The 57,671-nt window shown below is 55.9% G+C and carries 50 protein-coding genes and 2 pseudogenes (2 of these 52 cut by a window edge); 34 read left to right on the top strand and 18 right to left on the bottom strand.

Annotation, left to right across the window (positions count from 1 at the left end; all coding sequences use genetic code 11):
• The 16 genes from asnC to ID864_RS20440 form a co-directional block, all read left to right on the top strand.
• Window positions 1-418, top strand: the 3' portion of a protein-coding gene (gene asnC, locus ID864_RS20515; RefSeq protein ID WP_048914172.1) for a transcriptional regulator AsnC. 44 nt of this gene lie to the left of the window's left edge; the window shows 418 of its 462 coding nt (coding positions 45-462); its start codon lies off the left edge, out of view; it ends in the stop codon at window positions 416-418.
• A 258-nt stretch (window positions 419-676) separates the two neighbouring features.
• Window positions 677-1,117, top strand: coding sequence for an FMN-binding protein MioC (gene mioC, locus ID864_RS20510; protein WP_048914171.1), 441 nt, complete (start codon window positions 677-679; stop codon window positions 1,115-1,117).
• Window positions 1,118-1,583: 466 nt separating this feature from the next.
• Window positions 1,584-3,473: a tRNA uridine-5-carboxymethylaminomethyl(34) synthesis enzyme MnmG gene (gene mnmG / locus ID864_RS20505; protein WP_048914170.1), complete on the top strand. Its 1,890-nt coding sequence runs from the start codon at window positions 1,584-1,586 to the stop codon at window positions 3,471-3,473.
• Between the two features lie 45 nt (window positions 3,474-3,518).
• Window positions 3,519-4,139 carry a 16S rRNA (guanine(527)-N(7))-methyltransferase RsmG gene (gene rsmG / locus ID864_RS20500; protein ID WP_191150292.1) on the top strand — a complete coding sequence of 207 codons (621 nt, stop codon included), beginning with the start codon at window positions 3,519-3,521 and terminating at the stop codon, window positions 4,137-4,139.
• 827 nt (window positions 4,140-4,966) lie between these two features.
• On the top strand, window positions 4,967-5,350 hold the full coding sequence (atpI, locus tag ID864_RS20495; RefSeq protein ID WP_048917949.1) for a F0F1 ATP synthase subunit I: 384 nt from the start codon (window positions 4,967-4,969) through the stop codon (window positions 5,348-5,350).
• Between the two features lie 8 nt (window positions 5,351-5,358).
• Window positions 5,359-6,177 (top strand): F0F1 ATP synthase subunit A, encoded by an 819-nt coding sequence (atpB, locus tag ID864_RS20490; protein WP_048917948.1) that lies wholly within the window; start codon window positions 5,359-5,361, stop codon window positions 6,175-6,177.
• Window positions 6,178-6,226: 49 nt separating this feature from the next.
• A complete protein-coding gene (atpE, locus tag ID864_RS20485; RefSeq protein WP_003849523.1) occupies window positions 6,227-6,466 on the top strand; it encodes a F0F1 ATP synthase subunit C in 240 nt (79 codons plus the stop codon).
• Window positions 6,467-6,566: 100 nt separating this feature from the next.
• Window positions 6,567-7,037 carry a F0F1 ATP synthase subunit B gene (atpF, locus tag ID864_RS20480; protein ID WP_048917947.1) on the top strand — a complete coding sequence of 157 codons (471 nt, stop codon included), beginning with the start codon at window positions 6,567-6,569 and terminating at the stop codon, window positions 7,035-7,037.
• Window positions 7,038-7,048: 11 nt separating this feature from the next.
• Window positions 7,049-7,582 carry a F0F1 ATP synthase subunit delta gene (gene atpH, locus ID864_RS20475; protein ID WP_048917946.1) on the top strand — a complete coding sequence of 178 codons (534 nt, stop codon included), beginning with the start codon at window positions 7,049-7,051 and terminating at the stop codon, window positions 7,580-7,582.
• 16 nt (window positions 7,583-7,598) lie between these two features.
• Window positions 7,599-9,140 (top strand): F0F1 ATP synthase subunit alpha, encoded by a 1,542-nt coding sequence (atpA, locus tag ID864_RS20470; RefSeq protein WP_191150291.1) that lies wholly within the window; start codon window positions 7,599-7,601, stop codon window positions 9,138-9,140.
• A 54-nt stretch (window positions 9,141-9,194) separates the two neighbouring features.
• Window positions 9,195-10,064, top strand: coding sequence for a F0F1 ATP synthase subunit gamma (gene atpG, locus ID864_RS20465; protein ID WP_048917944.1), 870 nt, complete (start codon window positions 9,195-9,197; stop codon window positions 10,062-10,064).
• Between the two features lie 32 nt (window positions 10,065-10,096).
• Window positions 10,097-11,479, top strand: coding sequence for a F0F1 ATP synthase subunit beta (gene atpD / locus ID864_RS20460; RefSeq protein ID WP_048917943.1), 1,383 nt, complete (start codon window positions 10,097-10,099; stop codon window positions 11,477-11,479).
• 83 nt (window positions 11,480-11,562) lie between these two features.
• Complete coding sequence (locus ID864_RS20455; protein ID WP_048917942.1) at window positions 11,563-11,982, top strand: F0F1 ATP synthase subunit epsilon; 420 nt, start codon at window positions 11,563-11,565, stop codon at window positions 11,980-11,982.
• A gap of 166 nt (window positions 11,983-12,148) precedes the next feature.
• Window positions 12,149-13,519: a bifunctional UDP-N-acetylglucosamine diphosphorylase/glucosamine-1-phosphate N-acetyltransferase GlmU gene (gene glmU / locus ID864_RS20450; protein WP_191150290.1), complete on the top strand. Its 1,371-nt coding sequence runs from the start codon at window positions 12,149-12,151 to the stop codon at window positions 13,517-13,519.
• A gap of 293 nt (window positions 13,520-13,812) precedes the next feature.
• Window positions 13,813-15,645: a glutamine--fructose-6-phosphate transaminase (isomerizing) gene (glmS, locus tag ID864_RS20445; protein ID WP_048917950.1), complete on the top strand. Its 1,833-nt coding sequence runs from the start codon at window positions 13,813-13,815 to the stop codon at window positions 15,643-15,645.
• 119 nt (window positions 15,646-15,764) lie between these two features.
• Window positions 15,765-17,057: a serine hydrolase domain-containing protein gene (locus ID864_RS20440; RefSeq protein WP_099754100.1), complete on the top strand. Its 1,293-nt coding sequence runs from the start codon at window positions 15,765-15,767 to the stop codon at window positions 17,055-17,057.
• A 42-nt stretch (window positions 17,058-17,099) separates the two neighbouring features.
• Here the strand turns inward: ID864_RS20440 and mdlD are convergent, their stop codons facing one another.
• Complete coding sequence (mdlD, locus tag ID864_RS20435) at window positions 17,100-18,410, bottom strand: NAD(P)-dependent benzaldehyde dehydrogenase MdlD (protein WP_048917936.1); 1,311 nt, start codon at window positions 18,408-18,410, stop codon at window positions 17,100-17,102.
• A 15-nt stretch (window positions 18,411-18,425) separates the two neighbouring features.
• Window positions 18,426-19,541: an NAD(P)-dependent alcohol dehydrogenase gene (locus ID864_RS20430; RefSeq protein WP_099754102.1), complete on the bottom strand. Its 1,116-nt coding sequence runs from the start codon at window positions 19,539-19,541 to the stop codon at window positions 18,426-18,428.
• 263 nt (window positions 19,542-19,804) lie between these two features.
• Here ID864_RS20430 and pstS point away from each other — a divergent pair, with 263 nt between their 5' ends.
• The 7 genes from pstS (at window position 19,805) to ID864_RS20395 (ending at window position 26,859) form a co-directional block, all read left to right on the top strand.
• Window positions 19,805-20,845, top strand: coding sequence for a phosphate ABC transporter substrate-binding protein PstS (pstS, locus tag ID864_RS20425; RefSeq protein ID WP_048917934.1), 1,041 nt, complete (start codon window positions 19,805-19,807; stop codon window positions 20,843-20,845).
• A 91-nt stretch (window positions 20,846-20,936) separates the two neighbouring features.
• Window positions 20,937-21,899 carry a phosphate ABC transporter permease PstC gene (gene pstC / locus ID864_RS20420; RefSeq protein WP_048917933.1) on the top strand — a complete coding sequence of 321 codons (963 nt, stop codon included), beginning with the start codon at window positions 20,937-20,939 and terminating at the stop codon, window positions 21,897-21,899.
• Window positions 21,896-22,783: a phosphate ABC transporter permease PstA gene (gene pstA, locus ID864_RS20415; protein ID WP_048917932.1), complete on the top strand. Its 888-nt coding sequence runs from the start codon at window positions 21,896-21,898 to the stop codon at window positions 22,781-22,783. Before pstC ends, pstA begins: the two co-directional genes overlap by 4 nt.
• 45 nt (window positions 22,784-22,828) lie before the next feature.
• Window positions 22,829-23,596: a phosphate ABC transporter ATP-binding protein PstB gene (pstB, locus tag ID864_RS20410; protein ID WP_048917931.1), complete on the top strand. Its 768-nt coding sequence runs from the start codon at window positions 22,829-22,831 to the stop codon at window positions 23,594-23,596.
• 17 nt (window positions 23,597-23,613) lie between these two features.
• Window positions 23,614-24,351 carry a phosphate signaling complex protein PhoU gene (gene phoU / locus ID864_RS20405; protein WP_048917930.1) on the top strand — a complete coding sequence of 246 codons (738 nt, stop codon included), beginning with the start codon at window positions 23,614-23,616 and terminating at the stop codon, window positions 24,349-24,351.
• A gap of 156 nt (window positions 24,352-24,507) precedes the next feature.
• Window positions 24,508-25,476, top strand: coding sequence for an Rpn family recombination-promoting nuclease/putative transposase (locus ID864_RS20400; RefSeq protein WP_099754103.1), 969 nt, complete (start codon window positions 24,508-24,510; stop codon window positions 25,474-25,476).
• A gap of 141 nt (window positions 25,477-25,617) precedes the next feature.
• Complete coding sequence (locus ID864_RS20395; protein ID WP_048917928.1) at window positions 25,618-26,859, top strand: MFS transporter; 1,242 nt, start codon at window positions 25,618-25,620, stop codon at window positions 26,857-26,859.
• A 165-nt stretch (window positions 26,860-27,024) separates the two neighbouring features.
• Here ID864_RS20395 and yieH read toward each other — a convergent pair whose 3' ends face one another.
• Window positions 27,025-27,690: a 6-phosphogluconate phosphatase gene (yieH, locus tag ID864_RS20390; RefSeq protein WP_191150289.1), complete on the bottom strand. Its 666-nt coding sequence runs from the start codon at window positions 27,688-27,690 to the stop codon at window positions 27,025-27,027.
• A 58-nt stretch (window positions 27,691-27,748) separates the two neighbouring features.
• On the bottom strand, window positions 27,749-28,834 hold the full coding sequence (locus ID864_RS20385; RefSeq protein WP_191150288.1) for a LacI family DNA-binding transcriptional regulator: 1,086 nt from the start codon (window positions 28,832-28,834) through the stop codon (window positions 27,749-27,751).
• Between the two features lie 190 nt (window positions 28,835-29,024).
• Between ID864_RS20385 and ID864_RS20380 the strand changes: the two genes are divergently transcribed.
• The 3 genes and pseudogenes from ID864_RS20380 (at window position 29,025) to ID864_RS20370 (ending at window position 34,347) form a co-directional block, all read left to right on the top strand.
• On the top strand, window positions 29,025-30,338 hold the full coding sequence (locus ID864_RS20380; protein ID WP_062818526.1) for an MFS transporter: 1,314 nt from the start codon (window positions 29,025-29,027) through the stop codon (window positions 30,336-30,338).
• 6 nt (window positions 30,339-30,344) lie between these two features.
• Window positions 30,345-32,711 (top strand): glycoside hydrolase family 31 protein, encoded by a 2,367-nt coding sequence (locus ID864_RS20375; RefSeq protein WP_191150287.1) that lies wholly within the window; start codon window positions 30,345-30,347, stop codon window positions 32,709-32,711.
• 323 nt (window positions 32,712-33,034) lie between these two features.
• A pseudogene (locus ID864_RS20370) lies at window positions 33,035-34,347 on the top strand (NCS2 family permease).
• A gap of 39 nt (window positions 34,348-34,386) precedes the next feature.
• On the opposite strand, the gene ID864_RS20365 reads toward ID864_RS20370, so the two are convergent.
• From ID864_RS20365 to rpmH, 14 genes and pseudogenes are all read right to left on the bottom strand, one after another.
• Window positions 34,387-35,130 carry a 4'-phosphopantetheinyl transferase family protein gene (locus ID864_RS20365; RefSeq protein ID WP_048917920.1) on the bottom strand — a complete coding sequence of 248 codons (744 nt, stop codon included), beginning with the start codon at window positions 35,128-35,130 and terminating at the stop codon, window positions 34,387-34,389.
• 198 nt (window positions 35,131-35,328) lie between these two features.
• A complete protein-coding gene (locus ID864_RS20360) occupies window positions 35,329-36,063 on the bottom strand; it encodes a hypothetical protein (protein ID WP_191150286.1) in 735 nt (244 codons plus the stop codon).
• Between the two features lie 187 nt (window positions 36,064-36,250).
• Window positions 36,251-36,793, bottom strand: a complete 543-nt coding sequence (locus ID864_RS20355; RefSeq protein WP_224750573.1) for a fimbrial protein — start codon at window positions 36,791-36,793, stop codon at window positions 36,251-36,253.
• Window positions 36,794-36,800: 7 nt separating this feature from the next.
• Window positions 36,801-37,313 carry a fimbrial protein gene (locus ID864_RS20350; RefSeq protein ID WP_191150285.1) on the bottom strand — a complete coding sequence of 171 codons (513 nt, stop codon included), beginning with the start codon at window positions 37,311-37,313 and terminating at the stop codon, window positions 36,801-36,803.
• Window positions 37,313-37,807, bottom strand: coding sequence for a fimbrial protein (locus ID864_RS20345; protein ID WP_191150284.1), 495 nt, complete (start codon window positions 37,805-37,807; stop codon window positions 37,313-37,315). Before ID864_RS20345 ends, ID864_RS20350 begins: the two co-directional genes overlap by 1 nt.
• On the bottom strand, window positions 37,800-38,423 hold the full coding sequence (locus ID864_RS20340; protein WP_191150283.1) for a fimbrial protein: 624 nt from the start codon (window positions 38,421-38,423) through the stop codon (window positions 37,800-37,802). Before ID864_RS20340 ends, ID864_RS20345 begins: the two co-directional genes overlap by 8 nt.
• 31 nt (window positions 38,424-38,454) lie before the next feature.
• Window positions 38,455-39,207, bottom strand: coding sequence for a fimbria/pilus periplasmic chaperone (locus ID864_RS20335; RefSeq protein ID WP_191150282.1), 753 nt, complete (start codon window positions 39,205-39,207; stop codon window positions 38,455-38,457).
• A gap of 45 nt (window positions 39,208-39,252) precedes the next feature.
• Window positions 39,253-41,772 carry an outer membrane usher protein gene (locus ID864_RS20330; RefSeq protein ID WP_048914538.1) on the bottom strand — a complete coding sequence of 840 codons (2,520 nt, stop codon included), beginning with the start codon at window positions 41,770-41,772 and terminating at the stop codon, window positions 39,253-39,255.
• Between the two features lie 294 nt (window positions 41,773-42,066).
• Window positions 42,067-42,624, bottom strand: a complete 558-nt coding sequence (locus tag ID864_RS20325) for a fimbrial protein (protein ID WP_048914539.1) — start codon at window positions 42,622-42,624, stop codon at window positions 42,067-42,069.
• Window positions 42,625-43,218: 594 nt separating this feature from the next.
• A complete protein-coding gene (gene mnmE / locus ID864_RS20320; protein WP_191150281.1) occupies window positions 43,219-44,583 on the bottom strand; it encodes a tRNA uridine-5-carboxymethylaminomethyl(34) synthesis GTPase MnmE in 1,365 nt (454 codons plus the stop codon).
• Window positions 44,584-44,692: 109 nt separating this feature from the next.
• Entirely contained in the window at window positions 44,693-46,339 is a 1,647-nt protein-coding gene (yidC, locus tag ID864_RS20315; RefSeq protein ID WP_048917913.1) for a membrane protein insertase YidC, read from the bottom strand.
• A 2-nt stretch (window positions 46,340-46,341) separates the two neighbouring features.
• A pseudogene (yidD, locus tag ID864_RS20310) lies at window positions 46,342-46,600 on the bottom strand (membrane protein insertion efficiency factor YidD).
• On the bottom strand, window positions 46,564-46,923 hold the full coding sequence (gene rnpA / locus ID864_RS20305; protein ID WP_048917912.1) for a ribonuclease P protein component: 360 nt from the start codon (window positions 46,921-46,923) through the stop codon (window positions 46,564-46,566). The pseudogene yidD and the gene rnpA overlap by 37 nt, the downstream one beginning before the upstream one ends.
• A 17-nt stretch (window positions 46,924-46,940) precedes the next feature.
• Window positions 46,941-47,081 (bottom strand): 50S ribosomal protein L34, encoded by a 141-nt coding sequence (gene rpmH / locus ID864_RS20300; RefSeq protein ID WP_003023858.1) that lies wholly within the window; start codon window positions 47,079-47,081, stop codon window positions 46,941-46,943.
• 629 nt (window positions 47,082-47,710) lie between these two features.
• Here rpmH and dnaA point away from each other — a divergent pair.
• From dnaA to ID864_RS20260, 8 genes are all read left to right on the top strand, one after another.
• A complete protein-coding gene (gene dnaA, locus ID864_RS20295) occupies window positions 47,711-49,102 on the top strand; it encodes a chromosomal replication initiator protein DnaA (protein ID WP_048917911.1) in 1,392 nt (463 codons plus the stop codon).
• A gap of 2 nt (window positions 49,103-49,104) precedes the next feature.
• Window positions 49,105-50,205, top strand: coding sequence for a DNA polymerase III subunit beta (gene dnaN / locus ID864_RS20290; RefSeq protein WP_191150280.1), 1,101 nt, complete (start codon window positions 49,105-49,107; stop codon window positions 50,203-50,205).
• 97 nt (window positions 50,206-50,302) lie between these two features.
• Window positions 50,303-51,388: a DNA replication/repair protein RecF gene (gene recF, locus ID864_RS20285; RefSeq protein ID WP_048917918.1), complete on the top strand. Its 1,086-nt coding sequence runs from the start codon at window positions 50,303-50,305 to the stop codon at window positions 51,386-51,388.
• A gap of 17 nt (window positions 51,389-51,405) precedes the next feature.
• Window positions 51,406-53,814 carry a DNA topoisomerase (ATP-hydrolyzing) subunit B gene (gyrB, locus tag ID864_RS20280; protein ID WP_048917909.1) on the top strand — a complete coding sequence of 803 codons (2,409 nt, stop codon included), beginning with the start codon at window positions 51,406-51,408 and terminating at the stop codon, window positions 53,812-53,814.
• A 292-nt stretch (window positions 53,815-54,106) separates the two neighbouring features.
• Complete coding sequence (gene fic / locus ID864_RS20275) at window positions 54,107-55,210, top strand: protein adenylyltransferase Fic (RefSeq protein WP_048917908.1); 1,104 nt, start codon at window positions 54,107-54,109, stop codon at window positions 55,208-55,210.
• 171 nt (window positions 55,211-55,381) lie between these two features.
• Window positions 55,382-56,587, top strand: a complete 1,206-nt coding sequence (gene rbsK, locus ID864_RS20270) for a ribokinase (protein ID WP_062818523.1) — start codon at window positions 55,382-55,384, stop codon at window positions 56,585-56,587.
• A 43-nt stretch (window positions 56,588-56,630) separates the two neighbouring features.
• On the top strand, window positions 56,631-57,554 hold the full coding sequence (locus ID864_RS20265; protein WP_099754512.1) for a dihydrodipicolinate synthase family protein: 924 nt from the start codon (window positions 56,631-56,633) through the stop codon (window positions 57,552-57,554).
• Window positions 57,555-57,635: 81 nt separating this feature from the next.
• A protein-coding gene (locus tag ID864_RS20260) for a YhcH/YjgK/YiaL family protein (RefSeq protein WP_099754513.1) crosses the window boundary here: on the top strand, window positions 57,636-57,671 show its 5' end (the start). It continues 456 nt past the right edge of the window; 36 of the gene's 492 nt are visible here — the first part of the coding sequence; its start codon is at window positions 57,636-57,638; the stop codon falls past the right edge of the window.

The raw sequence follows: 57,671 nt of genomic DNA, 5'->3' as shown, positions 1-57,671 counted from the left end.
GAATGCCCTGATGGATAACGCCCGTGTCGCCTACGCCGAACTGGCAAAGCAGTTCAACGTCAGCCCGGGGACCATTCACGTACGCGTTGAGAAGATGAAGCAGGCGGGGATTATTAAAGGCACGCGGGTAGAAATTGACCCGAAGATGCTGGGCTATGACGTCTGCTGCTTTATCGGCATCATCCTGAAAAGCGCCAGGGACTATCCTGCCGCCGTAGCGAAACTGGAGCAGCTTGAAGAGGTGGTGGAAGCCTGGTACACCACCGGCCACTACAGCATCTTTATTAAGGTGATGTGCCGCTCGATCGACGCCCTGCAGCAGGTGTTGATCAACAAGATCCAGACCATTGATGAAATCCAGTCGACCGAAACCCTGATCTCGTTGCAGAACCCGATCATGCGCACCATTACGCCCTGATCTGTGCACAAAATTATCCACAACCTGTACTGCTTGCGGATCTTGCAACAATGCGTACCGTCGGCGGCGCAGTCAGTTGTGATTCGGCCAGCGCACAGCGCCCGCAGCGTACTGTAGTACGTGAGGACCGCGAGCACTGCCCGGATCGTAAATGACAAGCGAGCCAGGTACCTTTCATAAAAACCCTGGTTTTCCACAGGTAGATCCCAGCCTGATCACAGCGTACAATGCCCGCCATTATCATTCAGGGATCCCATCATGGCCGACATTACTTTAATCAGTGGCAGCACTTTAGGCAGCGCAGAATATGTTGCCGATCATCTGGCAGAAAAGCTGGATGAGGCCGGGCACACCACCGAGACGCTGCACGGACCTGAGCTTGAAGAGCTGAAAACGTCTGGCATCTGGATTGTGGTCTCATCGACCCACGGTGCCGGTGAGCTGCCGGATAATATCCAGCCGCTGTTTGACGCTATAAAGGAAGAGCAGCCCGATCTCAGCAACCTGCGCTATGGCGCGGTCGGTATTGGCAACCGCGAATACGATCTGTTCTGTGGCGCGATCGTGCAGTTTGATGAGCTGCTGACCTCGCTCGGCGCTCAGCGCATTGGCGATCGTCTCGATATTGACGTGCTGGAACATGAGATTCCGGAAGATCCTGCCGGTGTCTGGGTAGAAAGCTGGAAAGAACTGATCTAAATCCGCTGTGGATCGGGCCGCGATCGTCGGTTCGATCCGTATAAAAACGGGTTTTCGATCCCGAGTTTTGTAAATGTTGCTCTTTTTTGCCTGGTTTTACCGCGTTTATCTGTGGATAACCATGCTCAATTCCGTCTGATAACCGGTGTTTATCCCAAGAACAACTCGGGTACCTGCCGGAGCCTGTGCATAACATGCCATTTAGATCCCAGCTTATACGGCGTGGGATCACCGATCATTCACAGTTAATGATCCTGCCTAATTGCCTGATCCTTATCAGCAAAAATGGCTTATCCACAGAGATCGTCGATCCTAATAGAAGATCTAATAAAGAGATCTCTAAATAAAAAAGATCTTCTTTTTAATACACGAAGATCCCGGCGCTTTCGCCATCGTCTAAAGTTGAGTAGAATCCACGCCCTCAGCAACACTCTCTTCAATCGCACAAGCCGCGAGGTGCAGTACCATGTTTTATCCAGATCCTTTTGACGTCATCGTAATCGGTGGTGGTCATGCAGGGACAGAAGCCGCTATGGCCGCTGCCCGTATGGGTCAACAAACCCTGTTATTAACCCATAACATCGACACGCTGGGACAGATGTCCTGCAACCCGGCGATTGGCGGTATCGGGAAAGGACATCTGGTTAAAGAAGTGGACGCACTGGGTGGGTTGATGGCTCACGCAATAGACCAGTCCGGTATCCAGTTTAGGATACTAAACGCCAGCAAAGGTCCGGCGGTACGCGCCACCCGTGCTCAGGCTGACCGCGTGCTGTATCGTCAGGCGGTACGCACCGCGCTGGAGAACCAGCCAAACCTGATGATCTTCCAGCAGGCGGTTGAAGATCTGATCGTCGAGAACGATCGCGTCGTCGGTGCTGTGACCCAGATGGGCCTCAAGTTCCGCGCAAAAGCCGTGGTGCTGACCGTGGGGACTTTCCTCGATGGCAAAATTCACATCGGCATGGATAACTACAGCGGTGGCCGTGCTGGCGATCCGCCATCCATTCCGCTGTCACGCCGCCTGCGTGAACTGCCGCTGCGCGTGGGCCGCCTGAAAACCGGTACCCCACCGCGCATTGATGCACGCACCATCGACTTCAGCGTGCTGGCTCCGCAGCATGGTGATACGCCAATGCCGGTATTCTCGTTCATGGGCAATGTCAGCCAGCACCCTCAGCAGGTGCCGTGCTACATCACCTACACCAATGAGAAAACCCATGAGGTGATCCGCAATAACCTCGATCGCAGCCCGATGTATGCCGGGGTGATTGAAGGCATTGGTCCACGCTACTGCCCGTCGATTGAAGACAAGGTGATGCGTTTTGCCGACCGCAATGCGCACCAGATCTTCCTCGAACCGGAAGGGCTGACCAGCAATGAAATTTATCCGAACGGCATCTCCACCAGCCTGCCGTTTGATGTGCAGATGCAGATCGTGCGCTCGATGCACGGGATGGAAAATGCCAAAATCGTTCGTCCTGGCTACGCCATCGAGTACGATTTCTTCGATCCACGCGATCTGAAACCGACGCTGGAGAGTAAATATATTCAGGGTCTGTTCTTTGCCGGACAGATCAACGGCACCACCGGCTACGAAGAAGCGGCGGCCCAGGGTCTGCTGGCGGGTCTGAATGCTGGTCGCCAGTCTGCTGACAAAGAGAGCTGGGCACCCCGTCGTGACCAGGCTTACCTTGGCGTGCTGGTCGACGATCTCTGCACCCTCGGCACCAAAGAGCCGTACCGCATGTTCACCTCGCGCGCGGAATATCGCCTGATGCTGCGTGAAGATAACGCCGACCTGCGTCTGACCGCTGCCGGCCGTGAACTGGGGCTGGTCGATGATGCCCGCTGGGCGCGCTTCAACGAGAAGCTGGAAAGCATCGAGCTGGAACGTCAGCGTCTGCGTGATATCTGGGTGCATCCGAAATCAGAAAACGTTAGCGAAGTGAACACGCTGCTGAGCGCTGCCCTGACCAAGGAAGCCAGCGGTGAAGATCTGCTGCGCCGCCCGGAAATGACTTACCCTCAGCTGATGACCCTCAGCACCTTCGGCCCGTCGCTTAGCGACCCGCAGGCTGCCGAGCAGGTTGAGATCCAGGTGAAGTACGAAGGCTACATTGCTCGCCAGCAGGAAGAGATCGATCGCCAGCTGCGCAATGAAAACACCGTGCTGCCAGTCGATCTGAACTACCAGCAGGTGAGTGGCCTCTCCAATGAGGTCATTGCCAAGCTGAACGATCACAAACCGGGATCGATTGGCCAGGCCTCACGTATCTCCGGGATCACCCCGGCGGCGATCTCAATTCTCCTTATTTACCTTAAAAAACAGGGCCTGCTGCGCAAAAGCGCCTGACCTGAAATACGGGTCGGGCTTGCCCCGACCCTACAGGACCTCTTCGTGATTAATAAACTCTCCGCCCTGCTGAAAAGCGCCCAAATTTCCCTGTCCGATCAGCAGAAACATCAGCTGGTGGGCTATGTGGAGCTGCTCCACAAATGGAACAAAGCCTATAACCTGACCTCGGTGCGTGACCCGGAACAGATGCTGGTGCGTCATATTCTCGACAGCATCGTGGTGGAACCCCACCTGGTGGGTGAACGCTTTATCGATGTTGGCACCGGGCCCGGCTTGCCGGGCATCCCGCTGGCGATTGTGCGCCCGCAGGCGCATTTCACCCTGTTAGACAGCCTCGGCAAGCGCGTGCGCTTCCTGAAGCAGGTACAGCATGAACTGAAGCTGGAGAACGTCACCCCCGTGCAGAGCCGCGTTGAAGACTTCCCTGCCGAGCCTCCGTTTGACGGGGTGATCAGCCGGGCATTCGCTTCACTGACGGATATGGTCAGCTGGTGCCACCATCTGCCTGGCGGGAATGGCCGTTTCTATGCCCTGAAAGGCATCCTTCCGCACGATGAAATCGCCGCTTTACCGGCCGGTTTTAACGTGGAGAAGGTGTGTCCGCTGTCGGTGCCAACGCTGACCGGCGAGCGTCATTTGGTGATTATTTCGCCATCTGTCTGACCGATTGAGCCAAAAAACAGGCCCGTTAGTGTGTTTAACCCGCATAAACGGGCTTTTTTTTAGCCAGGAAAACCCTTATTTTTATCCGCATTCGGGGTTTTTAAGAAATAGTTAGCCACTGAAATTATATGACTTTTTTATCTCCAGGTCCGGCCTTAAGCCTGAATCGTGGTGAGCGGGGAGAGGGGAGGGCTTTTTTTTGCGAAAATTTGCCTGGACGGAGCTGTTACCATCAGGTTAAATCAGCCGACGGAAATGATCTGACAATCTCAGTTACATTTAACCTTGAGTTCACATTTGATTATCACTTTGATCACCTTTAGCCCGATATTTAAGGGTGCCGATAGTCACGCATGAAAATATATCCACGCAATAAATCGGCGTGAGTAATGGCTTGAGCAATGTTAAATAATTGCTACAGATGTCAATAAGACCTTTTAATCGAAGCAACAGGGCGTTTTTAAAAAACTAATATCTAATATATTGATATTAAACAATTAAATTTCATACTGTTGCGTATTATTAGGATAAAGCCAGCTTGTTTGTCCGGTATTACATTGCTGAATTGTGATCTGTCGCACGCTTTGTGAGCAAGCAATGTCGTGTATTGCAGAAAAAAACCAGCCAATTGCCGCCGCCAGCAGTTTGGGAAAACGGAGCGCTGGAAAGAAATTTAAATAATTGTTCACCTTTTCTCTACTTATCGATTGAAATCACAGGTGCGCACCGTATAATTTGCACGTTTTTTGCTGCTTGACTCAAAAGAGCAAAGGCAGTTTTATACGACACGCGACATACCCCCATCGGGGCAGGAGAGTTTCAGCGTCATGTCAGTGTCCCTTTACAGAGTAAAATTTGCCCGGACCGTGTTGCTTTTGCAGCTGGTGACCTTTGTCGTAATCGGCGCACTGTTTTTTGCCCTGAAAGATCTGACGTGGGGCGTGTCCGCCTTAGCGGGTGGACTGGCAGCCTGGCTGCCGAACGTGTTGTTTATGATTTTTGCCTGGCGCCACCGGGCGGGGCATGAAGTAACAGGGCGGCTCGCCTGGACTTTTGCGTTAGGCGAAGTGCTAAAGGTGTTCGTTACTGTTCTCGTGATTATCGTGGCGCTGGGAGTGTTTAAGGCGGTGTTTACGCCGCTGGGACTGGCCTGGTTATCGGTGCTGATTGTGCAAATTGTCGCACCGGCTGTAATTAACAACAAAGGGTAAGAGGCATCATGGCTGCAGGAGAAATCTCTACGCCGCAAGAATACATAGGTCATCATCTGAATAACCTTCAGCTTGACCTGCGTACCTTCGAGCTAGTGAATCCGCACGACGCTCCGGCGACGTTCTGGGTACTAAATATCGACTCCATGTTTTTCTCTGTGGTGCTGGGACTGGTGTTCCTGGTGCTGTTTCGCAAAGTCGCGAAATCAGCGACCAGCGGCGTGCCGGGTAAATTACAGGCCGCTGTTGAGCTAGTTGTTGGCTTCGTTGACGACAACGTGCGCGACATGTACCACGGTAAAAGCAAACTCATCGCTCCACTGGCCCTGACGATTTTCGTCTGGGTGTTCCTGATGAACTTCATGGACCTGCTGCCAATCGATCTGCTGCCGTACATCGGCGAGCATGTCTTTGGTCTGCCAGCGTTGCGTGTGGTGCCTTCTGCTGACGTGAACGTCACGCTGTCGATGGCCCTTGGCGTATTTATTTTGATTCTGTTCTACAGCATCAAGATGAAAGGCATTGGCGGCTTTACTAAAGAGCTGACTCTGCAACCCTTCAACCACCCTGTATTCATTCCGATCAACCTGATTCTGGAAGGTGTGAGCCTGCTGTCCAAACCGGTATCTCTGGGTCTGCGACTGTTCGGAAACATGTATGCGGGGGAATTGATTTTTATCCTGATTGCCGGTCTGTTGCCGTGGTGGTCACAGTGGATTCTGAATGTGCCATGGGCCATTTTCCACATCCTGATCATTTCGCTGCAGGCTTTCATTTTCATGGTCTTAACGATTGTCTATCTGTCGATGGCATCTGAAGAACATTGATTTTTTCTCAACACTACTGCGTTTTAACTGAAACAAACTGGAGACTGTCATGGAAAACCTGAATATGGATCTGCTGTACATGGCTGCCGCTGTGATGATGGGCCTGGCGGCAATCGGTGCTGCGATCGGTATCGGCATCCTCGGAGGCAAATTCCTGGAAGGCGCCGCACGCCAACCGGATCTGATTCCTCTGCTGCGTACGCAGTTCTTTGTTGTAATGGGTCTGGTGGATGCAATCCCAATGATCGCTGTTGGTCTGGGTCTGTACGTGATGTTTGCTGTCGCGTAAAAACCGATAGTTCATCGCCAGCGTTTGTGGGCGATGAACGGCTTCTGGCCGCTGCTTCGGCAGCGGCAGAAAAAGTTAACTTAACAAGAGGCATTGTGCTGTGAACATTAACGCAACAATCCTCGGCCAGGCTATCGCGTTCATCCTGTTTGTCCTGTTCTGCATGAAGTACGTGTGGCCGCCGCTTATGGCTGCTATCGAAAAGCGCCAGAAAGAAGTTGCCGAAGGCCTTGCTTCCGCTGAACGTGCCAAGAAAGATTTGGATCTCGCGCAGGCTAATGCGACCGACCAGCTGAAGAAAGCGAAAGAAGACGCTCAGGTAATCATCGAGCAGGCGAACAAACGCCGCGCGCAGATCCTGGACGAAGCGAAAGCTGAGGCTGAGCAGGAACGTAGCAAGATCGTCACCCAAGCGCAGGCAGAAATTGATGCCGAACGCAAACGTGCACGTGAAGAGCTGCGCAAGCAGGTCGCGATGCTGGCTGTTGCCGGCGCCGAGAAAATCATTGAACGTTCCGTGGATGAAGCTGCTAACAGCGACATCGTTGATAAACTGGTCGCTGAACTGTAAGGGAGGGGCTGATGTCTGAATTTACTACCGTAGCTCGCCCCTACGCTAAAGCCGCTTTTGACTTTGCGGTTGAACATCAAAGTATCGATCGCTGGCAGCAGATGCTGGCGTTTGCCGCCGAAGTGGCTGGCAATGAACAGGTATCAGAACTTCTTTCCGGCGCTCTGGCGCCGGAAGCGTTGTCTGGAGCGTTCATCGCGATCTGTGGTGACCAACTCGACGAAGCCGGTCAGAACCTGATTAAGGTGATGGCTGAAAACAAACGTTTGCCAGCGCTTACCGCTGTTCTGGAACAGTTCATCCAACTGCGTGCCGCACATGATGCGACCGCTGAGGTTGAAGTTATCTCTTCCACGACATTGAGCGATGAACAGCTGACCAAAATCAGCAGCGCGATGGAAAAACGTCTGTCACGCAAAGTTAAGCTGAATTGCAAAATTGATAAGTCTGTAATGGCAGGCGTAATCATCCGTGCGGGTGATATGGTCATTGACGGAAGCGTACGCGGTCGTCTCGAACGCCTCGCAGACGTCTTGCAGTCTTAAGGGGACTGGAGCATATATGCAACTGAATTCCACCGAAATCAGCGAACTGATCAAGCAGCGCATTGCTCAGTTCAATGTAGTGAGCGAAGCTCACAACGAAGGTACTATTGTTTCTGTAAGTGACGGTATCATCCGCGTCAACGGCCTGGCCGATGTGATGCAGGGTGAGATGATTGCCCTGCCGGGTAACCGTTACGCTATCGCACTGAACCTGGAGCGCGACTCTGTTGGTGCCGTAGTCATGGGCCCATACGCTGACCTCGCCGAAGGCATGAAGGTTAAGTGTACTGGCCGTATCTTAGAAGTTCCGGTCGGCCGTGGCCTGCTGGGCCGCGTAGTGAACACCCTGGGTGCTCCTATCGATGGTAAAGGCGCTATCGACAACGACGGTTTCTCACCGATCGAAGTGATTGCACCAGGCGTTATCGACCGTCAGTCCGTTGACCAGCCTGTACAGACTGGTTACAAGTCTGTCGATGCGATGATTCCAATCGGTCGTGGCCAGCGTGAGCTGATCATCGGTGACCGTCAGACCGGTAAAACCGCAATGGCGATCGATGCGATCATCAACCAGCGCGATTCCGGCATCAAATGTGTGTACGTAGCTATCGGCCAGAAAGCCTCTACCATCGCTAACGTGGTACGTAAACTGGAAGAGCACAACGCGCTGGCTAACACCATCGTTGTGGTTGCAACCGCATCTGAGTCTGCTGCTCTGCAATACCTGGCACCGTATGCCGGTTGTGCGATGGGCGAATACTTCCGTGACCGCGGTGAAGATGCACTGATCGTGTACGATGACCTGTCTAAACAGGCTGTTGCTTACCGTCAGGTTTCTCTGCTGCTGCGCCGTCCACCAGGCCGCGAAGCGTTCCCTGGCGACGTGTTCTACCTCCACTCCCGTCTGCTGGAGCGTTCTTCCCGCGTGAGCGCCGACTATGTTGAGCGTTTCACCAACGGTGAAGTGAAAGGTAAAACCGGTTCACTGACTGCGCTGCCAATCATCGAAACCCAGGCGGGTGACGTTTCTGCGTTCGTTCCAACCAACGTAATCTCGATTACCGATGGTCAGATCTTCCTGGAAACCAACCTGTTTAACTCCGGTATTCGTCCGGCAGTTAACCCGGGTATCTCAGTATCTCGTGTAGGTGGTGCTGCTCAGACCAAGATCATCAAGAAACTGTCCGGTGGTATTCGTACCGCGCTGGCACAGTATCGTGAACTGGCTGCGTTCTCTCAGTTCGCCTCCGATCTGGATGAAGCAACCCGCAAACAGCTGAGCCACGGTCAGAAAGTGACCGAGCTCCTGAAACAGAAACAGTATGCGCCGATGTCTGTCGCGCAGCAGGGTCTGGTGCTGTTTGCCGCCGAGCGTGGCTTCCTGAATGACGTCGAACTGGCGAAAATCGGTAGCTTCGAAGCGGCACTGCTGGCTTACGCGGATCGCGATCACGCAGAGCTGATGGCTGATATCAACCAGTCTGGTAACTATAACGGCGAAATCGAAGAGAAGCTGAAAGGCCTCCTCGAAACGTTTAAAGCAACCCAGTCCTGGTAATGTCTGGCGGCTTGTTCCTTCGGGGGCAGGCCGCAAGGCTTTGAGGAGAAGCTTATGGCCGGCGCAAAAGAGATACGTAGTAAGATCGGCAGCGTGCAAAACACGCAGAAGATCACCAAAGCGATGGAAATGGTCGCCGCCTCCAAAATGCGTAAATCGCAGGAACGCATGGCGGCCAGCCGTCCTTATGCAGAGACCATGCGCAAAGTGATTGGTCACATTGCGTTAGGTAATCTGGAATACAAGCACCCTTACCTGGAAGAGCGTGACGTTAAACGCGTCGGCTATCTGGTCGTGTCTACCGACCGCGGGCTTTGTGGTGGTTTGAACATTAACCTGTTCAAACGAGTGCTGGCTGATATGAAGGCCTGGGCTGATAAAGGCGTCGAAAGTGATATGGCGATTATCGGTTCCAAAGGTCTGTCATTCTTCAGCTCTGTTGGCGGCAACGTGGTTGCTCAGGTTACCGGGATGGGTGATAAACCTGCCCTGTCCGACCTGATTGGCCCGGTCAAAGTGATGCTTCAGGCATACGATGAAGGCCGTCTCGACAAGCTGTTTATCGTCAGCAACAAATTTATCAACACCATGTCTCAGACTCCACAGATCGTACAGCTGCTGCCATTACCGCCAGCAGATGATGCGGAAGGCGTTGTGAAGAAGAGTACCTGGGACTATCTGTATGAACCGGATCCGAAAGCGCTGCTGGACACGTTACTGCGCCGCTATGTCGAGTCTCAGGTTTACCAGGGTGTTGTTGAAAACCTGGCCAGCGAGCAGGCCGCGCGAATGGTGGCGATGAAAGCCGCAACCGATAACGGCGGAAACCTGATCAAAGAGCTGCAGTTGGTATACAACAAAGCTCGTCAGGCCAGCATCACCCAGGAACTTACCGAGATTGTCGGTGGGGCCTCCGCGGTTTAACCAGGTTTAATGAATTAGGTAGAGGATTCAAGATGGCTACTGGAAAGATTGTCCAGGTAATCGGCGCCGTGGTTGACGTCGAGTTCCCTCAGGACGCAGTACCACAAGTGTACAGCGCCCTTGAGGTTAAAAATGGTGATGCTCGTCTGGTGCTGGAAGTTCAGCAGCAGCTGGGTGGCGGCGTGGTTCGTACCATCGCCATGGGTTCTTCAGACGGCCTGAAGCGCGGTCTGGAAACTGTCGACCTTGAGCACCCGATCGAAGTACCTGTTGGTGTTGCAACGCTTGGCCGTATCATGAACGTGCTGGGTGAGCCAATCGATATGAAAGGCGACATCGGCGAAGAAGAGCGTTGGGCGATTCACCGTTCAGCACCTTCTTACGAAGATCAGTCAAACTCGCAGGAACTGCTGGAAACCGGCATCAAGGTTATCGACCTGATGTGTCCGTTCGCTAAGGGCGGTAAAGTCGGTCTGTTCGGTGGTGCGGGTGTAGGTAAAACCGTAAACATGATGGAGCTGATCCGTAACATCGCGGCTGAGCACTCAGGTTTCTCGGTATTTGCCGGTGTGGGCGAGCGTACTCGTGAGGGTAACGACTTCTACCACGAGATGACCGACTCTAACGTTATCGACAAAGTGTCCCTGGTTTATGGCCAGATGAACGAGCCACCAGGAAACCGTCTGCGCGTCGCGCTGACCGGTCTGACCATGGCTGAGAAGTTCCGTGACGAAGGTCGTGACGTACTGCTGTTCATCGATAACATCTACCGTTACACCCTGGCCGGTACTGAAGTATCAGCACTGCTGGGTCGTATGCCTTCTGCGGTAGGTTATCAGCCAACGCTGGCGGAAGAGATGGGCGTTCTGCAGGAACGTATCACCTCGACCAAAACCGGTTCAATCACTTCCGTTCAGGCCGTTTACGTCCCTGCGGATGACTTGACTGACCCGTCACCAGCCACCACCTTTGCGCACTTAGACGCAACCGTGGTACTGAGCCGTCAGATCGCTTCACTGGGTATCTACCCGGCGGTTGACCCACTGGATTCTACCAGCCGTCAGCTGGATCCACTGGTTGTTGGTCAGGAACACTATGACACTGCGCGTGGCGTTCAGTCACTGCTGCAGCGTTATCAGGAACTGAAAGACATCATCGCCATCCTGGGTATGGACGAACTGTCAGAAGAAGACAAACTGGTGGTAGCACGCTCGCGTAAGATGCAGCGCTTCCTGTCCCAGCCGTTCTTCGTGGCAGAAGTATTCACCGGTTCTCCGGGTAAATACGTGTCCCTGAAAGATACCATCCGTGGCTTTAAAGGCATCATGGAAGGCGAGTTCGACCATATGCCAGAGCAGGCTTTCTACATGGTAGGTTCCATCGAAGAAGCCGTGGAAAAAGCGAAGAAACTGTAATTATTTCCCCTAAACAACTCGGGCTGCAGCCAACGCGTATGCAGTCTGAAGTATGAAGGGGAAAGTTTCTCAGGAGGTTAACAATGGCTATGACTTTTCACCTGGACGTTGTCAGCGCGGAGCAGCAGATGTTCTCCGGTACTGTACAGAGCATCCAGGTATCAGGTAGCGAAGGTGAGCTGGGTATTCGCCCAAACCACGCCCCGCTCCTGACCGCCATTAAGCCTGGTATGGTTCGCATCGTTAAGCAGCACGGCGAAGAAGAGGTGATTTACCTCTCCGGCGGCGTGCTGGAAGTGCAGCCTGGCGCGGTTACCGTGCTGGCTGACACGGCGATCCGCGGCAGCGATCTTGATGAAGCTCGCGCGCTGGAAGCGAAACGCAAAGCCGAAGAGCATATGAACAGCTCGCACGGTGATGTTGACTTCGCCATGGCGTCTGCGGAACTGGCTAAAGCGATCGCCAAACTGCGCGTGATCGAGTTGACCAAGAACGCGATGTAACTCAGGTTTAAGTTGTTCGAGTGCCAGTCAGGAAACTGACTGGCATTTTTTTTGCCCCAATCCCGCCACCCGCTGCGCTTCAGGCTAATTTCGGGCTGAGAAAAATGTAGTATTCTTAGTGTTAAACCGTTTTACTTTCAACATCAAATAAAGAGTCAGGATGTCTATGTCTGAGAGCCCGATGAGCGTCGTTATCCTTGCCGCCGGTAAAGGTACGCGCATGTACTCCGAACTGCCGAAAGTGCTGCACTTACTGGCAGGAAAACCGATGGTTCAGCATGTGATTGATGCGGCAAAAGCGCTGAACGCGCAGCGCGTCAATCTGGTTTATGGCCACGGTGGTGACCTGCTGAAAAGCACCCTAAACGATGCCTCACTGAACTGGGTGCTGCAGGCGGAGCAGCTGGGCACTGGCCACGCGATGCAGCAGGCCGCCCCCTGCTTTGCTGATGATGAAGACATTCTGATGCTGTACGGCGATGTGCCGCTGATCTCGGTCGAGACGCTGCGCCGCCTGCAGTCGGCTAAACCGGCGGGCGGCATTGGCTTGCTGACGGTGATGCTCGATAACCCAACCGGTTACGGGCGCATCATTCGTGAAAACGGCCAGGTGGTCGGCATTATCGAACAGAAAGATGCCGCCCCTGAGCAGCTGCTGATCAATGAGATCAATACCGGCATCCTGCTGGCGAACGGCGCGGATCTGAAGCGCTGGCTCGGCAAGCTGACCAACAACAACGCGCAGGGCGAGTATTACATTACCGATATCATTGCCCTCGCTCATCAGGAAGGCCGCCAGATTGCGGCGGTACATCCGTCCCGCTCCACCGAAACCGACGGCGTGAACAACCGTTTACAGCTGGCGACGCTGGAGCGCGTTTACCAGGCGGAGCAGGCAGAAAAACTGCTGCTGGCCGGGGTGATGCTGCTGGATCCGGCACGTTTCGATCTGCGCGGCACGCTGGAGCACGGTCGCGATGTGGTGATCGATACCAATGTGATCATTGAGGGTCACGTTACCCTGGGTAACCGGGTGAAAATCGGCAGCGGCTGCGTGATTAAAAACAGCGTGATTGCCGACGACAGCGTCATCAGCCCGTACAGCGTGATTGATGACGCACGGCTGGACACCGGCTGCAGCGTCGGGCCTTTCGCCCGCCTGCGTCCCGGTAGCGAACTGGCCGAAGGCGCGCACGTCGGTAATTTTGTCGAGATGAAAAAGGCACGGTTGGGCAAAGGCTCGAAAGCCGGGCATCTCAGCTACCTGGGCGATGCCGAGATTGGTAGTCACGTCAATATCGGCGCGGGCACCATCACCTGCAACTACGACGGCGTGAATAAATCGAAGACCATCATCGGCGACGACGTGTTTGTGGGTTCCGATACCCAGCTGATCGCCCCGGTGAGCGTTGCGGCGGGGGCCACCATCGCGGCCGGCACCACCATTATGAAAAACGTTTCGGCGGCGGGCCTGGTGTATAACCGCAAAGAGCAGCAGCTGAACGCCAGCTGGCAGCGCCCGGAAAAGAAAAAATAATCCATTCCAGGGGCCAGGCTCGCCTGGCCCTGTGTTTTGTTTTAAAAGCAGTAAACATAAAAATAATCCCCAACACTACAAGGCTCGGGGAACCGAAAAATACTCTTCATTCTTCACATTGCAGGTGCGTTGGCTGCACCCGTTCACCCCGGTCACATAGTTGTCTATGCTCCCGGGGACTCACGGGCTTGCCGCCTTCCTGCAACGTGAATTATTTAGAGTATGCACCGGAATAATCAGGTCAGAAGACAACGCAGATGACGCTGAACGTCATCCTGTCAGGAAAATTTACTATGTGTGGAATTGTTGGAGCTGTAGCGCAGCGTGATATTGCAGAGATCCTGCTCGAAGGGCTGCGCCGTCTGGAGTACCGTGGCTATGACTCTGCGGGTCTGGCCGTGGTCGATCAGCAGGGAAATGCCACCCGCCTGCGCCGCCTGGGTAAGGTTCAGAACCTTGCTGAAGCGGCAGAGAGCACCGCGCTGATTGGCGGAACCGGTATCGCGCACACGCGCTGGGCAACCCACGGCGAGCCGTCGGAAGCCAATGCGCACCCGCATATCTCTGAACATATCATCATTGTTCACAACGGTATTATTGAGAACCACGAACCGCTGCGCGAGCAGCTGATCGCCCGTGGCTACACCTTTGCGTCAGAAACCGACACCGAAGTGGTGGCGCATCTGGTGCATTGGGAGCAGAAACAGGCTGGCGGCTCGCTGCGTGAAGTGGTGCAGCGCGTCATCCCTCAGCTGCGCGGCGCCTACGGCATGGTGATCGTCGACAGCCGTGACCCGTCCGTGCTGGTGGCCGCCCGTTCCGGCAGCCCGCTGGTGATTGGCCGTGGCGTGGGCGAAAACTTTATCGCCTCCGACCAGCTGGCCCTGCTGCCGGTGACGCGCCGCTTTGTTTACCTGGAAGAGGGTGACATCGCGGAAATTACCCGTCGTGACGTCACGATTTTCGATCGCAGCGGCGCTCAGGTGAAGCGCGCAGAGATCGAATCCACCGCGCAGTACGACGCCGGTGATAAAGGCGTTTACCGTCACTATATGCAGAAAGAGATTTACGAGCAGCCGGTTGCGATCAAAAACACCCTCAGCGGGCGTTTCAGCCATGGCGAAGTCGACCTCTCCGAGCTGGGCCCGAACGCGGATGCGCTGCTGGCCAACGTTGAGCATATCCAGATCGTGGCCTGCGGTACCTCCTATAACTCCGGGATGGTTTCGCGCTACTGGTTCGAGTCGCTGGCGAACGTGCCGTGCGACGTGGAGATCGCCTCTGAGTTCCGCTATCGCAAATCCGCGGTGCGCAATAACAGCCTGCTGATCACCCTGTCCCAGTCCGGTGAAACCGCCGACACCCTGGCAGCGCTGCGCCTGTCAAAAGAGCTGGGCTACCTCGGCTCGCTGGCAATCTGCAACGTGGCGGGTTCCTCACTGGTGCGTGAATCTGACCTGGCGCTGATGACCAAAGCCGGAACCGAAATTGGCGTGGCCTCGACCAAAGCCTTCACCACCCAGCTGACCGTGCTGCTGATGCTGGTGGCGAAAATTGGCCGGCTGAAAGGGGTGAACCCGCAGGTAGAACACGACATCGTGCACTCTCTGCAGGCCCTGCCGAGCCGCATTGAGCAGATGCTGTCGCAGGATGAGAAGATCGCCGCGCTGGCGGAAGACTTCTCCGACAAGCATCATGCGCTATTCCTTGGCCGTGGCGATCAGTACCCTATCGCGATGGAAGGGGCGCTGAAGCTGAAAGAGATCTCCTACATTCACGCAGAAGCCTACGCCGCCGGCGAGCTGAAGCATGGCCCGCTGGCGCTAATCGATGCTGATATGCCGGTGATTGTGGTCGCGCCGAACAATGAACTGCTGGAGAAGCTGAAGTCGAACATCGAAGAAGTGCGCGCCCGCGGCGGCCTGCTGTATGTCTTCGCCGATGTTGATGCCGGTTTCGCCGACAGCGAAGGGATGCGCATTATCCCACTGCCGCACGTTGAAGAGGTGATTGCGCCAATCTTCTACACCGTGCCGCTGCAGCTGCTCTCGTACCACGTCGCCCTGATTAAAGGCACCGATGTGGATCAGCCGCGTAACCTGGCGAAGTCCGTTACGGTGGAATAAGCCTTCACGCCGTTGCTTAACAGTCCGGTATGCCTTTGGCTGCCGGACTTTTTTTGTATAAAAAAAGGCCAGCGCTGTTCCTAGAATGGTTCTCCGTCTACGGTAAAAAGGAGAACACCATGAGGAGAATGAATCGCAGAGTGGGCTTTTTGGCACTCTGTTTCAGCCTCGCAGCGCAGGCCAGCAGCGGATGCCCGCTCCCGCTCACCACCTGCCCGGCACCGCTGGATAAACAGCTGCCCGATGTCAAAGATATGCTCACCTGGAGCCCGCAGCAGCGGACGATCGGTTTTCGCAACGACTACCGCTCATATCCGGGTGATATCTTCCATGCCGCGAAACCCGTGCCGATCCCGAAAGCCTACCGGGAGTTGTCGACCGTCAGCTATCAGTATCAGGGGCACCGCTACCGGCTGGATGATTATCTGCGGCGCAATAACGTCACCGGCATGATGGTGATTAAGGATGGTAAGGACGTCTGGGACTATTACGCGCACGGCAATATGCCGACTACCCTGTGGACCTCGCGCTCGGTGGGTAAGTCGGTGGTCTCCACGCTGGTGGGTATTGCGCTGCGCGAAGGGAAAATCACCTCGCTGGATGATGAACTGGTGAAATACAATCCGGCGGTGCGCGGCAGCGCGTGGGAAAAGGTGACGCTGCGTAATCTGCTACAGCACACTTCCGGCATTCGCTGGAATGAAGACTACACCGACCCAAACTCTGACTTCAGCAAGCTGACCCAGTGTGAGGCAGGTAAGGATACCTATGCCTGCGTCAGCCAGCTGGTGCTCAACCCGCAGCGCCAGGCGCTGGCCAAACCGGGAGAGGTTTGGTCATACGACTCCGGGGGCGCGTGGCTGTTGGGGGACACGCTGGAAAAAGCCACGGGTAAAACCCTGGCTCAGTATCTGCAGGAGCATATCTGGCAGCCGTTTGGCATGGTGCACGACGGTGTCTGGCACAGCTATCAGCCGGGTCAACACGACGTTGGCGCGCACGGTTTTAACGCCACGCTGGAGGACTGGGGCAAGTTTGGCCTGTTTGTCATGAACAACGGCGTGCTGCCTGACGGTACGAAAACCCTGCCTGACGACTGGCTACAGCAGGCCACCGATTGGACCAAAGCCAGCAACTCGGTCAGCGCGGACAATCCAGACGGCGTTTACGGACTGCAGTGGTGGAATATCGCAGTACCTGCCAGCAGTGAGGATGGGCCAAAAGAGGGGCTTACCCGCGGCAAAACGCTGTCGGCAGAGGGGATCTTCGGCCAGATGATAGTGGTTGATCCGCTGCATAAGCTGGTGATTGTGCAGTGGTCGAGCTGGCCGCTGGCGGAACCCGCAGCGGGCGCTCAGCCGCGCGAAGCCTCGCTGATGTTTAATGCGATAGCCAATAAGCTGGATCGCTAACGCAATGCTCCGCCGGAGAAAAACACGCCGGCGGAGTTAACTTTATTTTCTCACGCGCAGCGACTTCGGATGCGTAAAGGCCTGATAAGAAAACTCGCCATGATAGCAGCCCATCCCTGACGAGCCGACCCCGCCAAACGGCAGGTAGTGCGAAGCCGCGTGCAGCATCAGCGCGTTGATCCCGGCATCCCCGGCGGGAATAGCATCAATGAGGGTGCGCGCCCGCTGCAGGCTGCGTGAGAAAACATACGCCGCCAGCGGTTGGGGGTGGTGCAGATTGACGTTCATCGCCACCTCCTGCTCGCTGTCGAAGGTCAGGACCGGAAAAATGGGGCCGAATAGCTCACTCTGCATGGTGCTGTCATCAAATCTGACGTTGTCCACGATCGCTGGGGCAAAAAACCGCTGCGCCGGGTCAGACTCACCGCGCCAGATAATCTCCCCCTGGCTGGTGGCGAGGATCTGCTCCAGTCTGGCGTAAGCGGCATGGGAGACTATTTTACCGTTGCTGCCCGCCCGCTGAAAATGTTCGCTCAGCGCGGCGCTGAGCTTTGCCAGCACCACGGCTTTAATGCGCCGATCGATATAAAGGTAATCTGCAGCCACGCAGGTCTGCCCGCTGTTGATCATTTTGCTGGCAAGCAGCTCCTCTACCACGACGTCAGGATCGGCATCATCCAGAATAATCGCCGGGCATTTACCGCCCAGCTCCAGCAGCACCGGGGTGAGGTTTTTCGCCGCAGCGGCCATCACAATTTTCCCCACCTGCGGGCTGCCGGTGAAGAAAATCAGGTTGAACGGCAGGGTGAGCAGGTACGCATTCTCCTCTTTTGCCCCCTGACAGACGTGGATGTAGTCAGAGTCAAAGGTGCTGTTGATGATCTTTTCTATGACGGCAGAGGTGGCTGGCGTGGCCTCCGAGGGTTTAATGATGGCGGTGTTGCCGCCAATAATTGCGCCGATCAGCGGGCAGCAGCTCAGGTAGAGCGGGTAGTTAAACGGCCCGATAATGTAGTTAACCCCGTAGCCCTCACGCGTGATGTAACTTTCGCTGTTGCCGAGCAGGGGCGGGGTCGGCGCTTTTTTCTCTATCGACCATTCATCGAGATGCTCGAGTGCGAAGCTGATTTCATTCAGCAGCGGCGCGAGCTCAGCCTGTTCTACTGCGTGATGACTGCGGCCAAGATCGGACCACATCGCCTCGCAGACGGCTTCCTTATGCAACAACAGCGCATGGCGCAGTTTAGTGAGCTGGGCCTTTTTGAACGGGTTATCGCGGGTGATGCCGGATAAAAACACTTTTTTCTGGCTGTGGAAAATATCCAGCAGCCGACCTTGCCATGTTGCGTCCATCGCACAGTCTCCTTTTTAAAACTGGTAGGTTTTATCAATGATCAGCACCGGCTTGATAGTGACGCCGCTGGCGGAGTCTTCTCTGGCCTGATTGATATCGGCAAAGTCGTAGAACTTCACCAGTTTCTCGTACGGAAACAGGCCGCGCTGGTGCCAGTCAATGAGCTGGGGAATGGCGATTTGCGGAATGGCATCGCCCATCAGTACGCCGATCACCTTCTTGCTGGAGGCCACCAGGCTGCGCATGGGGTTGAAGGTCAGGTCGTGGCGCGTCACGGCAACCGGAGCCAGCGTGCCGCCGGTTGCCAGCGCCTCTAGCGCGCTTTTCATCACCTCCGACAGGCCGGTGGTGTCGATCGCATAATTCACCCCAAGGCCCTGCGTATGGCTGGCAATCGTTGCCGCCACGTTTTCTCTGCCGCTGTTGATCGCATCCGTCGCGCCAAGCTCGCGCGCCAGCGCCAGGCGTGAATCGTGGATATCAATGGCGATCACTTTCCGGCAGCCGGCAATTTTTGCCGCCATCATCGCGGCCAGCCCGACCGCGCCGGTGCCATAAATCGCCATGGTCGAACCGGGTTGAGGCTTCAGTCCGTTGAGCACCGTGCTTGCCCCGGTCAGCAGACCACAGCCGAGCGGCGCGACCAGACGCAGATCGGTGCGCTTATCCACCACGATCAGATTGTTGAAGGAAGTGTGGCTGTAGGTAGCGAAAGAGGACTGGAAAAACATATTGGAGACTTTACTGCCGTCAGGCTTAAGGTGGATGGCGCTGCCATCGGCGCGAAATCCTGAGTTATTCATCATCCCCCAGTCGTGGCAGTGAGAGGGATGTCCCTGGCGGCACTGAGCACAGTGGCCGCAGTATGTGTAGGACATCACCACGTGATCGCCGGGCTGAATGCCTTTGACCGCTTTGCCCACCTCTTCAACGATACCTGCGCCCTCGTGACCGAGCACGCCGGGGAAAAAATGCTGCTCATCACCGACGCGCAGCGCTTCATCAGAGTGGCAGATACCGGAGGCAACGAGTTTCACCCGCACCTCATCTTCGCGTAATGGCGCCAGCTCCAGCGTTTCCAGCTGATAGGGGGCATTGACCTGATTAACCACTGCGGCGGTAATTTTCATGATGTTTATCTCCTGTCCAATGGAGAGTCAAAAATAGCACCGTGAAAAAGCAGCGCAGCGGCAGGGAGAGCGATCGCACTTAAAGCGGGTTTTAGCATCAAGGTGCTGATGAATACAGCACGGCAGGATTTCGAAGGTCGTCACAAAAGTGTCATATAACGTACATTTTACTGTCACCAAACTGTCCTATTTTGCCTCCAGCAGCAATCATTAATTAGACAAACACGGCAACTGACCTGACTTTTCAATCCCGTGGAGGGAACATGACACTGATGCACAAAACCCTGGCTAAATTCGTCGCAGTAACCCTTTCTCTGAGCGCTGTTTCTGCCATGGCAGCGACGAATCTGACCGGTGCTGGCGGGACTTTCCCTGCCCCTGTGTATAACAAATGGGCTGCGGAGTACAACAAAGAAACGGGCAGCCAGGTTAACTATCAGGGGATTGGTTCATCCGGCGGCGTGAAGCAGATCATTGCGAAAACCGTCGATTTCGGTGCGTCAGATGCGCCGATGAAAGACGAAGATTTAGCCAAAAATGGCCTGTTCCAGTTTCCGACAGTTATTGGCGGCGTGGTACTGGCGGTTAATATTCCTGGTATCAAATCTGGCCAGCTGACGCTGGACGGCAAAACCGTTGGCGACATCTACCTTGGCACCATCAAAAAGTGGAACGACCCGGCTATCACCAAGCTGAACCCGGGCGTGAAGCTGCCAGACTCCAACATCAACGTGGTGCGCCGCGCTGACGGTTCAGGCACCTCATTCGTCTTCACCAGCTACCTGTCAAAAGTGAACAGCGACTGGAAAGGCAAAATTGGCGCAGGCAGCACCGTTAACTGGCCAGTCGGTCTGGGCGGCAAGGGCAACGACGGCGTGGCCGCGTTTGTTCAGCGTCTGCCAGGCTCAATCGGTTACGTTGAGTATGCCTACGCCAAGCAGAATAGCCTGGCGTACACCAAGCTGATGGATGCCGATGGTAAAGCGGTTGAGCCAAGCGAGCAGAGCTTCAGCGATGCGGCTAAAGGCGCTGACTGGAGCAAATCGTTTGCTCAGGATCTGACTTTCCAGAAGGGCGACAACGCCTGGCCAATCACCTCAACCACTTTCATTCTGGTTCACAAAGAGCAGGCTAACGCTGAGAAAGGCGCAACCGTGCTGAAGTTCTTTGACTGGGCCTACAAAAACGGTGGCAAAACCACGACCAGCCTGGACTACGCCACGCTGCCGGATTCCGTGGTTGAGCAGATCCGTGCTGCCTGGAAAGCCAACGTAAAAGACAGCTCAGGTAAAGCACTGTACTAAGCGAAGTCAGTATTTGTAGGGGCCGGGAACCCCCGGCCTGTACTCCGGGCGGCAGCGATGCCGCCCCGACAATTTCACTATCGAGACTGCTATGGCTGCAACCAAGCCGACATTCAAAGCTCCCGGCAAGCAAGGTGACATCATCTTCGGCGCACTGGTCAAACTGGCTGCGCTGATTGTGCTGTTGCTGCTTGGCGGTATTATCGTTTCCCTGCTGTTCTCCTCATGGCCGAGCATCCAGAAATTTGGTTTCTCCTTCCTGTGGACCAAAGAGTGGGATGCGCCAAACGAACAATTTGGTGCGCTGGTGCCGATTTACGGTACCGTCGTGACCTCGATTATCGCCCTGCTGATCGCTGTCCCGGTCAGTTTCGGCATCGCCCTGTTCCTGACTGAACTGGCACCCGCCTGGCTGCGTCGCCCGTTAGGCGTGGCGATTGAACTGCTGGCAGCGATCCCCAGCATTGTCTACGGCATGTGGGGGCTGTTTATCTTCGCCCCGCTGTTCGCCACTTATTTCCAGCAGCCGGTGGGCGATGTGATGGCGAACATCCCGATCGTCGGTGCGCTGTTCTCCGGTCCGGCATTTGGTATCGGTATCCTGGCCGCCGGAATTATCCTCGCGATCATGATCATTCCTTACATTGCCTCGGTAATGCGTGACGTATTCGAGCAGACGCCGGTGATGATGAAAGAGTCCGCTTATGGCATCGGCTGTACCACCTGGGAAGTGATCTGGCGCGTGGTGCTGCCGTTCACCAAGAACGGGGTGATCGGCGGCGTGATGCTCGGCCTTGGGCGCGCACTGGGTGAAACCATGGCGGTGACCTTTATCATCGGTAACACCTACCAGCTCGACAGCGCGTCGCTGTTTATGCCGGGCAACAGCATTACCTCCGCGCTGGCCAACGAGTTTGCTGAAGCCGAATCCGGCGTGCACACCGCTGCGCTGATGGAGCTGGGCCTGATCCTGTTTGTGATTACCTTTATCGTGCTGGCCTGTTCAAAACTGATGATTATGCGCCTGGCGAAAAGTGAAGGAGCGCGCTCATGACCACCATGGAAATGCAGGCTCGCGCCGAGCTGTTAGCCTCACGCCGCAAAATGCAGGCGTGGCGCCGCATGAAGAACCGCATTGCCCTCACCCTGTCGCTGCTGACCATGGCCTTTGGCCTGTTCTGGCTGGTGTGGATCCTGTTCGCTACGGTGACACGCGGTATCGACGGCATGTCGCTGTCGCTGTTTACTGAAAACACCCCACCGCCGAACACGGCGGGTGGCGGGCTGGCTAACGCCCTCGCGGGCAGCGGCCTGCTGATCCTCTGGTCCACGGTATTTGGCACGCCGCTGGGCATTATGGCGGGTATCTACCTTGCCGAGTACGGGCGTAAATCCTGGCTGGCAGAGATCACCCGTTTCATTAACGACATTCTGCTCTCCGCACCGTCTATCGTCGTCGGTCTGTTTGTTTACACCATCGTGGTGGCGCAGATGCAGCACTTCTCCGGCTGGGCTGGCGTGGTCGCGCTGGCGCTGTTGCAGATCCCGATTGTGATCCGCACCACCGAGAACATGCTGAAACTGGTGCCGGACAGCCTGCGTGAAGCGGCCTACGCGCTGGGCACCCCGAAATGGAAGATGATTTCGGCAATCACCCTGAAAGCGTCGGTTTCCGGCATCCTCACCGGCGTGCTGCTGGCGATTGCCCGCATTGCCGGAGAGACCGCCCCGCTGCTGTTTACCTCATTGTCGAACCAGTTCTGGAGCACCGATATGATGCAGCCGCTGGCGAACCTGCCGGTCACTATCTTTAAGTTCGCCATGAGCCCGTTTGCCGACTGGCAGAGCCTGGCATGGGCGGGCGTGCTGATTATTACGCTGTGCGTACTGTTACTGAACATCCTGGCCCGCGTGATTTTCGCCAAGAGCAAACATTAATACTGTGCCGCACGGCTTAAGCGGTGCGGACTAAGTGAGATAAAAATGATGAGTAATTCCGCCAAGATGATTCAGGTTCGTGATTTGAACTTCTATTACGGAAAATTCCATGCGCTGAAAAATATCAATCTGGATATCGCGAAAAACCAGGTGACGGCGTTTATCGGCCCGTCAGGCTGCGGCAAATCCACCCTGCTGCGCACCTTCAACAAGATGTTTTCGCTCTATCCTGAGCAGCGTGCTGAAGGCGAGATCCTGCTGGATGGTGAAAACATTCTCACCGCAAACCAGGATATCGCCCTGCTGCGCGCGCGCGTTGGCATGGTGTTTCAGAAGCCAACCCCGTTCCCGATGTCGATCTACGACAACATCGCGTTTGGCGTGCGCCTGTTCGAAAAGCTGTCGCGTGCCGATATGGACGAGCGCGTGCAGTGGGCGCTGACTAAAGCCGCGCTGTGGACAGAAACCAAAGACAAGCTGCATCAGAGCGGCTACAGTCTCTCCGGCGGGCAGCAGCAGCGTCTGTGCATTGCGCGCGGCATCGCTATCCGCCCGGAAGTGCTGCTGCTGGATGAGCCATGTTCGGCGCTCGACCCGATCTCGACCGGGCGCATCGAAGAGCTGATTACCGAACTGAAACAGGATTACACCGTGGTGATCGTGACCCACAACATGCAGCAGGCTGCGCGTTGCTCCGACCACACGGCATTTATGTACCTCGGCGAACTGATCGAGTTCAGCGACACGGATACGCTGTTCACCAAGCCGCATCAGAAGCAGACTGAAGATTACATTACCGGCCGTTACGGTTGATTTGACTGGAGAACACAATGGATAGCCTGAACCTGAACAAACACATCTCCGGCCAGTTCAACGCCGAGCTGGAGCACATCCGCACCCAGGTGATGACCATGGGCGGCATGGTTGAACAGCAGCTGACCGACGCGATCACCGCGATGCACAATCAGGACGGTGAGTTGGCGAATAAGGTGATCGAAGGCGATCACAAGGTCAACATGATGGAAGTGGAGATTGATGAAGCCTGCGTGCGCATCATCGCCAAACGTCAGCCGACCGCCAGCGACCTGCGTCTGGTGATGGCGATCATCAAAACCATCTCCGAGCTGGAACGTATCGGTGACGTGGCCGAGAAGATCTGCCGCACCGCGCTGGAAAAATTTACCCAGCAGCATCAGCCGCTGCTGGTGAGCCTGGAGTCGATGGGGCACCACACCATTGAGATGCTGCACGACGTGCTGGATGCTTTCGCGCGTATGGACCTGAACGCGGCGATTGAGATCTACCGCGAAGATAAGAAAGTGGACCAGGAGTATGAGGGCATCGTGCGTCAGCTGATGACCTATATGATGGAAGACCCGCGCACCATCCCCAGCGTGCTGACCGCGTTGTTCTGCGCCCGCGCCATCGAGCGTATCGGTGACCGCTGCCAGAACATCTGCGAAATTATCTTCTACTTCGTCAAAGGCCAGGATTTCCGCCACGTGGGTGGCGACCAGCTGGATAAGCTGCTGACCGGCGACGACAGCGGCGAAAACAGTCCGGGCTAAGCAGCCGGAGAAAAATAGAGGCCAGCACGTCTGGCCTTTTTTTTGTCTATAAATTGTGCAAAATATGTTCAGAATTTCTGTTTTGCACAAGCATTTTATTATTCTGAACGATGCTTGTTGTAATTTCGGGTAACCAGCATGGAAAGCTATCAGCCAATGAATAATAAAAGCAGTACGCCTACCCCCCATGATGCAACATTTCGCCAGTTTCTGACGCATCCGGAGGTTGCACGCGACTTCCTGGATATCCATCTTCCGGCAGAACTGCACGCTATCTGTGACCTCAGTACGCTGAAGCTTGAGTCAGGTTCCTTTGTTGAGGATAACCTCCGCCAGTATTTTAGCGACGTGCTCTACAGCCTGAAGACTACGGATGAAGATGATGGTTATATCCACGTGCTCATTGAACACCAGTCGACCCCAGATAAACATATGGCATTCAGGTTGTTGCGGTATGCAGTAGCATCAATGCAGCGGCATCTTGATGCGGGCCATAAAAAGCTGCCATTGGTAATACCCGTGCTGTTCTATATGGGGAAGCGTACCCCGTATCCCTATTCAACCTGCTGGTTGGATGAATTTTGTAATCCGGCGCTAGCGGCGAAGCTTTACAGTAGTCATTTTCCCCTGGTTGATGTCACCGTTATATCTGACGATGTAATCGCAGACCATCGCAGTTTGGCGGCACTGACCCTGCTGCAGAAACACATTCATCTCAGAGATCTGGCAGAACTGATGGACAAGCTTGTTCCCATCCTGCTGGCCGGATATCTTTCTTCATCACAGGTAGTATCGCTGGTACACTACATTGTACAGGCTGGCGAAACGTTGGACGCTGAAGCCTTTGTTCGTGAGCTGGCACAACGCGTGCCGCAACATGGGGACGAACTGATGACTATTGCACAACAGCTTGAGCAGAAGGGTATTGAGAAGGGTATTGAACAGGGTATTGAGAAGGGTATTGAACAGGGTATCCAGCTCGGTGAAAAGCGTGGTTTTGCCAAAGGCCTTAATCAGGCCCGGATAGAATTAGCGCGCAGCATGCTGCAAAACGGCATCGATCGCAGCACCGTGATAAAAATTACCGGTCTGTCTGAAGCCGAGATGGCGCATATCTGCCACTGAACATCATTGCTTCTTTCTCTCTCCCTCAGGCCGTCAGCTCCAGACGGCCGGCTGACTCTCTATCCACTCCGTTTTTCCTTTGGCTTGTCGCCGCGTTGAAACTTATACTTGCGGCAAAATTCAAACCAGAAGGTTAAAAGCATGTCAGTCTCCCCACCGGACAAGCGCGGCGTCACGCCGGGTAAAGCGATGATCGCCGCCGTAAGCGGCTATGCAATGGACGGCTTCGATCTGCTGATCCTCGGGTTTATGCTGCCGGCGATTAGCGCGGCGCTGGTGCTGACCTCCTCCCAGGCGGGTTCACTGGTGACCTGGACGCTGATCGGCGCGGTGCTGGGCGGGATTATCTTCGGCCACCTTAGCGATCGCCTTGGGCGCATTCGCGTGCTGACCTTTACTATCCTGATGTTTTCTCTGTTCACCGGGCTGTGCGCCGTGGCGCAGGGCTACTGGGATCTGCTGGCCTACCGTACTCTGGCGGGAATGGGGCTGGGCGGTGAATTTGGCATCGGCATGGCGCTGATCGCTGAAGCCTGGCCTGCTAACAAGCGCAATCGCGCCTCGGCGTGGGTCGGCATGGGCTGGCAGCTGGGCGTCCTGCTGGCGGCGTTTATTACCCCTTTCCTGCTGGATATTATCGGCTGGCGCGGCATGTTCCTCGTTGGACTTCTGCCCGCGCTGGCATCGTTTGCTATTCGCCGCGGCATGGGCGAGCCGGAAGCGTTCACCCGTCATGTGGATGTCAATCAGGGGCTGTCTTTCCCGGCGCGCATCAGGCTGCTGTTTGCCGATGCCGCCACCACCAAAGCCAGCATCGGCATCTTTATTCTCTGCTCGGTGCAGAACTTCGGCTATTACGGCCTGATGATCTGGATGCCCAGCTACCTCTCCACGCAGTTTGGCTTCTCGCTGACCAAATCCGGCCTGTGGACGGCGGTAACGGTGGTCGGCATGACCTTCGGCATCTGGCTGTTTGGCCTGCTGGCGGATCGCTTCGCGCGCTGGAAAATCTTCCTGATTTATCAGGTTGGTGCGGTAGTGATGGTGGTGGTTTATGCGCAGCTGCGTGACCCGACGGTGATGCTGTTTACCGGCGCGCTGATGGGGATGTTCGTCAACGGCATGATTGGCGGCTACGGTGCGCTCATCTCCGATATCTATCCGGTGAAAGTGCGTGCTACCGCGCAGAACGTGTTGTTTAACCTGGGTCGTGGCGTGGGCGGCTTTGGTCCGCTGGTGATTGGCCTGCTGGTCAGCCAGTGGTCATTTACCGCCGCTATTACCCTGCTGGCGCTGATCTACCTGCTGGATATCTTCGCCACGCTGTTCCTGCTGCCGAAAAAGCAGGGGCAGGATGAGGATACGCTGGGGGCGATTGGTTGAGAAATTAGCGGATAGGGCACGCAGGCCTGATGACGATGATTTATCTGCCGGCGGTCGCGTAGGGGCCGACCGCTTCTCCTGGTCGGCCCGCGTGTGACCCATGCGCACCAATCAGCAGAAGGACGGACCGATCAAGAAGGTCCGCCCCGACAGCGTTGCTGTTTTTTATCCGCGTGTGAGCTGCCAGCCCCTGGCGCGCCACAGATCGGGCAGCTGGGCCATATCGTCAAATACCGTCACCAGCGGATGATCGAGCGGCGGATTGTGCGCATCCACGCAGTAGTAGAATACCGGGATCCCGGCGGCGATGCCCGCTCTGGCACCCGCTTCTGAGTCATCCACCAGAATGCAGCGCTCAACCGGCACGCCCATCTGCCTGGCCGCGTGGTACATCAGTTCCGGTTCCGGTTTCCAGTGCTGGATATCGTAGCCGCTGTACAGTCGGTCAGCAAAAAATGGCAGCATCTGCGTCAGGCCGAGCGAGTGCTGCATTTTGGGCACTGTGCCGTTGGACACCACGCACATCGGCACGCCGATCTGTTCCAGCAGCGCTTTTGCCCCGCGAATGGGCTGCAGCTCAAGATCAAACAGCCGCGCAACCTCCTGGCGATAGGCGGGTTCCAGTATCTCAACCGGGGTATCCAGACCGTGCTGCTGGCAGACATCGGCGATAATGTCGTACAGCTTCACGCCTTTGTATTTCTCAAACATCTCCTGCAGTGACAGCTGCGCGCCGAACCTGGCAAATGTGTTCACATAGGCCTGGGTACAGAGCATTTCACTGTCCACCAGCGTGCCGTCGCAATCAAAAAAAATACACTCCACCGTCATACCGCTTCCTTCATTTTTGCTGGGCTAAGGTCAGATAGTAGCGTGAATATTGGCTGATTTACGATGTGCGATCGTATAAACCGTGCTCGCCGCTGCTGTAAGCGGGCATGATGCGTGAGGCGCCGAGGCGTTTCACCGAGTCGCGCAGCGCCAGCTTTCCCTGCAGCAGCATGGTGCAGGGCGGCGAGTCAGGCTGCAGGATGCGGCGCTGTAGCAGCTGCAGCGCCTCAAAGCCCAGCTCGTCGCGCGGCACCTGCACCGAGGTTAGCGGCACATCTTCGATCTCCGCCAGGTTAAAGCCGTCGGTACTCATCACCGAGATCTCCCCCGGCACCGCAATCTGCTGTTTTTGCAGCGCCCTGAGCGCGCCAGCGGCCATATAGTCGCCACCGGCGAGGATGGCGGTGGGCCGTTCGCTGGCGGGCAGCCCACGCAGCCAGGCACCCAGCGCCTGCTCCGCCTCTTCGCTGCCAAAGCCGGCGGTGGTGATCAGATGCTGCTGCTCGTCAAACGCCATATGATGCCGCGCCCAGGCCTGGCGAATACCGTTCAGGCGCAGCTCCATGGTGGCGCGACGCAGGCACTGCAGGTTGAGAATGCGGGTGTGGCCCTGCTCGATCAGGTAGCTGGCGGCGAACTCGCCGATGCGCTGATGATCGGGAGAAACGCTGTCGAGGCGCATCTGGCGATCGCTGCAGTTGATCAGCACGCAGGGTTTATGCAGCTCGGCGGCCAGCTGGTGGATCACGTCATCATCAATACCAATAATCAGCGCCGCTTCGCTTTCCGGCTCGCTCATCTTGCTGAGAAACAGGCTGCGGTCGCTGTCAGTCTCCTCCAGCCCGCAGTAGCGCAGGCGCACTTCATGGCTGGCCAGCGCTGCGGTAATTCCCTGAATCACCTTGTAGTAGAAGATATCGCTGCGCACGTCGAACGCACGCTGCGGGGCAAACACCACAATATTGTTCAGCATCAGCCGCCCGCAGGAGATCGCCTGCAAAATGCCGTTGCTGCGGGCGCAGGCCATGACCTGCTGGCGTGCCGCCGGGCTGGTATTCATCTTGCCCGCCAGCACGCGTGAAACCGTGCTGATCGACAGCCCGGTTTGTCGGGCAATTTCGGCGATTTTCAGCTTTCCGTTCAATCTGTGATCTCCTTCAAATTGCGTCATGAGAATTTTTTCATGGCCGGATAGCCGCACTGTGCCTGAGATTAATCGCGATTATTGTGAGTAGTGCGCCATTCCATGCAAATCCTTGCAAAAATGCCGGTTTCGCTGAAGTCGTGCGCTGGCTAGTTTCGATTCAGGCACTTTTCGTCGCCAGGAGAAATTAATGAGCGTGGAAATCAACCGCACTGCGGTACAAAGCAACCGACGTAAAATTAAGTCCCTGCGCTGGTGGATGCTGGCGCTGTTTTTACTGGGAATTACCGTCAACTATCTGACGCGTAACTCGCTGGGGATCCTGGCGCCGGAGCTGAAAACCAGCCTGAACATGAGCACCGAACAGTACTCCTGGGTGGTGGCGGCGTTCCAGCTGGCCTACACCCTGTTTCAGCCGATCTGCGGCTGGCTGATCGACGTGGTTGGCCTGAAGCTCGGTTTCCTGCTGTGCGCCAGCGTCTGGGCGATTGTCTGCATGCTGCATGCCGGGGCCGGAAGCTGGCTGCATCTGGCTATTCTGCGCTTCTTTATGGGCGGTGCCGAAGCGGCAGCTACCCCGGCGAATGCCAAAGCGATCGGTGACTGGTTCCCGAAAAAAGAGCGCCCGGTTGCGGCGGGCTGGGCGGGCGTCGGCTTCTCCATCGGCGCGATGCTGGCCCCGCCGGTGATCGTGCTGGCGCACGCCACCATGGGCTGGCAGGGGGCGTTTCTGTTCTCGGGCGGGCTGGCGCTGGTGTGGGTGCTGCTGTGGTGGCGCTTCTACCACTCGCCGCAGCAGCACCCCAATCTCAGCCAGCAGGAATATGCTCTGATCCACCAGGATAATGAGCCGATGTTGCCCGCGCTGCCATTTTGGACATCACTGAAAATCCTCAGTAAAAACCGCAAGTTCTACGGCATCGCTATTCCGGCCTTTCTCGCGGAACCGGCGTGGGCGGTGTTCAGCTTCTGGGTGCCGCTCTACCTCGCGACCGAACGCGGGATGGACCTCAAGCAGATCGCGATGTTCGCCTGGCTGCCATTCCTCGCAGCCGACCTGGGCAGTGTTGCCAGCGGCTACCTCACCCGTCTGTACCGCAAGTGGTTTGGCTGCACGCTGGTTAACTCGGTGGTCGCCAGCTCGGTTACTGGGGCATTTCTGATGGTGTCGCTGGCGCTGGTGGCGCTGACCAAAGATCCGCTGGTGGCGATCGCGCTGATCTCCGTTGGCGGCTTCGGTCACCAGGTGATCTCCTGCATGCTCAGCGCGCTGGTGGTCGAATCCTTCGATAAAAATCAGATGGCTACGGTCAACGGCCTGCGCGGCAGCTGCGCGTGGGTCGCCAGCTTCCTGTTTACCTTACTGATCGGTGCGATATCCGACACCGTTGGTTTTAACCCACTGTTTGTCGCCATGGGCTTTTTTGACCTGATCGGCGCGCTGTTCCTGATTGCGTTGGTCGCCGAGCGCAGCAGGAAAAAAATCCCCCAGGCTGGAGAATAAGTTTTTATGAAAACCTTAAAAAACTGGACGCTGGCTGGCCAGCATCCTGACCGCATCGAGCTCACGGTGGATGAGCAGCACAGTTTCTGCCTTTACGTGCTGGAGCCGCACCTGTGCCGCGTGCTGATCAAGCAGCATCATGCGCTGCGCCTGGAGCGTAGCTGGAGCATCGCGCCGGATCAGGATGTGCCGTGGCAGGGGCGCGATCGCCTGAGTACGCAAGGCTTCAGCCTACCGGGCTACCGGCTGGACCATAATGATGACCGGCTGGTGCTGAGCACCGATAAGCTGCGCGTCACCGTACATCAGCCGCTGTGCCTGACGTGGGAGTACCGTGATGCAGCGGGCGAGTGGCAGCCGCTGGCCGCCGACCGGCCGACCGGTGCCTATCTGCTGAATGCGCACGGCGACGGCGTGGCGCACTATCAGCGCCGTTTCCCGGACGATCGCTACTACGGGCTGGGGGAGAAGTCCGGCGATTTGGAGCGTACCGGCCGCCGCTTTGAGATGCGCAACCTCGACGCGATGGGCTACAACGCCGCCAGCACCGATCCGCTGTATAAACATATCCCGTTTACTATCACCCGCCGCCCCGGCGTCAGCTTCGGGCTGTTTTACGACAACCTCAGCAGCTGCTGGCTTGATCTGGGCAACGAGCTGGATAACTACCATCTGGCCTATCGCCGCTGGCAGGCAGAAGCGGGGGACGTGGATTACTATCTGATGCTCGGGCCGCAGGTGATCGACGTGACCAAAGCCTTTGTGCGCCTGACCGGCAGAACGCTGTTCGGGCCAAAATGGAGCCTCGGCTACAGCGGTTCCACCATGCACTACACCGATGCGGATGACGCGCAGGAGCAGCTCCAGCAGTTTATCCGCCTGTGCCGCGAGCAGGCGATCCCCTGTGACTCATTCCAGCTGTCATCGGGTTATACCTCGATCAACAACAAGCGCTACGTGTTCAACTGGAACTACGACAAGGTGCCGCAGCCGGAGCAGCTGAGCGCCGCGTTCCACGACGCCGGGCTGAAGCTGGCCGCCAATATCAAGCCCTGCCTGCTGCATGACCATCCGCAGTATCAGCAGGTCGCGCAGCAGGGGCTGTTTATCCGCGACTCGGAAAGCGACAGGCCGGAACGCTCCAGCTTCTGGGACGACGAAGGTTCGCACCTCGACTTCACTAACCCGGCGACCGTGCGCTGGTGGCAGGAGGGCGTCACTACCCAGCTGCTGGCAAAGGGCATTGACGCGACCTGGAACGATAACAACGAATATGAGGTGTGGGACGGCGAAGCGCGCTGTCACGGCTTCGGCCAGCCGATAGCCATCAAGCATATCCGTCCGGTGATGCCGCTGCTGATGATGCGTGCCTCGCTGGAAGCGCAGCAGCGCTTTGCTCCGGATCTGCGCCCGTATCTGATCTCGCGCTCCGGCTGTGCCGGGATGCAGCGCTACGTACAGACCTGGAGCGGCGATAACCGCACCAGCTGGCAGACCCTGCGCTATAACACGCGCATGGGGCTGGGGATGAGCCTGTCCGGGTTGTATAACATTGGTCACGACGTCGGCGGCTTCTCTGGCGACCGGCCCGATCCCGAGCTGCTGGTGCGCTGGGTGCAGAACGGCGTCATGCATCCGCGCTTTACCATTCATTCGTGGAACGATGACGGCACGGTCAATGAACCCTGGATGTATCCGCAGGTGACCCCGATGATCCGCGAAGCCATCCAGCTGCGTTACCGGCTGCTGCCCTACTTTTACAACCTGCTGTGGCAGGCCAGCAGCGAAGATGAGCCGATGCTGCGCCCGACCTTCCTCGACCACGAGCATGACGCCAATACCTGGCGTGAAAACGACGACTTTATGATTGGCCGCGATCTGCTGGTAGCCAGCGTGGTGGAACAGGGCCAGCGTCAGCGCGAGGTGTGGCTGCCGGACAACGGTGAAGGCTGGTACTGCTTCTGGAGCGGCGTCTGGTTCGGCGGCGGGCAGACCATTACCCTGAACGCCCCGCTGGAGCGCCTGCCGCTGCTGGTGCGCGCCGGTGCCGGTTTACCGCTCTCCTCACGTCTTGCCTATGCCGACAGCGCACAGGACCAGAGCCGGGAGTTAAAACTGTTCCCGCTGCGCGGTGACGGGCAGTCAGAAGGGATGATTTTCGAGGATGATGGCGTCAGCCACGGCTGGCAGCGCGATGATGCCCTGTGGCTGAACTGGCAGATGAAAACCAGCGCGCAGCGCATCGACGTTACCCTCACCACCCGCGGTCAGTTCCGCCCGGCGTGGCGGTCGCTGACGCTGAGCTTACCGGCGGGTGAGCAGCGAGAAATCTGGCTCAACGGCGAGCGCACGCAGCGCTTCGAGCTGGAATGATTTATTCTGGTTAACCGACAGCTTGTGGAATATCCCCCGCGTTTGCGCGGGTAGAGATACCCTAAATAATTCGAGCTGCAGGAAGGCGGCAAATGAGTGAGTCCCGATGAGCTTACGCTGGTAAGTGATTCGGGTGAACGAATGTAGCCAACGCACCTGCAGCTTGAAGTATGACGGGTATAGTCAATTACTGTTAATGGCGGTGATTAGCCGGTGAAAACAGCGCAATCGGTTGCGAAAAAACCCGCCTCCCCGCATCCCAAATGCGGAATTATGGGGTAGGATAGCCACCGACAATTTTTTCTCCGCTCTGGAATCACATAATGACTACTCCCGGCCTGTTACAACGGATTTTTAAACTGCAGGAGCATGGCACCACTGTCCGTACCGAGGTGATTGCCGGTTTCACCACTTTCCTGACGATGGTGTATATCGTTTTCGTTAATCCACAGATTCTGGGCGTTGCCGGGATGGATACCCAGGCGGTATTTGTCACTACCTGCCTGATTGCCGCCTTCGGCAGTATCCTGATGGGCCTGGTGGCTAACCTGCCGGTGGCGCTGGCTCCGGCGATGGGCCTTAATGCCTTCTTTGCCTTTGTCGTGGTGGGCGCGATGGGGATCTCCTGGCAGGTCGGGATGGGGGCCATCTTCTGGGGCGCGGTGGGCCTGCTGCTGCTGACCATCTTCCGCGTGCGTTACTGGATGATTGCCAATATTCCGTTGAGCCTGCGCGTGGGGATCACCGCCGGCATCGGGCTGTTTATCGCGCTGATGGGGCTGAAAAATGCCGGCATTATCGTTGCCAATGAAGCGACCCTGGTAACCGTCGGTAATCTGACCTCGCACAGCGTGCTGCTGGGGGCGCTGGGCTTCTTTATTATTGCCATTCTCGCCTCGCGCAATATTCACGCGGCGGTGCTGGTCTCGATTGTGGTCACCACGGCGATTGGCCTGGCGATTGGCGATGTGAAATTCACCGGGGTGTTCTCAGCCCCCCGCCGGTGACTTCCGTTCTGGGTCAGGTCAACCTGAAGGACTCGCTCAACGTGGGCATGGCCGGGATCATCTTCTCCTTTATGCTGGTTAACCTGTTTGACTCCTCCGGCACGCTGATTGGCGTGACCGACAAGGCCGGGCTGACCGATGAGAAAGGCAAGTTCCCGCGCATGAAGCAGGCGCTGTACGTTGACAGTATCAGCTCCGTGGCGGGCTCTTTTATCGGCACCTCTTCGGTCACTGCCTACATCGAAAGCTCTTCCGGGGTCTCTGTCGGAGGCCGCACCGGCCTGATGGCGGTGGTAACGGGCGTACTGTTCCTGCTGGTGATGTTCCTGTCACCGCTGGCGGGCATGGTTCCGGCTTATGCCGCTGCCGGCGCGCTGATTTACGTGGGGGTGTTGATGACCTCCAGCCTGGCCCGCGTAAAGTGGGACGACCTGACCGAAGCGGTACCGGCGTTTGTCACCGCGGCGATGATGCCGTTCAGTTTCTCGATTACCGAAGGGATTGCGCTGGGCTTTATCTCCTACTGCGTGATGAAGCTGGGCACCAGCCGCTGGCGTGAAATCAGCCCGTGCGTGGTGGTGGTGGCGCTGCTGTTCGTGCTGAAAATCGCCTTTATCGACGCGCATTAATCGACCGACGGGTGGTGGCAGGCGCTGCCACCCGCTTTATCAGTAGTGAGGCTGGAGTTTTTCAGTCGGCAGACTGGTCAGACGCAGCGTGCTGGTTGCCAAATTTTGCGCATAGAGATTAATATCACGCAGAGACTCCCAACCCTTTTCCCCATCATACTCCCACAGATGCAGCCGATCGGTGCCGGGTGACAGCGCACAGGACCAGACCAGCAGCGGTTCGACGTCGCACAGTGCATGAATATCCGGCCAGCTCGCCGAACGCAGACGTCCGGATGCCGGGTGCAGGCGCAGCGAATCCATCCCCTTTTCCCCTTCTCCCGTCAGCTTAAGAATGCTCTGGCGCAGCGTCCACAGCTGGGTTGAGGCCTCCATAACGTCATTCTGCGCGTTGATCCACGCCTTCTCCCCGGAGGAGAGGCACTCAAAGTGGTGTTCCAGCGTCTGTCGGCTGTGGGCACGGACAATCTCCATATCCAGCCCGGCGTGGCCGCCTTCTTCCGCCAGCAGCACGCCGACCATATTACCGGCGTAGGCGAAGCTGAAATCGGGCAGATCGGGGTTGCTGAAGCAGGGGCGTCCGCTACTGCTGAGGGTGATCTCTGGCAGCGACGGCAAGCCGTAGACGCGCAGCATCAGCTCGGCCAGCAGCGTGCGGGCGGCCAGATAGCGGCTGCGGCGTTTCTCGCTAAAGCGAGCGGCGCGCTCAACCAGCTGGAGTGGGAGTCGGTGTACCGGGGTTCGGGTCTGGGCGAGTGCCCAACGTGCAAAATGACTTGCCATCTGTCGCTCCGTGAAAATGGTCGGATAATCATCATCTCCTATTGTAAGAATTTTCTTAGCTCTTTGCATCAGTCAAACGCAATTCGCGACATAAATCAGATTTATGGCAGGCCAGAGGCTGGCAATACGGGTCAGACAGGTCGTCGACCCGGAGAGGATAAATGACAGGGAGCGCGGGCAGGTGTGAACAGCAGAAGTTCAGTCCCAGGTCGTTTCGAATACCACGGAGGCTTGCTTATAGCCTGCTGTCACACCGGTATCTTTTAGGGTAAAAGTCAGCGTGAAATTCTCTTTTTCATACTTTGTTGCGTTAAACGCCTGCTCGCTCTTACCTTTATCGAATGCGTAATGCACGGTTGCATCACCGACTGCAACGCTGCCTTTAACCGGCGTTATCAGGCGTAACTGACCGGAGGAGTCACTGTTGCACATCACATAACCCTTGAGGTCAGTTTTCAGGCCGGAACTGCCCCACGAAACCGAGCCGAAATCCACCTTTCCCGGCAAGTTTACCTGACACTCTGGCGCAGGAATGGGCAGCGGACGTGTTATCACCCTATACTCCTGCCCGGCGTCAAATTCTGGGCAAATTATGAGGATTGTATCCATACTTGTTGTGAGATCAGGTGCTGAACCTAAGGTTACCCCTGAAGATAATGCCTGATTTATTTTTTTTGCAGCATCCCACACTGAGTGACATTCAAAATTATCTTCCCTATATGCCATCTTACCAAATTTTTTATTGTTATATACGATTTCGAGAGAGTGGTTTCTCTGCAAATAAGCGATATAAATATCGCTTTCCTCTACTCTCCCATTGAGGGATACATGACTACCCTCCTCTTTTACCCACAGATTATAGCCATAAGATCTATGAGATACTGAAAATAGCAGTAGGGTGGTTAAGCTGAGAAGTGTAATTTTTTTCATCATTTCCGCTGTGATAAATAACAATCCTGATTAATTTTTCGATTCGCCGTTGAAGCTTCATCAGATTCAACGGTGCCGTGGGGATGAAATTTTTTTGCAGCCGTTTTCTGCCTTTTATGGCAAAGAGATAGCCTGAAATTGCACAAACCAGGCGTCAGCCAATAGTGTATTTACGTTCCTTTCAACGCCGCTAACGGTAATCCAGCCGGAATGTCGCCACGGCGCTAAATTCACCGCGCGCAATGGTATGTTCCTTAATCGCCTGCGGCTCGCCCTGGATCCAGGCGGCGAACTTCAGGGTCATATCGCCCTTTTCCAGCGTGACCTCTTTGCTGCCGCTGTTAAGCGCAATCGCTTTTCCCGCGGCATCTTCAATACCGACAGCAATACCGCTGTTAGTTTGCTGTACCGCCAGCAGCCCCGGTAATACGCTGCTCTCATTCCCGCTGAAGGAAACGTTGAGCTGCTTTCCAATACTGAGATCGCACCCCTGCAGATGTAGATGAAAAGCCTGTGACGGGCTACGGCCGTTAATATAGAGGTATTTATCGACAATTCCGCCGAAGTCCACGCGAATATTCTCGTCGCCGGGCCGCAGTGCGCAGGGTTCGGCCACCAGCGTGCCGGAAAGATGAACATTATCACCATAGGGTATTGCGCTGGATGTCGGTGAAACCATATAGAGAGTGAAAAATACTGCCAGCGTGGGCGACTTCAGGTGTTCTATCGGCATAATTTTCCTATTGATAGTCAGCCAGCAGGGTTGCGGTGGACTCGAACGGGCCCTCTTTCAGGGTGACACCGCTCTGTTTAACCAGCACCGCCTCCAGCGCGGGTAGCGCTGTCGAGATTACCTTGATCGGCTGATTAATCACCATCGGGCTGCCGTTCTGCAGAATGCGGATCGCCAGCCCTTTTACGCTGGTCTGCAGTGCGGCTTTGCTGGGATCAAAGCTGGCAATATCCCCTTTCAGCGTCAGCACAAGCCCCGTTCCGGCTGGCTTACTGTTGTCACAGCTGATGTGGTAATTGAGCGGCTGACGGTATCGCATGCCTTCCACTTGGTTAATGCCAACGCTGTCGCCAAAACTGACCTCTATGCGGCGGCTGTCGGCAGAGGTTACCTTGCAGGCAGGAGACCAGATTACTTGCCCCTTTATAGAGATTCCGACAACGCTCGCGCTGACATTGACGGTTGTCAACATCACTGCCAGCGACAGGAGTGCTGCTGGCGAAAGCCTGGAGTGCGTCATTACTGATACTCCACGCGCAGGGTAGCGCTGGCGCTAAAAGAGTCACCGTCCTTAATTAGCCAATTTGGTTTACGAAAAGTGGCAACACGCAGTTCAGGAGCATCCGGCCAGCTAAAGTTCAGCCAGCTATTAATCGGTAATACCTGACCATTGCTGGTAAATTTTATTGCTATTGGAGAATAGCTTGCCAAAAGATAGCCTGGATAATCCTTATCTGGCGTGCCCTGAATCTGTAACCGCATCTGGTTTTTACTCATGCTACACGACAGGTTAAGGTTAATAGGGCGACTAATCGCATTATTCTGCAGGTCCGAAGTAACTATTTCCCCAAAATCCACCTCAATCGTCCTGCCATCGTTAATGGTGCAGGGCGGCGGATTCAGCACGGTCATGGATATCTGGATGGTGCTTTGCGCGGTACCGGCCACGGCAAGCGAAATCCAGCCTGCTGACAGTCCCGTCAGCAGCCAGCGTAGTGCATTACCGCTAGTCATAGATCATCCTGAAATTAAGGCTGGCATTCCATGCGCCTGCACGCAGTGGCGCAGGCGTGCGTACCGGCGTTACGGTGTAGGTTAACGTGTTTTGGCCGGGTAAGAGATAGAGCGGCGCGGCACGCTGGTTGAGCGGCAGAGGCTCTCCCTCGCTGTCGGCCAGCGCCAGCGCCAGCCCGCTGGTGCCGTTTATTTTCAGATAATCGGGCATATCGCCATCGCTGGTACCATAAAACCAGACCGACACTGCGGGCTGCATTGTGCTCCAGCTGACATTGCCGCTTTTGCTGTCGCGTAAGGATGTCGGGCCACGCCCACAGTCCTCCAGCTTCAGCTGAAAGCTGACTGGCGCAGCGCGGTCCCCCGGCCGCCGCAGCGAGGCCGTATCAGTATTGCCGAGCCAGACGACCTGGTGCAGGCTGGTCATCTCCAGCCGGCAGGCGCTTTCGGTCAATGAGCCGGAGAGGGTCAGGCTACCTTCACCGAAGGTGACGGAGCGATGTTCCCCGGCCAGTGCGGTCGCCGCGAACAGCCCGCTGGCGCAGACCAGCAGCGCAGCGCAGCGGTTTTTCTGCACCGGTGTTATCCGCTTATCCCCTGTTTTCTTCTGCCTCATATCAGTGCTCCCTGCGTGGTGGTTTTCCATTTTAGTCAGTCAGGTTTTGGCTATTACCTGGCACCACCCGGCACTGATTGCCGGAACAGCTAAAGCTGAGCGACGGGCGGCCGCCGTAATCATCAATGTATTTCAGTACCGGGCTGGTGCCGAGCTGGGCTGCCGTCACGTTCAGTTCGCCGCTACTTTTCGGTGCGACCATCAGCGGCTTAAAGTCTTCCAGCGAGCTGCCCTGCTTGCTGGCACCCCCGTCGATCAGCGTGATGTAGTAGCCTGTGGGATTATTAACCAGATAGCGGTCGCCCTTACGCGTCAGCGTCAGCTGCTCCTGCGGAGGGACGCTATTTTGCGCAATGTGCAGCGCGGCAGGGCGGTATAACAGCTTGATACGGGTCTGTAGGGCAATCTGTAACGTATTGGCCTTATCACTCTTAGGCGGGATCTCGCGCAGGTTAAAGTAGTAAAGCGTCTCGCGATCCTGCGCCAGCGCGTTGACTGCCGGTAGCGCCTGCACTTTCACCTGGCTTTTTTTCCCCGGCTCTACGCGCTGCAAAGGCGGCAGCGCCGTCAGCGGTGAGTTAATTTTGTTACCCTTCTCATCTTCAATCCACGTCTGCGCCAGATAGGGCAGCTGTGTATTCTGATTACTGATGCTAAGACTGGCTGATTTTGCCTTGCCGTCAAAAATAACCCGGGTGCGGTCGAGTGAAATGGCGGCAGAAGCCTGCTGTGTTGCCAGCGCAGAGCTCAGCAGCAAAAAAGGAATAATTTTTTTTGAAAACATGTAGTTACCTTAAGATAAGTCGAGTTGATAATGAAATATCCGTTTTCAGCTGCGCGCGTCAGAGACGTTGCACGGCAGCAGTAGCGAATGACTGATCATGTCTGCGGGTAGCGGTGTGGGCAGGCGCACTTCACACTGCGCCTTATCGTCCCACTCGACGCTCATGGTTTCGCCCGCCCGGATACCACTCAGATAGAGAGTGCCATCATCGTTAACCAGTCCGGTTACCTGCTTACGTGAGTTGATCACTTTGGCACCAAACGGGGGTGTGCTGCCGTCTGCCAGCTTGATAATCGCCATCGCTTTCGCACCGGAAATGACATTAAACCGACGGTAGCCAATCGCCCCTTCGGTCAGCGTGGCCTGTACCACCGAGGTCAGTGCTTCCGCATCGTCGCCAAGCTTATCCAGGTCGATACGGGCGCTGTTGCGGTAGTAGTTGCTAACATCGGCAATCACCGCTTTACCAAAGTAGTTGGTATGGAGGTTGCTGCCGTAGCCCTTCACGGGCACATTCGGCACGCCATCGGTATCGACTAACAGTCGGGTACCGCCGTTGGTATTGTTGCGATGCAGGGCTCCACCTTCCGCTGTCAGCGTCATGCCACCCTGAGCATTCAATCCCAGGGAGTGATAACGCCCCTGGTCGTAGCTGGCGTTGGCGCTGACGCGGGCAATATCACCGTCATGGTTGTAGTAGCCGCTCAGCCTGCCGCCGCTGCGGCTGTTACCGGCGCTGATCGAGTAGTTATCATTGGCGTTAATACGATCGTTCCATGTCAGGTTATGGCTACGCTCTTTTCCTGCCGCAGACAGGTTGTAGCCGATGCTGCCACGATCGCCCCACGGGATTGAGAAAGAGAGATACATACCATCGTCATTACGCTGGTCGATGCGGTTACGGTAGGCGGACAGCGATACGCTGGCTGAGCGGATCTTCCACCAGTCGAAGTAGCGCGACAGCATCAGGCTGTAGCGGTCATTGGTCGGTCGGTTCCAGTAAGTCTGATGCGTGTAGGTCAGGTACGTTGACAGACCGATATCGCGGAACTGTTTATTAAAGGTCACGGTATACATCTGCTTACTTTTACCCATACGGCTGCTATCTTCTTTGGCATCCAGATACTCTGACATGCTCATGAAGTTCTCCTGCGAGAAGCGGTAGCCGGCGAAGGTAATCTGACTGTCGTAGGTCTCAAAATCTTTCGCATAGCTCACCCGATAAGAGCCGCCGCTCAGGGTGTTATCATCACTCGTCAAACGCGCACGTGACTGCGTGGCATCCAGCGAGATGGCGCCCAGCGCCAGCAGATCGCGGCCAATGCCGATGGAGAGCGCCTGATACTTATCCCCCCCGATAGCGCCCCCGTACATTGACCAGCCGTTGCTGATCCCCCATGTGAGTTCTCCGGCGCTGAACAGCGCGCCATTGGTGCGGTGTTTCCAGTCAGAGGGCTTCCCCGATGAGACCTTAAAACGAATAGTGCCCGGGCGGGTCAGATAGGGAATACTGGCGGTATTAATGGTAAAGGTCTGCACGCTGCCGTCCTGCTCTTCAACGCGCACGTCAAGCTGGCCGGTGACCGCATCGCTCAGATCCTGAATACGGAACGGGCCCGCGGCGACCTGGGTTTCATACAGTACCCGCCCCTGCTGGCTGACGGTCACTTTTGCATCTGTTCTGGCGATACCCGTCACTTCCGGCGCATAGCCGCGCAGGTTTGGCGGCAGCATACTGTCATCCGATGTCAGGCTGGCTCCGGTAAAACGGAAGCTGTCGAAGAGGGAGGAGTCGAGATAGTTCTCACCGATCATCAGTTTGGCGCCAAGCCAACTGAGCGCACGCCAGGCGTAGAAGCGGCTCCAGTCAAACTCTCGGCTGGTCTGCGCGTGCTCACCGCTCTGGCGTTCTGCACGGCCCTGCCAGTCAGCGCGCAGCCGCCATGCGCCGAGGTTTACGCCTGCGGTACCGTTACCGCTAAGGTTGAGCCTGTCGCCGCTATTATGGCTGCGCTGCTGCTGGGCATTTAGGCTGTAGTCGAGCAAAATCCCGGGGATGCCGTTGTCCCAGCGCGAAGGTGGGTCCCAGTCGTCGGCGGTGTATTCCAGCCAGGCCTGCGGAATAGTGATATAGAGCGAGGAAGTGGACAGGTCGCCACGGGCCTGTAGCCCTGTAAGGCTACTGATATCGAGGCACTTCCCCTGCTGATGCCATTTAAGAGCGGCTAAATACTGCTGTTTGAGGCCGAATTGCTTAACCAGGTCGGGGGTAAGGCAGGGCACGCTCGATTTCGCATCGTTTTCATCGGCCCGAAAGGTGATTGTGCGCTCGGAGAGTTCGGTTCTGTTAATACGCACCGTCAGGCTGTAATCACCCGGCATAATATATCCCTGGCGGGAGAACTGGCTGAGATCAACATGTTTACGGTCGTTAACGTCCAGCACATCCATATTGAACTGGATATCGTCAGAGGAAAAACCCCGCCCGGAATGCCCAAGCGTCAGCACAATCAAGGCTGATAATAATTTTAAGTTGAACAGCTTCCGTGCTGCGTAATGTCTCATGGCTAATCCGCTTTTCCGTTAATTTATTATTTCTGACGTTTAATAATCAGAAATAGTCCAGCCTGAAGCGGACAGTGATAAAACAGGCTCCGGCCATTAGCGGTTTTTGATCACTAACCAGGGTGAGAAAGTCATCCAGACGCATATCACCAGGGGTGATATCCAGCGGAGGGAACGCGACACCGGATTTGGCTATACGCCCGGCGGCTGGTTTCTGTTACTGGCATCTCCGACTCTTGCTGCATGGAAAAAACGTGCGGCTATGCGCCGCACGTTGACGGCATGCGCTAAAGTTTACTGGTAGGCCAGCTGGAAATTAGCTACAGCGGTAAAGTCACCAGGCACGATGGATGGCGTGGCTTTAGTCTGCTGAACGTAGGCGCTGAAGCTCAGAGTAGAGTCGCTACCGACCAGTTTGGTTGGCTGGCTTGCTTCACCCAGTTTGATTTTCTGGCCCTTGTTATCAACAAAGACAATTCCGGCATCAGAAGCATTACCGGCCAGACCCAGCATGCTGTCGTCGGTATCGTTAGCCGCACCGCTGAAGGTAATCGTTACGCCATTCTTGTCTTTCGCCAGCTCGCAGTTTTCCAGCTTGATGTTCACCTGCGCAGGCGTTGAGTGCCCGTCTGCCTTAGCCAGCAGAGCTTTAGAGATAGCACCCAGGTTGATATCCTGCCTGGTGGACTCACTTTTGATGGAACAAGGTGCATCAACGATAGAGCCGCTGAACGATAACTGCCCGCTACCCTGGCTGCCAGCAGCTGCCCCTGGCGTTGCGTCTTCAGCATGTGCCAGAGAGACCGTGGCAAAAGTCATGGCCGCAGCCAGCATAAACTTATTCATTTTCATTCAAATGTATCCTTACGGTGATTAATAATAACTTCCGACTTAACTTAATCCGGGCGGGATTAAAAAACAGGGCTAGTGGCTTGCGAATAAAAGATGTCTTCAGGTTTTTTATATAGGCGTAACGAAGCCTGATTATGGGGTTAATAAAGGCGGTTTGTCGATATTAAGTTCCAGTAATAACGAGAAGGTAAAAGCAAAATGCCTTAGGGAGCATCCTTATTTAAGTTGCATATTGCCCTGTCTGACAACGATGTGAATTCTTACATAGGTAACTTTTCAATACAATAACCGGGCATTCGCGAAATGCCTCTTTATAATAAATGCGATATTAAAAATTTAATATTATTGCCTGTAATATTATTTATGTCGCAAGTTTTACTTTTCAGTTAATTACCAGCAATAAATATCGCGTAAATCCATGATAAGAAGATTAATATCCACTGCAGCACAATGCAGCATCATTCTGCCAGGGAGGTTTTTATTTTCAAATTCAAGGGGTTATTTTTTATCTCGATCGGAAAGGCATTGTTAACCAGCATCCCGCCATACCTTTGTACAGCGGGACGGGAAGTGAGTAAGGAAGGGCGAAAAGACTTATTTGCCAATACAGAAGCTGGAGAAGATCCGTCCCAGCAGATCGTCGGAGCTGAATTCCCCGGTGATCTCACTCAGTGCCTGCTGCGCCAGACGCAGCTCCTCCGCCAGCAGTTCCCCAGCCCAGGCCCCCAGCAGCTGATGTTTGCCCTGCTGCAGGTGAGTGGCTGCTAACTCCAGCGCCTGAAGATGGCGGCGGCGAGCGAGGAAGCCGCCCTCCATATTGCCGGCAAAGCCCATACTGGCTTTCAGATGGTCGCGCAGGATATCGATGCCGTCCCCGGTGCGCGCCGACAGGCGAATAAGTGAGTGACCGTTCACTTCGCTTAGACCTTCTGCTTCGCCAGTGATATCCGCTTTATTTCGTACCACGGTGATCGGCAGAGTTTGCGGCAGGCGGGCAATAAAGTCCGGCCAGATCTCAGCGGGTTCGGTGGCGCCGGTGGTGGTGCCATCCACCATAAACAGCACGCGATCGGCCTGTTCTATCTCTTTCCATGCGCGTTCAATACCGATGCGTTCCACTTCATCACTGGCTTCACGCAGGCCAGCGGTATCGATGATGTGCAGCGGCATGCCGTCAATATGGATATGTTCGCGCAGCACGTCGCGCGTGGTGCCGGCAATATCGGTGACAATCGCCGCTTCGCGCCCGGCCAGCGCGTTGAGCAGGCTGGATTTTCCGGCATTAGGGCGGCCAGCGATCACCACCTTCATCCCTTCACGTAGCAGGCTGCCCTGACGGGCTTCAGCGCGCACGCCATCCAGATCGCCGATAACCTGATTTAGCTGGGCCTCGATTTTACCGTCGGAGAGGAAGTCGATCTCCTCGTCAGGGAAATCGATCGCTGCCTCCACGTAGATGCGCAGGTGAGTGAGTGCTTCCACCAGAGCATTAACGCGGGTGGAGAAAACACCCTGTAGTGAGTTGACCGCCGAACGGGCGGCCTGCTCGGAGCTGGCGTCGATCAGGTCGGCTATCGCCTCGGCCTGTGCGAGGTCGAACTTGTCATTGAGGAAGGCGCGCTCGGAGAACTCCCCCGGATTGGCAATGCGCAGCCCCGGCAGCGCGACAATGCGCTTCAGCAGCAGGTCGAGGATCACCGGGCCGCCGTGGCCCTGCAGCTCCAGCACATCTTCGCCGGTAAAGGAGTTCGGGCCGGGGAACCACAGCGCAATGCCCTGGTCGAGCGTGCTGCCATCCGCATCCGTAAAGGGCAGATAGTCGGCGTAGCGCGGCTTTGGCAGTTTGCCCAGCAGCAGCTGCGCCACGTCGCGGGCTTTGCTGCCGGAAATGCGCAGGATGCCGACGCCGCCGCGGCCAGGAGGGGTCGCCTGGGCGACGATAGTATCGCTATGGCTCATGTTGAACTCTCTTTTTAAGATAAAAAAAGGCGGTCATGATGACCGCCTTAGTGTAAGCATTGTGCCGAAATTTAGCACGGGCGAGGCATGCCTCGCCCCTACGGACAAATTACGCTTTTTTCTTGTCGCGGCTGTGCAGACCACGTTTTTCCAGCCCGCGATAAATCAGCTGCTGCTGGAGAATGGTCACCAGGTTACTGACGATGTAGTACAGCACCAGACCAGACGGGAACCACAGGAAGAACACGGTGAAGATGACCGGCATAAAGGTCATGATCTTCTGCTGCATCGGGTCGGTCACGGTGGTTGGCGACATCTTCTGAATGAAGAACATCGTGATACCCATCAGGATCGGCAGGATGTAGTACGGGTCCTGTGCGGACAGGTCATGGATCCACAGTGCAAACGGCGCATGGCGCAGTTCCACCGAGCCCATCAGCATGTAGTACAGTGCCAGGAAGATAGGCATCTGGATAACCAGTGGCAGACAGCCGCCAAGCGGGTTCACTTTCTCCGCTTTGTACAGCGCCATCATCTCCTGGCTCATCTTCTGCTTGTCTTCACCTAAACGCTCACGCATTGCCTGAATCTTCGGCTGCAGCATGCGCATTTTGGCCATCGAGGTGTACTGCGCTTTGGTCAGCGGGTACATGATGCCGCGCACGATGAAGGTGATAACGATAATTGAGAAGCCCCAGTTACCGATAAAGCTGTGCAGGAACTTCAGCAGCTTAAACAGCGGCTGGGAGATAAACCACAGCCAGCCATAATCCACGGTCAGATCCAGGTGTGGGGCAACCGCCGCCATTTTGTCCTGAATTTCCGGGCCAACCCACAGGGTCGCAGCCAGCTGCTGCTGAGAACCCGGCGCAATGGTCACTGGCGCAGATTTGTAGCCGATTGCGGCAATACCATTACCCAGGTTACTGGTGTAAAGCGTGTTGCTGCCCGCAGTCTGCGGAACCCATGCGGTGGCGAAATACTGCTGCATCATCGCCACCCAACCGTTGGTGGTGGTGGTGCTCAGGTTTTCGTTATCGCTGATCTTGTCGAATTTGTACTTCTCGTAGTTGGTCTCACTGCTGGAGTAAGCCGCACCGCGGAAAGTATGCAACGCAAAGTTGTTGCTGCCGGTATCGCGATGCTTCGGCAGATCAATGGTCTGCTTCAGCTGACCAAACATCGACACTTCCAGCGGCTGCTGGGTGGCGTTGTTGACCTGATAATCGACGGTGATCGCGTACTCGCCGCGCTTCAGGACGAAGGTCTTGGTGTAGGTCGCGCCGTTTTCAGCGGTAAAGGTCAGCGGGATACGCAGTTCGCTCTGGCCTTCTGCCAGTTCGAAGTGATCCTGGCTGCTGGTGTACAGAGGGCGCGCACCATTGGCCGGGTTATCCGGGCCATTACGACCGGTCAGGCCACTTTGTGCCTGATACAGGAAGCCTGGTGTGGTTTCCAGCAGCTGGAAAGGCTGGTCTGAACCCAGTTTGTCCGGGTAAGTCAGCAGCTGTGCCTGATCAATATCGCCACCGCGGGTATTGATGTTTAAAGACAGGACATCGGTCTTAACGGTGATCGTTTTGCCCTGTCCGCTGGCAGGTACACCCTGATTAGCGGCATCACCGGCAGCGCTGGTCGTGTTCTGCGTGGTCTGGGTCTGCAATGGCTGCGGAGCGTGGTCCGTCTGCCAGGCTTGCCAGATCATAAAGGACACGAACAGAAAAGCGATGAGAAAAAGATTGCGTTGCGAATCCATCGTTAATGTTCTCTGAGATCAATGGTTATGTGGCGGCACCGGGTCGTCGCCACCCTGGTTTAAAGGGTGGCATTTTAATATGCGTCTTAGCGTCAACCAACACCCTTTTACCAATCCGAACCTGCGCAATGCCTCAATACCGTATTGAGAACAGGTGGGATGGAAACGGCAATGGGGACCTAAAAGCGGGCTGATCACGCGCTGATAAACGCGAATCAGCCCGATTAAGAGCCGCGAGCCAGGCGACAGTGACGACGCCATAGTTTCTCCAACGCTTCCGTCAGTGCCTGGTTATCCAGATCCGCGACACCCTTTTTCGCCACAATCACAAAATCCATTGCCGGTAATTCATGCTGACGCAGACGAAAGCTTTCGCGGGTCAATCGCTTGATCCGGTTGCGTTCATGCGCACGTTTAACATGTTTTTTGGCGACGGTGAGACCGATGCGGGGATGCCCCAGCGTGTTCAGGCGGCCGAGTATGGTGATTTGCGGCGTGCCAGCCCGTTGTGGCTGCTGGAAGACGAAAGTGAAATGAGTGGGAGTTAACAAACGTAACTCCCTGGGAAATGCGAGCTTAACCACTCAGCGGTTAGCTTTTATTACTTAGAAACGGTCAGACGAGAACGGCCTTTAGCACGACGACGTGCCAGAACCTGACGACCATTTTTATTTGCCATACGAGCACGGAAACCGTGTGAACGGTTGCGCTTCAGTACGGACGGTTGAAAAGTGCGTTTCATGGCGATTTCTACCTAAACTTGAAAAATTTCACTTGGTGACGCGTTATCTGGCCCGAAAAAACGACCGACGCCTCAGTGTGTCTTTAATAAAGAGGCGGGATTGTAATAATTGTACAGTCCAGAGTCAATTTACTTCGCGTGAAAAGCGCATCCTGATTGCCCGTAGTGACCGAAAAACAGCCAAAACGGCCATGGCGCACACGCCGGGGCACAAATTATACGGTGTCCAGTAAAAAGCGCAAGGATCGCGCAGGATCTTCTCGCGATCCTGTTACATCACATTTGCGGCAATAACGTGACGGCACCATTAAATTTCAACGAATGCAGACGATCCTGAATGCCTTTTGTGCAGGGTGGCGTAAACTTATCCCCGCTATCCGCCCCTGTGGATAAATTGGATCAAAACTGTGTAGAAAGTGAAGATCTCTGCTGCGCTTTACGCTATGATCCGCCCTTCCGCTAACGATCCCCGGGTCGGATCCTAACCCGAAAGTAGTATCAATGTCGGGGACGGGCGGAGTAACCGCGGATAGCGGTTCGCATGCGTATCATCGGCATGCGTCAACAATGATGAAATTATCGCTTCAGCGCCTTTATTTCTTATCGAACTTTTTCGAGTGGAGTCCGCCGTGTCACTAACGCTTTGGCAACAGTGTCTTGCCCGTTTACAGGATGAGCTACCTGCCACAGAATTCAGCATGTGGATACGCCCCTTGCAGGCCGAACTGAATGACAATACGCTGGCCTTGTATGCACCAAACCGTTTTGTACTCGACTGGGTTCGGGATAAATACCTGAATAATATTAATGCCTTGCTGAATGACTTCTGCGGCAGCAATGTGCCATTGCTGCGTTTTGAAGTCGGCAGTAAGCCGGTGGCGCAGGCCATCAGCCAGCCCGTGTTAGCCAGCGCCAATGCCAGCTCTCCAGGCATTATCAGCCGCCCGGCGCCGATGCGGCCAAGCTGGGACAATATGCCGGCTCCGGCAGAGCTTTCCTACCGCTCCAACGTCAATACTAAACACAACTTTGACAACTTCGTTGAGGGTAAATCGAACCAGCTGGCACGTGCGGCGGCACGTCAGGTGGCGGATAACCCTGGCGGAGCCTACAACCCGCTGTTCCTTTATGGCGGCACCGGTCTGGGTAAAACGCACCTGCTGCACGCGGTGGGTAACGGCATTATGGCGCGCAAGCCGAATGCCAAAGTGGTGTACATGCACTCCGAGCGTTTTGTGCAGGACATGGTCAAAGCGCTGCAGAACAACGCCATTGAAGAGTTTAAGCGCTACTACCGTTCGGTTGATGCGCTGCTGATCGATGACATTCAGTTCTTTGCGAATAAAGAGCGATCGCAGGAAGAGTTTTTCCACACCTTTAATGCCCTGCTGGAAGGTAATCAGCAGATCATTCTGACCTCAGACCGTTATCCGAAAGAGATCAACGGCGTTGAGGATCGACTGAAATCCCGCTTCGGCTGGGGGCTGACGGTCGCGATCGAACCGCCAGAACTGGAAACCCGCGTGGCAATCCTGATGAAAAAGGCTGACGAAAACGACATTCGTCTGCCGGGCGAAGTGGCCTTCTTTATTGCCAAGCGCCTGCGCTCTAACGTGCGCGAGCTGGAAGGGGCGCTGAACCGCGTGATCGCTAATGCCAACTTTACCGGCCGGGCCATTACCATCGATTTCGTGCGCGAAGCGCTGCGCGATCTGCTGGCCTTGCAGGAGAAGCTGGTCACCATTGATAATATTCAGAAGACCGTCGCTGAGTATTATAAAATCAAAGTGGCCGATTTATTGTCGAAGCGCCGTTCGCGCTCGGTAGCCCGCCCGCGCCAGATGGCGATGGCGATGGCAAAAGAACTGACCAACCACAGTCTGCCGGAAATCGGTGATGCTTTCGGGGGTCGTGACCATACCACCGTGCTACATGCCTGCCGAAAAATTGAGCAGCTGCGCGAAGAGAGTCACGACATTAAAGAAGATTTCTCAAATCTCATCAGAACATTATCTTCCTGACTATGAAATTTATTGTAGAACGCGAGCATTTACTCAAGCCATTACAGCAGGTCAGCAGCCCGTTAGGCGGCCGCCCGACGCTGCCTATCCTCGGAAACCTGCTGCTGCAGGTTAATGAAGGCACCCTACTGCTGACCGGCACCGATTTAGAAATGGAGATGGTGGCCCGCGTTGCGCTGACGCAGGACCACGAGCCGGGCGCGACTACCGTTCCGGCGCGCAAATTCTTTGATATCTGCCGTGGCCTGCCGGAAGGTGCGGAGATCACGGTGATTCTGGACGGCGAAAGAATGCTGGTGCGCTCCGGCCGCAGCCGCTTCTCGCTCTCCACCCTGCCCGCCAGCGACTTCCCGAACCTCGACGACTGGCAGAGTGAGGTTGAATTCACTCTGCCGCAGGCGACGATGAAGCGCCTGATCGAAGCCACGCAGTTCTCTATGGCTCATCAGGACGTGCGCTACTACCTCAACGGGATGCTGTTTGAAACCGAAGGTGAAGAGCTGCGCACCGTGGCAACCGACGGGCACCGTCTGGCAGTCTGCTCGATGCCGGTCGGCCAGGCGCTGCCGAGCCATTCGGTGATCGTGCCGCGTAAAGGGGTGATTGAGCTGGTGCGTCTGCTGGACGGTGGCGACACGCCACTGCAGGTGCAGATCGGCAGCAACAATATTCGTGCGCACGTGGGTGACTTTATCTTTACCTCGAAGCTGGTTGATGGCCGTTTCCCGGACTATCGCCGCGTATTGCCGAAGAATCCGGACAAAACGCTGGATGCCAGCTGCGATCTGCTGAAGCAGGCCTTCTCGCGTGCCGCCATTCTCTCCAACGAGAAGTTCCGCGGCGTTCGCCTGTATATCAGCGAAAATCAGCTGAAAATTACCGCGAATAACCCGGAGCAGGAAGAAGCGGAAGAGATGCTGGATGTCACCTACGGCGGCAGCGATCTCGAAATCGGCTTTAACGTCAGCTACGTGCTGGATGTGCTCAACGCGCTGAAGTGCGAGAACGTGCGTCTGCTGCTGACCGACTCCGTTTCCAGCGTGCAGATCGAAGATGCGGCCAGTCAGTCCGCGGCCTATGTTGTCATGCCGATGAGATTGTAATTGCTGATTTAATCCCCATATTTCGTAGGGGTCAGGCATGCCTGACCCAGGGCCGCACATGTGCGGCCCCTACATCCCGCTGCTCTGGATCGGTGTCATGGCTTTAACCCGCCTTCTTATCAAAGACTTCCGTAATATCGAAAACGCGGACCTGGCGCTGGCCCCGGGATTTAATTTCCTGGTGGGGCCAAACGGCAGCGGTAAAACCAGCGTGCTGGAAGCGATTTACACCCTGGGGCATGGCCGGGCGTTTCGCAGCCTGCAGGCGGGCCGCGTGATCCGCCACGAGCAGGATGCGTTTGTTCTGCACGGGCGTATTGCCGGTAACGAGCGTGAAGTTTCCGTTGGCTTGACGAAAAACCGCGCCGGTGACAGCAAGGTGCGCATTGACGGCAGCGACGGGCATAAAGTGGCCGAGCTGGCGCAGATGCTGCCCATGCAGCTGATCACCCCGGAGGGCTTTACGCTGCTGAACGGCGGCCCAAAGTACCGCCGTGCTTATATCGACTGGGGATGTTTTCATAACGAGCCGGGATTTTTCAACGCCTGGAGCAACCTGCGTCGCCTGCTGAAGCAGCGCAACGCCGCGCTGCGCCAGGTGTCGCGCTACCAGCAGATCCGCGCCTGGGACCAGGAGCTGGCACCGCTGGCAGAGCAGATAAGCGCCTGGCGTGCCGCCTACAGCGAAGCGATAGCGGCGGATATCAACGCCACCTGCGCGCAGTTTCTGCCGGAGTTTCAGCTGAGCTTCTCCTTTCAGCGCGGCTGGGACAAAGAGAGTGATTACGCCGACCTGCTCGAACGCAATTTTGAGCGCGATCGGGCATTGACCTACACGGCCAGCGGCCCCCATAAGGCGGATTTTCGTATTCGCGCTGAGGGGACGCCGGTGGAAGATTTACTGTCTCGCGGCCAGTTAAAGCTGCTGATGTGCGCCCTGAGACTGGCGCAGGGTGAGTTTCTCACCCGACAGAACGGGCGACGTTGCCTGTATCTGATAGATGATTTTGCCTCTGAGCTGGACGAAACGCGCCGCCACCTGCTGGCAGCGCGCTTAAAAGCCACTCAGGCCCAGGTTTTTGTCAGTGCCATTGCGGCCGAGCATGTCTTCGATATGACTGATGAAAAGGGCAAGATGTTCAACGTAGAACAGGGTAAAATAGCGGTTCAACCTGAAGATTAAACGAGCGAGAAAAGTTGATGTCGAATTCTTATGACTCCTCCAGTATCAAAGTTCTAAAAGGGCTCGATGCGGTACGCAAGCGCCCGGGTATGTATATCGGCGATACGGATGACGGCACCGGTCTGCATCACATGGTATTTGAGGTCGTGGATAACGCCATTGACGAAGCGCTCGCCGGTCACTGTAAAGACATTCTGGTTACCATTCATGCGGATAACTCTGTCTCCGTTGTCGATGATGGCCGTGGTATTCCAACCGGCATCCACGAAGAAGAGGGTATCTCTGCCGCTGAAGTGATCATGACCGTGCTGCACGCGGGCGGTAAGTTCGATGATAACTCATACAAAGTTTCCGGCGGCCTGCACGGCGTAGGGGTTTCCGTGGTTAACGCCCTGTCGGAAAAACTGGAGCTGACCATCCGCCGTGAAGGCAAAGTCCATCAGCAGATTTACGTGCACGGCGTGCCGCAGGCCCCGCTGAGCGTGACCGGTGAAACCGATCTGACCGGGACGCGCGTGCGTTTCTGGCCAAGCCATCAGACCTTTACCAACGTGGTCGAGTTCGAATACGAAATTCTGGCTAAGCGTCTGCGTGAGCTGTCGTTCCTGAACTCCGGCGTATCAATCAAGCTGGAAGACAAGCGTGACGGCAAGAACGACCATTACCACTACGAAGGTGGTATCAAGGCGTTCGTTGAGTATCTGAATAAGAACAAAACCCCGATCCACCCGAATGTGTTCTATTTCTCAACCGAGAAAGACGGCATTGGTGTGGAAGTGGCGCTGCAGTGGAACGACGGTTTCCAGGAAAACATCTACTGCTTTACCAACAACATCCCGCAGCGCGACGGCGGTACGCACCTGGCTGGCTTCCGCGCCGCCATGACCCGTACCCTGAACGCCTACATGGATAAAGAAGGCTACAGCAAGAAGGCCAAAGTGAGCGCCACCGGTGACGATGCGCGTGAAGGGCTGATTGCCGTGGTTTCGGTGAAAGTGCCGGACCCGAAATTCTCCTCTCAGACCAAAGATAAACTGGTCTCTTCCGAGGTGAAATCGGCGGTTGAGCAGCAGATGAACGAACTGCTGTCTGAATACCTGCTGGAAAACCCGGGCGATGCCAAAATCGTCGTGGGTAAAATTATTGACGCCGCGCGCGCGCGTGAAGCTGCACGCCGCGCGCGTGAGATGACCCGCCGTAAAGGCGCGCTCGACCTGGCAGGCCTGCCGGGCAAACTGGCCGACTGCCAGGAGCGTGACCCGGCGCTGTCCGAAATCTACCTGGTGGAAGGGGACTCTGCGGGCGGCTCTGCCAAGCAGGGGCGTAACCGTAAGAACCAGGCAATCCTGCCGCTGAAGGGTAAAATCCTCAACGTTGAGAAAGCCCGCTTCGACAAGATGCTGGCTTCTCAGGAAGTGGCAACGCTGATCACCGCGCTGGGCTGCGGCATTGGCCGTGACGAATACAACCCGGACAAGCTGCGCTATCACAGCATCATCATCATGACCGATGCGGACGTCGATGGTTCTCACATCCGTACGCTGCTGCTGACCTTCTTCTACCGCCAGATGCCGGAAATCATCGAGCGTGGCCACGTGTATATCGCTCAGCCACCGCTGTACAAGGTGAAGAAAGGCAAGCAGGAACAGTACATTAAAGACGATGAGGCGATGGACCAGTATCAGATCGCTATCGCGCTGGACGGGGCGACGCTGCACGCTAACGCCAGTGCGCCAGCGCTGGGCGGCAAGCCGCTGGAAGACCTGGTGTCTGAGTTCAACAGCACGCGCAAGATGATCAAACGTATGGAGCGCCGCTATCCGGTTGCCCTGCTTAATGCGCTGATCTACCACGCGACGCTGAGCGACCTGGCGGCGGAAGCGCCGGTGCAGGGCTGGCTGGATGGGCTGGTGAAGTATCTCAACGATAACGACCAGCACGGCAGCACCTTTAGCGGCCTGGTACGCGAAAACCGTGAGCTGCATATCTTCGAGCCGGTGCTGCGTATTAAAACGCACGGGGTTGATACCGATTATCCATTGGATACTGAGTTTATGCTCGGCGGCGAATACCGTAAAATCTGCGCCCTCGGTGAGAAACTGCGCGGCCTGATCGAAGAAGATGCCTTTATCGAGCGCGGCGAGCGCCGTCAGCCCATTGCCAGCTTCGAGCAGGCGATGGACTGGCTGGTGAAAGAGTCGCGCCGTGGCCTGTCGGTACAGCGTTATAAAGGTCTGGGCGAAATGAACCCGGATCAGCTGTGGGAAACCACCATGGATCCGGACAGCCGCCGTATGCTGCGCGTGACCATCAAAGACGCCGTGGCGGCCGACCAGCTGTTCACCACCCTGATGGGCGACGCGGTAGAACCACGCCGCGCCTTTATCGAAGAGAACGCCCTGCGCGCGGCGAACATCGATATCTGACAGAACAGGCCCGTCGTAGGGGGCGACCTTCTTTTCCGGTCGCCCCGCATTCGGTCACCTCGCAGCAAACAGCAGACTTTCGGGTCTGCTTTTTTTTCGTCTGCACTCTGCCTGTTATTTTTCTCATGTCGAAAAAAGAGGATAATTTCGACACGTTTGCTCTTCATGTTAAGCGCATCGACATATCGCATAAACGTGTCGAAAAAACAGAAGAATTTCGACACGTTCAGTTTTCATGTTAAGCGCAGCGACATATACTCAACACGTGTCGAAAAAAATGGATAATTTAAACATGATCTGGCAAGCCGACCGGCCTTTTAACCAACTTCCCCTTCTGCCGCCTGATGGTGAAGTGTTAGAAAACAGGGTGATCCTTAAAGCCTGTATTCGGGCGCGTGCTGCTTTGGCTGAGCTGAAGCAGGCTGGTGAGCTTTTGCCTAATCAGGGACTGCTGATTAATTTGCTGCCGCTGCTGGAAGCCAAAGACAGCTCGGAGATAGAGAATATTGTCACAACATCGGACAAGCTGTTTCAGTTTGCCGAAGAAGATGCGCGGGCAGATGCTGCTACGAAAGAGGCGCTTCGTTACCGCACCGCTCTCTACCAAGGGTTCATTGAATTAAAGCACCGGCCTCTCTGTATCAGTACCATGGTTCAGGTCTGTAGCACTATCAAGTCGGTGCAGATGGATATACGAAAAGTCCCGGGAACGATGCTGCGCAATTCTGCTACTCAGGAAATTATCTATACGCCGCCCGAAGGTGAGCAAATCATCCGCGCGTTACTGGCAAACTGGGAAACCTTTTTGCATCAGGAAGACGATATTGACCCCTTGATTAAAATGGCGGCGGCGCACTATCAGTTTGAGGCGATCCATCCCTTTGGAGATGGCAATGGCCGTACCGGGCGTATCATCAATATCCTGTACCTGATCGAGCAGGGGCTGTTGAGCTTACCGATTCTTTACCTTAGCCACTACATCGTCCGTAATAAGCAGGATTATTATCGCCTGCTGACTGGCGTTACTCAGCAGGGTGACTGGCAGCCATGGATCCTGTATATGCTGAAAGCAGTCGAATTAACAGCAATTTGGACGACGCAAAAAATTGCGGCAGCCAGATCGCTGATCGAGCATACGACCGACTATGTCCGTCAGCAGTTACCGAAAGTCTACAGCCATGAATTGGTGCAGATTATCTTTGAGCAGCCTTACTGCCGCATCAGTAATCTGGTTGAAAAAGAGATCGCTGGACGCCAGACGGCCTCAAGTTATCTGAAACAGTTGTGTGATATTGGTGTGTTAAGCGAAATCAGTGCAGGAAAGGAGAAGTTATTTGTTCATCCAAAGCTGGTGAAGTTAATGACCCAGGAAAGTAATCGTTTTAGCCATTATTAATGTCACTAAGCTGCCTGTCCGGGAGTGACATCGTCTCCGCTCTCGGATAGCGCTACCATTTCACCCTTTGGTTTCCCTTCCGTTTGCTTCCGTTTTTCCCCGCGCGCTATGACCGCTATCACTTTTAAACGTTTCGTGCTCCCTTAGTCTCTTAATGACAAAGAGGTGACTATGTATCTGGAACAGCGGCGTAACCACATTCTTGAGTATCTCGATCGTCATGAAACGCTGAGCGTCGCCTGGCTCGCCGGGACCTTTGCCGTATCGAAAGAGACGATTCGCAGCGATCTGGCCGCGCTGGCGGGGCTGGGATTGATTCAGCGCTGCCACGGCGGGGCGATGGTGTTACGCCGCAATCTGCAGGCCAGGTTGATTTCTGAGACCGGCGGCAACTTTGAAGTGCTGCTGCAGCGGCTGGAAAGCCAGCGCCTGAACGGGCAGCGCGGCAAGCGTAAAACCCAGGGGCGGGTGTGTATTCTCGGCTCGTTTAACGTCGATATCGTGGCGAAGGTCGCGCGCTTTCCCAGAGGCGGAGAATCGCTGCTGGCGCTTGGCAGTACGCTGGGTCCGGGTGGCAAAGGGGCCAATCAGGCGATGGCCGCCAGCCGTACCGGGGCGCGGGTGCACTTTGTCTCTAAAGTGGGTAAAGACCAGTTCAGCCAGTTTGCTTTCGATCACCTTTCGGCATCGGATATTCACTCCTTCAAGCTCTATCAGAGTGAAAGCGAGCCGACCGGCAATGCGATTATCTATGTGTCGCAGCAGGATGGCGAAAACATGATCGCCATCTACTCCGGCGCCAATCAGACGCTCACCGATGCCGAAGTGGCGGAGATGACGCACGAGCTGTCCGGCGCTGACGTATTGCTGCTACAGCTGGAGAACAACTTCTCCGCCACGCTCAACGCCATGAAGCTGGCCAATACGCTGGGCGTGCGGGTGATTATGAATCCGGCGCCGTTCTCGGACGATGTACTCAAATGCCTGCAGTATGTCGACGTGATCACCCCTAATGAAACTGAGGCATCGCTGCTCTCGGGGGTTGAGGTGACGGATCTGGAGAGCGCCAGAGAAGCGGCGCAGGCCATCGTGCGCCAGGGCGCGAAGCGGGTGATTATCACTATGAGCTCGCGCGGCGCGCTGATCCTCGATAACGGGCAGTTCCAGCATATTCCGGCATTTCCGGCGCTCAGCGTTGATACCACTGGCGCGGGCGATGCCTTTAACGGCGCCTTCGCCGCCGCGCTGGCAAGCGGACAGACCATTGCGCAGGCGGCCACTTACGCCGCGGCGTTTGCTTCACTGGCGGTGGAGCGTGAAGGGGCCAGCAATATGCCCGATCACCCCCAGGTGGTTGCGCGACTGGCGCAGCGCTGAACCGCCCTATTTTCAGGCAGTACGCTGCCATCAGGAGAACAAGATGAAGAAGATTGAAGGTATTGTCCCGGTGATGTTGACGCCGTTTACCCCTGATAACCAGATCGACTATCCGGGCCTCGAACGTTTAATTGACTGGTATCTGACGCAGGGCGTTGATGCGCTGTTTGCCGTCTGCCAGTCGAGCGAAATGCAGTTCCTGTCGCTGCAGGAGCGCGTATCCCTTGCGGAATTTGTGGTCGGCAAAGTGCAGGGCCGCGTACCGGTGATTGCCTCCGGCCATATCAGCGATGCGCTTGACGCGCAGATCGAAGAGCTGAACGCGATGGCCGCCACCGGCATCGATGCGCTGGTGCTGGTGACCAACCATCTTGACCCGAAAAACGAGGGCAGCGAGGTATTCTTCTCCACGCTGAACGCGCTGCTGGAAGCCCTGCCAGCCAGCATGCCGCTTGGCCTTTACGAGTGCCCGGCCCCGTATCGCCGCCTGCTGAGCGACGAAGAGTTCAGCTTCTGCGCCAACAGCGGCCGCTTCGTGGTGCTGAAAGATGTCAGCTGCGACCTGCCGACCGTGCAGCGCCGCGTGAAGCTGGCAGAGGGCACGCCGTTCAATATCATCAACGCCAACGCGGCGATCGCCTGGCCCGCTATCCAGGCAGGCTCGAAAGGCTTTAGCGGTGTGTTTACCAACTTCCACCCGGAGCTATATCACTGGCTGTATCACCACGGGGCAGAGCAGCCGGAAAAAGCCCAGGAGCTGTCGCTGTTCCTGTCGCTGTCCGCGGTCACGGAGACGCTGGGCTACCCGAAAAATGCCAAAATTTATCATCAGCATCTGGGCACTTTCAGCAGCGAGTTCTGCCGCGTGAACAAAGATAACGTGCTGGAAAAATTCTGGGGCCTCGGCGTGCTGCTGGATCAAATCCAGCAGGGCACCACGCTGTGGCAGAAGAAAATCGCGGGCTAGCTGTTCGCGCCGGGCAGCGCTACCAGGGGCTGCCCGCTGTACCCACACCCGCCAAACAAATAACAATACGGGACAACGACCATGATTTTTTGCGATCGCAACGACTGGGCGAGGGAA

The organism is Erwinia aphidicola (assembly GCF_014773485.1).
In the GTDB taxonomy this organism is placed as follows: Bacteria; Pseudomonadota; Gammaproteobacteria; order Enterobacterales; family Enterobacteriaceae; genus Erwinia; species Erwinia aphidicola.
The sequence above is the reverse complement of the archived record's forward strand: the minus strand, read 5'-3'. Positions and strand labels throughout refer to the sequence as shown.

What these genes read in the sequence shown, in the direction of transcription:
- mioC (WP_048914171.1), top strand. Translation starts at nt 677, where the DNA reads ATGGCCGACATTACTTTAATCAGTGGCAGCACTTTAGGCAGCGCAGAA.
- mnmG (WP_048914170.1), top strand. Translation starts at nt 1,584, where the DNA reads ATGTTTTATCCAGATCCTTTTGACGTCATCGTAATCGGTGGTGGTCAT.
- atpI (WP_048917949.1), top strand. Translation starts at nt 4,967, where the DNA reads ATGTCAGTGTCCCTTTACAGAGTAAAATTTGCCCGGACCGTGTTGCTT.
- atpB (WP_048917948.1), top strand. Translation starts at nt 5,359, where the DNA reads ATGGCTGCAGGAGAAATCTCTACGCCGCAAGAATACATAGGTCATCAT.
- atpE (WP_003849523.1), top strand. Translation starts at nt 6,227, where the DNA reads ATGGAAAACCTGAATATGGATCTGCTGTACATGGCTGCCGCTGTGATG.
- atpH (WP_048917946.1), top strand. Translation starts at nt 7,049, where the DNA reads ATGTCTGAATTTACTACCGTAGCTCGCCCCTACGCTAAAGCCGCTTTT.
- atpA (WP_191150291.1), top strand. Translation starts at nt 7,599, where the DNA reads ATGCAACTGAATTCCACCGAAATCAGCGAACTGATCAAGCAGCGCATT.
- atpG (WP_048917944.1), top strand. Translation starts at nt 9,195, where the DNA reads ATGGCCGGCGCAAAAGAGATACGTAGTAAGATCGGCAGCGTGCAAAAC.
- atpD (WP_048917943.1), top strand. Translation starts at nt 10,097, where the DNA reads ATGGCTACTGGAAAGATTGTCCAGGTAATCGGCGCCGTGGTTGACGTC.
- ID864_RS20455 (WP_048917942.1), top strand. Translation starts at nt 11,563, where the DNA reads ATGGCTATGACTTTTCACCTGGACGTTGTCAGCGCGGAGCAGCAGATG.
- glmU (WP_191150290.1), top strand. Translation starts at nt 12,149, where the DNA reads ATGTCTGAGAGCCCGATGAGCGTCGTTATCCTTGCCGCCGGTAAAGGT.
- glmS (WP_048917950.1), top strand. Translation starts at nt 13,813, where the DNA reads ATGTGTGGAATTGTTGGAGCTGTAGCGCAGCGTGATATTGCAGAGATC.
- ID864_RS20440 (WP_099754100.1), top strand. Translation starts at nt 15,765, where the DNA reads ATGAGGAGAATGAATCGCAGAGTGGGCTTTTTGGCACTCTGTTTCAGC.
- mdlD (WP_048917936.1), bottom strand. Translation starts at nt 18,410, where the DNA reads ATGGACGCAACATGGCAAGGTCGGCTGCTGGATATTTTCCACAGCCAG.
- ID864_RS20430 (WP_099754102.1), bottom strand. Translation starts at nt 19,541, where the DNA reads ATGAAAATTACCGCCGCAGTGGTTAATCAGGTCAATGCCCCCTATCAG.
- pstS (WP_048917934.1), top strand. Translation starts at nt 19,805, where the DNA reads ATGACACTGATGCACAAAACCCTGGCTAAATTCGTCGCAGTAACCCTT.
- pstC (WP_048917933.1), top strand. Translation starts at nt 20,937, where the DNA reads ATGGCTGCAACCAAGCCGACATTCAAAGCTCCCGGCAAGCAAGGTGAC.
- pstA (WP_048917932.1), top strand. Translation starts at nt 21,896, where the DNA reads ATGACCACCATGGAAATGCAGGCTCGCGCCGAGCTGTTAGCCTCACGC.
- pstB (WP_048917931.1), top strand. Translation starts at nt 22,829, where the DNA reads ATGATGAGTAATTCCGCCAAGATGATTCAGGTTCGTGATTTGAACTTC.
- phoU (WP_048917930.1), top strand. Translation starts at nt 23,614, where the DNA reads ATGGATAGCCTGAACCTGAACAAACACATCTCCGGCCAGTTCAACGCC.
- ID864_RS20400 (WP_099754103.1), top strand. Translation starts at nt 24,508, where the DNA reads ATGAATAATAAAAGCAGTACGCCTACCCCCCATGATGCAACATTTCGC.
- ID864_RS20395 (WP_048917928.1), top strand. Translation starts at nt 25,618, where the DNA reads ATGTCAGTCTCCCCACCGGACAAGCGCGGCGTCACGCCGGGTAAAGCG.
- yieH (WP_191150289.1), bottom strand. Translation starts at nt 27,690, where the DNA reads ATGACGGTGGAGTGTATTTTTTTTGATTGCGACGGCACGCTGGTGGAC.
- ID864_RS20380 (WP_062818526.1), top strand. Translation starts at nt 29,025, where the DNA reads ATGAGCGTGGAAATCAACCGCACTGCGGTACAAAGCAACCGACGTAAA.
- ID864_RS20375 (WP_191150287.1), top strand. Translation starts at nt 30,345, where the DNA reads ATGAAAACCTTAAAAAACTGGACGCTGGCTGGCCAGCATCCTGACCGC.
- ID864_RS20365 (WP_048917920.1), bottom strand. Translation starts at nt 35,130, where the DNA reads ATGGCAAGTCATTTTGCACGTTGGGCACTCGCCCAGACCCGAACCCCG.
- ID864_RS20360 (WP_191150286.1), bottom strand. Translation starts at nt 36,063, where the DNA reads ATGATGAAAAAAATTACACTTCTCAGCTTAACCACCCTACTGCTATTT.
- ID864_RS20355 (WP_224750573.1), bottom strand. Translation starts at nt 36,793, where the DNA reads ATGCCGATAGAACACCTGAAGTCGCCCACGCTGGCAGTATTTTTCACT.
- ID864_RS20350 (WP_191150285.1), bottom strand. Translation starts at nt 37,313, where the DNA reads ATGACGCACTCCAGGCTTTCGCCAGCAGCACTCCTGTCGCTGGCAGTG.
- ID864_RS20345 (WP_191150284.1), bottom strand. Translation starts at nt 37,807, where the DNA reads ATGACTAGCGGTAATGCACTACGCTGGCTGCTGACGGGACTGTCAGCA.
- ID864_RS20340 (WP_191150283.1), bottom strand. Translation starts at nt 38,423, where the DNA reads ATGAGGCAGAAGAAAACAGGGGATAAGCGGATAACACCGGTGCAGAAA.
- ID864_RS20335 (WP_191150282.1), bottom strand. Translation starts at nt 39,207, where the DNA reads ATGTTTTCAAAAAAAATTATTCCTTTTTTGCTGCTGAGCTCTGCGCTG.
- ID864_RS20330 (WP_048914538.1), bottom strand. Translation starts at nt 41,772, where the DNA reads ATGAGACATTACGCAGCACGGAAGCTGTTCAACTTAAAATTATTATCA.
- ID864_RS20325 (WP_048914539.1), bottom strand. Translation starts at nt 42,624, where the DNA reads ATGAAAATGAATAAGTTTATGCTGGCTGCGGCCATGACTTTTGCCACG.
- mnmE (WP_191150281.1), bottom strand. Translation starts at nt 44,583, where the DNA reads ATGAGCCATAGCGATACTATCGTCGCCCAGGCGACCCCTCCTGGCCGC.
- yidC (WP_048917913.1), bottom strand. Translation starts at nt 46,339, where the DNA reads ATGGATTCGCAACGCAATCTTTTTCTCATCGCTTTTCTGTTCGTGTCC.
- rpmH (WP_003023858.1), bottom strand. Translation starts at nt 47,081, where the DNA reads ATGAAACGCACTTTTCAACCGTCCGTACTGAAGCGCAACCGTTCACAC.
- dnaN (WP_191150280.1), top strand. Translation starts at nt 49,105, where the DNA reads ATGAAATTTATTGTAGAACGCGAGCATTTACTCAAGCCATTACAGCAG.
- recF (WP_048917918.1), top strand. Translation starts at nt 50,303, where the DNA reads ATGGCTTTAACCCGCCTTCTTATCAAAGACTTCCGTAATATCGAAAAC.
- gyrB (WP_048917909.1), top strand. Translation starts at nt 51,406, where the DNA reads ATGTCGAATTCTTATGACTCCTCCAGTATCAAAGTTCTAAAAGGGCTC.
- fic (WP_048917908.1), top strand. Translation starts at nt 54,107, where the DNA reads ATGATCTGGCAAGCCGACCGGCCTTTTAACCAACTTCCCCTTCTGCCG.
- rbsK (WP_062818523.1), top strand. Translation starts at nt 55,382, where the DNA reads ATGTATCTGGAACAGCGGCGTAACCACATTCTTGAGTATCTCGATCGT.
- ID864_RS20265 (WP_099754512.1), top strand. Translation starts at nt 56,631, where the DNA reads ATGAAGAAGATTGAAGGTATTGTCCCGGTGATGTTGACGCCGTTTACC.